Source organism: Magnetovibrio blakemorei (assembly GCF_001746755.1).
Taxonomy (GTDB): Bacteria; Pseudomonadota; Alphaproteobacteria; order Rhodospirillales; family Magnetovibrionaceae; genus Magnetovibrio; species Magnetovibrio blakemorei.
In genome coordinates this window covers 1-57,671 of record NZ_MCGG01000020.1, presented here as the reverse complement: position 1 = coordinate 57,671, position 57,671 = coordinate 1, and the positions used below count along the sequence as shown (strand labels likewise).

56 protein-coding genes (1 of these 56 running past the window's edge) are annotated in these 57,671 nt (G+C 55.1%); 21 read left to right on the top strand and 35 right to left on the bottom strand.

Annotated elements, in window-relative coordinates; all coding sequences use genetic code 11:
- A protein-coding gene (locus BEN30_RS06845; RefSeq protein WP_084005175.1) for a tyrosine-type recombinase/integrase crosses the window boundary here: on the top strand, window positions 1-892 show its 3' portion. 368 nt of this gene lie to the left of the window's left edge; the window shows 892 of its 1,260 coding nt (coding positions 369-1,260); its start codon lies beyond the left edge, outside the window; its stop codon occupies window positions 890-892.
- A 139-nt stretch (window positions 893-1,031) separates the two neighbouring features.
- On the opposite strand, the gene BEN30_RS18290 is transcribed toward BEN30_RS06845, so the two are convergent.
- The 4 genes from BEN30_RS18290 to BEN30_RS06830 all read right to left on the bottom strand — a co-directional run bounded on the left by BEN30_RS18290 (window position 1,032) and on the right by BEN30_RS06830 (window position 4,029).
- The gene (locus BEN30_RS18290) at window positions 1,032-1,388 is read right to left on the bottom strand and encodes a hypothetical protein (protein WP_139134898.1); all 357 of its coding nucleotides are present in this window, start codon (window positions 1,386-1,388) and stop codon (window positions 1,032-1,034) included.
- 51 nt (window positions 1,389-1,439) lie between these two features.
- The gene (locus BEN30_RS06840) at window positions 1,440-2,732 is read right to left on the bottom strand and encodes a type II toxin-antitoxin system HipA family toxin (RefSeq protein ID WP_069957596.1); all 1,293 of its coding nucleotides are present in this window, start codon (window positions 2,730-2,732) and stop codon (window positions 1,440-1,442) included.
- Window positions 2,722-3,060 carry a helix-turn-helix transcriptional regulator gene (locus BEN30_RS06835; RefSeq protein WP_069957595.1) on the bottom strand — a complete coding sequence of 113 codons (339 nt, stop codon included), beginning with the start codon at window positions 3,058-3,060 and terminating at the stop codon, window positions 2,722-2,724. The genes BEN30_RS06840 and BEN30_RS06835 overlap by 11 nt, the downstream gene beginning before the upstream one ends.
- A gap of 201 nt (window positions 3,061-3,261) precedes the next feature.
- On the bottom strand, window positions 3,262-4,029 hold the full coding sequence (locus tag BEN30_RS06830) for a competence protein CoiA (RefSeq protein ID WP_069957594.1): 768 nt from the start codon (window positions 4,027-4,029) through the stop codon (window positions 3,262-3,264).
- A gap of 601 nt (window positions 4,030-4,630) precedes the next feature.
- Between BEN30_RS06830 and BEN30_RS06825 the strand changes: the two genes are divergently transcribed.
- From BEN30_RS06825 to BEN30_RS06775, 11 genes are all read left to right on the top strand, one after another.
- The gene (locus BEN30_RS06825) at window positions 4,631-5,560 is read left to right on the top strand and encodes a PAS domain S-box protein (protein WP_170826985.1); all 930 of its coding nucleotides are present in this window, start codon (window positions 4,631-4,633) and stop codon (window positions 5,558-5,560) included.
- A 20-nt stretch (window positions 5,561-5,580) separates the two neighbouring features.
- Window positions 5,581-6,684, top strand: a complete 1,104-nt coding sequence (locus BEN30_RS06820; protein WP_245649006.1) for a bacteriohemerythrin — start codon at window positions 5,581-5,583, stop codon at window positions 6,682-6,684.
- A 26-nt stretch (window positions 6,685-6,710) separates the two neighbouring features.
- Window positions 6,711-7,076, top strand: coding sequence for a response regulator (locus tag BEN30_RS06815; RefSeq protein ID WP_069957591.1), 366 nt, complete (start codon window positions 6,711-6,713; stop codon window positions 7,074-7,076).
- 116 nt (window positions 7,077-7,192) lie between these two features.
- Window positions 7,193-9,256, top strand: a complete 2,064-nt coding sequence (locus BEN30_RS06810; protein WP_139134897.1) for a UPF0149 family protein — start codon at window positions 7,193-7,195, stop codon at window positions 9,254-9,256.
- Between the two features lie 49 nt (window positions 9,257-9,305).
- The gene (locus BEN30_RS06805) at window positions 9,306-9,920 is read left to right on the top strand and encodes a tyrosine-type recombinase/integrase (RefSeq protein WP_069957589.1); all 615 of its coding nucleotides are present in this window, start codon (window positions 9,306-9,308) and stop codon (window positions 9,918-9,920) included.
- An 87-nt stretch (window positions 9,921-10,007) separates the two neighbouring features.
- Window positions 10,008-10,547 carry a PepSY domain-containing protein gene (locus tag BEN30_RS06800; RefSeq protein ID WP_069957588.1) on the top strand — a complete coding sequence of 180 codons (540 nt, stop codon included), beginning with the start codon at window positions 10,008-10,010 and terminating at the stop codon, window positions 10,545-10,547.
- Window positions 10,548-10,633: 86 nt separating this feature from the next.
- Window positions 10,634-11,215, top strand: a complete 582-nt coding sequence (locus tag BEN30_RS06795; protein WP_069957587.1) for a cytochrome b/b6 domain-containing protein — start codon at window positions 10,634-10,636, stop codon at window positions 11,213-11,215.
- A gap of 150 nt (window positions 11,216-11,365) precedes the next feature.
- On the top strand, window positions 11,366-11,845 hold the full coding sequence (locus BEN30_RS06790) for a hypothetical protein (RefSeq protein ID WP_069957586.1): 480 nt from the start codon (window positions 11,366-11,368) through the stop codon (window positions 11,843-11,845).
- A 72-nt stretch (window positions 11,846-11,917) separates the two neighbouring features.
- Window positions 11,918-12,586 carry a response regulator gene (locus BEN30_RS06785; protein ID WP_069957585.1) on the top strand — a complete coding sequence of 223 codons (669 nt, stop codon included), beginning with the start codon at window positions 11,918-11,920 and terminating at the stop codon, window positions 12,584-12,586.
- Window positions 12,583-13,278: a sensor histidine kinase gene (locus BEN30_RS06780; protein WP_069957584.1), complete on the top strand. Its 696-nt coding sequence runs from the start codon at window positions 12,583-12,585 to the stop codon at window positions 13,276-13,278. Before BEN30_RS06785 ends, BEN30_RS06780 begins: the two co-directional genes overlap by 4 nt.
- A gap of 431 nt (window positions 13,279-13,709) precedes the next feature.
- Entirely contained in the window at window positions 13,710-14,963 is a 1,254-nt protein-coding gene (locus BEN30_RS06775; RefSeq protein ID WP_069957583.1) for a DUF1015 domain-containing protein, read from the top strand.
- A gap of 58 nt (window positions 14,964-15,021) precedes the next feature.
- Here BEN30_RS06775 and trxC (BEN30_RS06770) read toward each other — a convergent pair whose 3' ends face one another.
- Window positions 15,022-15,456 (bottom strand): thioredoxin TrxC, encoded by a 435-nt coding sequence (gene trxC / locus BEN30_RS06770; protein WP_069957582.1) that lies wholly within the window; start codon window positions 15,454-15,456, stop codon window positions 15,022-15,024.
- Between the two features lie 54 nt (window positions 15,457-15,510).
- Window positions 15,511-15,945 carry a thioredoxin TrxC gene (gene trxC / locus BEN30_RS06765; protein ID WP_069957640.1) on the bottom strand — a complete coding sequence of 145 codons (435 nt, stop codon included), beginning with the start codon at window positions 15,943-15,945 and terminating at the stop codon, window positions 15,511-15,513.
- Window positions 15,946-16,356: 411 nt separating this feature from the next.
- Between trxC (BEN30_RS06765) and BEN30_RS06760 the strand changes: the two genes are divergently transcribed.
- Window positions 16,357-18,165 carry a SulP family inorganic anion transporter gene (locus tag BEN30_RS06760; protein ID WP_069957581.1) on the top strand — a complete coding sequence of 603 codons (1,809 nt, stop codon included), beginning with the start codon at window positions 16,357-16,359 and terminating at the stop codon, window positions 18,163-18,165.
- Window positions 18,166-18,192: 27 nt separating this feature from the next.
- Here the strand turns inward: BEN30_RS06760 and BEN30_RS06755 are convergent, their stop codons facing one another.
- The 9 genes from BEN30_RS06755 to BEN30_RS18810 form a co-directional block, all read right to left on the bottom strand.
- The gene (locus BEN30_RS06755) at window positions 18,193-19,140 is read right to left on the bottom strand and encodes a VWA domain-containing protein (protein WP_069957580.1); all 948 of its coding nucleotides are present in this window, start codon (window positions 19,138-19,140) and stop codon (window positions 18,193-18,195) included.
- Entirely contained in the window at window positions 19,137-20,150 is a 1,014-nt protein-coding gene (locus BEN30_RS06750) for a VWA domain-containing protein (protein WP_069957579.1), read from the bottom strand. The genes BEN30_RS06755 and BEN30_RS06750 overlap by 4 nt, the downstream gene beginning before the upstream one ends.
- A 47-nt stretch (window positions 20,151-20,197) precedes the next feature.
- Window positions 20,198-20,965: a MotA/TolQ/ExbB proton channel family protein gene (locus tag BEN30_RS06745; protein ID WP_069957578.1), complete on the bottom strand. Its 768-nt coding sequence runs from the start codon at window positions 20,963-20,965 to the stop codon at window positions 20,198-20,200.
- Between the two features lies 1 nt (window position 20,966).
- Complete coding sequence (locus BEN30_RS18600; RefSeq protein ID WP_170826984.1) at window positions 20,967-21,119, bottom strand: hypothetical protein; 153 nt, start codon at window positions 21,117-21,119, stop codon at window positions 20,967-20,969.
- The gene (locus tag BEN30_RS06740; RefSeq protein WP_456085414.1) at window positions 21,116-22,189 is read right to left on the bottom strand and encodes an SUMF1/EgtB/PvdO family nonheme iron enzyme; all 1,074 of its coding nucleotides are present in this window, start codon (window positions 22,187-22,189) and stop codon (window positions 21,116-21,118) included. Before BEN30_RS06740 ends, BEN30_RS18600 begins: the two co-directional genes overlap by 4 nt.
- A gap of 76 nt (window positions 22,190-22,265) precedes the next feature.
- A complete protein-coding gene (locus tag BEN30_RS06735) occupies window positions 22,266-23,015 on the bottom strand; it encodes a PEGA domain-containing protein (protein WP_456085413.1) in 750 nt (249 codons plus the stop codon).
- A 91-nt stretch (window positions 23,016-23,106) separates the two neighbouring features.
- Entirely contained in the window at window positions 23,107-24,564 is a 1,458-nt protein-coding gene (locus BEN30_RS06730) for a hypothetical protein (protein ID WP_139134894.1), read from the bottom strand.
- 14 nt (window positions 24,565-24,578) lie between these two features.
- On the bottom strand, window positions 24,579-25,811 hold the full coding sequence (locus BEN30_RS06725; protein WP_211563311.1) for a hypothetical protein: 1,233 nt from the start codon (window positions 25,809-25,811) through the stop codon (window positions 24,579-24,581).
- A gap of 26 nt (window positions 25,812-25,837) precedes the next feature.
- On the bottom strand, window positions 25,838-26,617 hold the full coding sequence (locus BEN30_RS18810) for a hypothetical protein (RefSeq protein ID WP_139134893.1): 780 nt from the start codon (window positions 26,615-26,617) through the stop codon (window positions 25,838-25,840).
- Window positions 26,618-26,797: 180 nt separating this feature from the next.
- On the opposite strand from BEN30_RS18810, the gene BEN30_RS06715 reads away from it, so the two are divergent.
- The 5 genes from BEN30_RS06715 to BEN30_RS18965 all read left to right on the top strand — a co-directional run bounded on the left by BEN30_RS06715 (window position 26,798) and on the right by BEN30_RS18965 (window position 33,729).
- Window positions 26,798-28,660: a sensor histidine kinase gene (locus tag BEN30_RS06715; protein WP_084005168.1), complete on the top strand. Its 1,863-nt coding sequence runs from the start codon at window positions 26,798-26,800 to the stop codon at window positions 28,658-28,660.
- On the top strand, window positions 28,660-30,024 hold the full coding sequence (locus tag BEN30_RS06710) for a sigma-54-dependent transcriptional regulator (RefSeq protein ID WP_069957571.1): 1,365 nt from the start codon (window positions 28,660-28,662) through the stop codon (window positions 30,022-30,024). The genes BEN30_RS06715 and BEN30_RS06710 overlap by 1 nt, the downstream gene beginning before the upstream one ends.
- 332 nt (window positions 30,025-30,356) lie before the next feature.
- Window positions 30,357-31,355 (top strand): DctP family TRAP transporter solute-binding subunit, encoded by a 999-nt coding sequence (locus BEN30_RS06705; RefSeq protein ID WP_069957570.1) that lies wholly within the window; start codon window positions 30,357-30,359, stop codon window positions 31,353-31,355.
- 96 nt (window positions 31,356-31,451) lie between these two features.
- A complete protein-coding gene (locus BEN30_RS06700) occupies window positions 31,452-32,123 on the top strand; it encodes a TRAP transporter small permease (RefSeq protein WP_170826982.1) in 672 nt (223 codons plus the stop codon).
- Window positions 32,124-32,133: 10 nt separating this feature from the next.
- A complete protein-coding gene (locus BEN30_RS18965) occupies window positions 32,134-33,729 on the top strand; it encodes a TRAP transporter large permease (RefSeq protein WP_069957569.1) in 1,596 nt (531 codons plus the stop codon).
- A 170-nt stretch (window positions 33,730-33,899) separates the two neighbouring features.
- Here BEN30_RS18965 and BEN30_RS06690 read toward each other — a convergent pair whose 3' ends face one another.
- From BEN30_RS06690 to BEN30_RS06645, 10 genes are all read right to left on the bottom strand, one after another.
- The gene (locus BEN30_RS06690) at window positions 33,900-34,715 is read right to left on the bottom strand and encodes an MBL fold metallo-hydrolase (protein ID WP_069957568.1); all 816 of its coding nucleotides are present in this window, start codon (window positions 34,713-34,715) and stop codon (window positions 33,900-33,902) included.
- A 274-nt stretch (window positions 34,716-34,989) separates the two neighbouring features.
- Window positions 34,990-35,346, bottom strand: coding sequence for a hypothetical protein (locus BEN30_RS06685; protein ID WP_069957567.1), 357 nt, complete (start codon window positions 35,344-35,346; stop codon window positions 34,990-34,992).
- A gap of 140 nt (window positions 35,347-35,486) precedes the next feature.
- Window positions 35,487-35,672, bottom strand: a complete 186-nt coding sequence (locus tag BEN30_RS06680) for a hypothetical protein (protein WP_069957566.1) — start codon at window positions 35,670-35,672, stop codon at window positions 35,487-35,489.
- Window positions 35,673-35,859: 187 nt separating this feature from the next.
- On the bottom strand, window positions 35,860-36,561 hold the full coding sequence (locus BEN30_RS06675; protein WP_069957565.1) for an HAD family hydrolase: 702 nt from the start codon (window positions 36,559-36,561) through the stop codon (window positions 35,860-35,862).
- Window positions 36,562-36,695: 134 nt separating this feature from the next.
- Window positions 36,696-37,115, bottom strand: a complete 420-nt coding sequence (locus tag BEN30_RS06670) for a secondary thiamine-phosphate synthase enzyme YjbQ (protein ID WP_069957564.1) — start codon at window positions 37,113-37,115, stop codon at window positions 36,696-36,698.
- A gap of 36 nt (window positions 37,116-37,151) precedes the next feature.
- A complete protein-coding gene (locus BEN30_RS06665; RefSeq protein ID WP_069957563.1) occupies window positions 37,152-37,865 on the bottom strand; it encodes a M48 family metallopeptidase in 714 nt (237 codons plus the stop codon).
- Between the two features lie 81 nt (window positions 37,866-37,946).
- A complete protein-coding gene (locus BEN30_RS06660) occupies window positions 37,947-38,450 on the bottom strand; it encodes a YcgN family cysteine cluster protein (protein ID WP_456085412.1) in 504 nt (167 codons plus the stop codon).
- Window positions 38,389-39,693: a polyhydroxyalkanoate depolymerase gene (locus tag BEN30_RS06655; protein ID WP_069957561.1), complete on the bottom strand. Its 1,305-nt coding sequence runs from the start codon at window positions 39,691-39,693 to the stop codon at window positions 38,389-38,391. The genes BEN30_RS06660 and BEN30_RS06655 overlap by 62 nt, the downstream gene beginning before the upstream one ends.
- Window positions 39,694-39,855: 162 nt before the next feature.
- On the bottom strand, window positions 39,856-41,196 hold the full coding sequence (locus tag BEN30_RS06650) for a cobyrinate a,c-diamide synthase (protein WP_069957560.1): 1,341 nt from the start codon (window positions 41,194-41,196) through the stop codon (window positions 39,856-39,858).
- A gap of 11 nt (window positions 41,197-41,207) precedes the next feature.
- Window positions 41,208-41,807, bottom strand: coding sequence for an SCO family protein (locus tag BEN30_RS06645; protein WP_069957559.1), 600 nt, complete (start codon window positions 41,805-41,807; stop codon window positions 41,208-41,210).
- Between the two features lie 136 nt (window positions 41,808-41,943).
- Between BEN30_RS06645 and BEN30_RS06640 the strand changes: the two genes are divergently transcribed.
- Both BEN30_RS06640 and BEN30_RS06635 read left to right on the top strand, forming a co-directional pair.
- Window positions 41,944-43,104 carry a cobalt-precorrin-5B (C(1))-methyltransferase gene (locus BEN30_RS06640; protein WP_069957638.1) on the top strand — a complete coding sequence of 387 codons (1,161 nt, stop codon included), beginning with the start codon at window positions 41,944-41,946 and terminating at the stop codon, window positions 43,102-43,104.
- Entirely contained in the window at window positions 43,101-43,856 is a 756-nt protein-coding gene (locus BEN30_RS06635) for a cobalt-precorrin-6A reductase (RefSeq protein ID WP_069957558.1), read from the top strand. The genes BEN30_RS06640 and BEN30_RS06635 overlap by 4 nt, the downstream gene beginning before the upstream one ends.
- Window positions 43,857-43,902: 46 nt before the next feature.
- Here BEN30_RS06635 and cobM read toward each other — a convergent pair whose 3' ends face one another.
- From cobM to BEN30_RS06605, 6 genes are read right to left on the bottom strand one after another with little or no spacing between them, the layout of a single operon-like run.
- Window positions 43,903-44,667 (bottom strand): precorrin-4 C(11)-methyltransferase, encoded by a 765-nt coding sequence (gene cobM, locus BEN30_RS06630; RefSeq protein ID WP_069957557.1) that lies wholly within the window; start codon window positions 44,665-44,667, stop codon window positions 43,903-43,905.
- Between the two features lie 3 nt (window positions 44,668-44,670).
- Entirely contained in the window at window positions 44,671-45,345 is a 675-nt protein-coding gene (locus BEN30_RS06625) for a hypothetical protein (protein WP_069957556.1), read from the bottom strand.
- 15 nt (window positions 45,346-45,360) lie between these two features.
- Window positions 45,361-47,919 (bottom strand): precorrin-3B C(17)-methyltransferase, encoded by a 2,559-nt coding sequence (cobJ, locus tag BEN30_RS06620; RefSeq protein WP_084005164.1) that lies wholly within the window; start codon window positions 47,917-47,919, stop codon window positions 45,361-45,363.
- Complete coding sequence (locus tag BEN30_RS06615; RefSeq protein WP_069957555.1) at window positions 47,916-49,136, bottom strand: bifunctional cobalt-precorrin-7 (C(5))-methyltransferase/cobalt-precorrin-6B (C(15))-methyltransferase; 1,221 nt, start codon at window positions 49,134-49,136, stop codon at window positions 47,916-47,918. Before BEN30_RS06615 ends, cobJ begins: the two co-directional genes overlap by 4 nt.
- Window positions 49,137-49,787 (bottom strand): precorrin-8X methylmutase, encoded by a 651-nt coding sequence (locus BEN30_RS06610; RefSeq protein WP_069957554.1) that lies wholly within the window; start codon window positions 49,785-49,787, stop codon window positions 49,137-49,139.
- Between the two features lie 3 nt (window positions 49,788-49,790).
- A complete protein-coding gene (locus tag BEN30_RS06605; protein WP_069957553.1) occupies window positions 49,791-50,828 on the bottom strand; it encodes a sirohydrochlorin chelatase in 1,038 nt (345 codons plus the stop codon).
- Window positions 50,829-50,998: 170 nt separating this feature from the next.
- On the opposite strand from BEN30_RS06605, the gene cbiB reads away from it, so the two are divergent.
- Window positions 50,999-52,009, top strand: a complete 1,011-nt coding sequence (gene cbiB, locus BEN30_RS06600; protein WP_069957552.1) for an adenosylcobinamide-phosphate synthase CbiB — start codon at window positions 50,999-51,001, stop codon at window positions 52,007-52,009.
- Here the strand turns inward: cbiB and cobN are convergent, their stop codons facing one another.
- The 4 genes from cobN to BEN30_RS06580 all read right to left on the bottom strand — a co-directional run.
- Entirely contained in the window at window positions 52,010-55,774 is a 3,765-nt protein-coding gene (gene cobN / locus BEN30_RS06595; protein WP_069957551.1) for a cobaltochelatase subunit CobN, read from the bottom strand.
- On the bottom strand, window positions 55,774-56,832 hold the full coding sequence (gene cobW / locus BEN30_RS06590) for a cobalamin biosynthesis protein CobW (RefSeq protein ID WP_069957550.1): 1,059 nt from the start codon (window positions 56,830-56,832) through the stop codon (window positions 55,774-55,776). Before cobW ends, cobN begins: the two co-directional genes overlap by 1 nt.
- Window positions 56,833-56,848: 16 nt before the next feature.
- Window positions 56,849-57,385: a bifunctional adenosylcobinamide kinase/adenosylcobinamide-phosphate guanylyltransferase gene (cobU, locus tag BEN30_RS06585; protein WP_069957549.1), complete on the bottom strand. Its 537-nt coding sequence runs from the start codon at window positions 57,383-57,385 to the stop codon at window positions 56,849-56,851.
- A gap of 11 nt (window positions 57,386-57,396) precedes the next feature.
- Window positions 57,397-57,671: histidine phosphatase family protein (locus BEN30_RS06580; RefSeq protein WP_139134892.1), on the bottom strand; the 275-nt coding region annotated here is incomplete at its 5' end.

Genomic DNA, 57,671 nt, shown 5'->3' with positions numbered 1-57,671 from the left:
CATTGATCGTGTTGGGAAAGCCGGGATCGAAGATTATATAAAATTTCGCATGACGTTTTGGGAAAAGCGCATTGGTGCTGGTGACGACTTTATTGAATATGAGCGCGGTGGACGCACGATCAAACGCCGTGTGAAAGAGGGCAAGCCTTCAGCGGCGACTATCAAGCGTGAAAACGCAACACTGAAACAGATATTTGATTACGCCCAAGACCAGGGCTGGCTAACGTTAGCACACAAGCCCAAAGTGATGGACATTGGCGGGCGTAGTGAAAAGCGCCCAGCTTTCACGCGCAAGCAAATGCAGCTCATTCTTGGTAAAAGCTGGCAGCGTAAATCCGACAAAAAACTCGCTCGCACTGTTGTTCATTATCGAGATCAGCTCGCGCTCTATATCGCATTTTTGTATTACACAGGCATACGCCCAGGCGAAGAAGCGAACGCCATCAAGTGGAAGCACTTACAGACGGACTTGGACGAAGCCAACAACGAGGTCCGTATGATTGTTGTGAACGCCGAGCGTGCTGGAAAAACCAAAGGATCAGCTCGCAAGGTTATTCCGAAGGGCGGATTATGGACAGTGTTGGACTACTACCGCGCCAAACAAGCTTTGTTTTGCATGGATGATGATTACATTTTTTGCACGTATGAAGGCGACAAAATCCACTCCATGAAAAAAGCATTTTCGCGCTACATGGATGAGCTTGGCGTCACGCATGACGCTTACGGGAAGCCCTATAGCCTGTATAGCCTTCGACATAGCTACGCGACGCACAACATCAAAGAGCTTGGCGCGTGGATCATTGCTAAAAACATGGGACACAGCGATGTTAAGATGCTCGAGAAGCATTACGCACACGACACGCCTGTCGATCATCACGACAAACTTTCGTAGCGCCCTACTTAACCAGCCATGCTTACTACGTTGGCTGACAATGAATGGGCTCACTTGAAAACTCTCTTAAGATAGTTTTTGTGGCTGAGAACATAAAAAAATATTCAAGTTATTATATTTTTCAAATGGTTATTCGATTTTAGAAAAAAACTTGCTTCAGCAAGTTTTTGAAGCCGCACCAAATATCTGTCGATGTGAAAGTTCCTGGCATGTGAACGATGGGGTCTCCATTTGGTGTGTCTATTGTTAAAAATAAGTCGGGTCGAGAATTCCGCCGAGACGCCCTTTCGGCAATGCCATCAGAATTCACTTTTGATCGTGCTGAGGTATCCCTGATTTTAACATCCTCTTCCTGAATTCGATTTTCATGCAAAAAAATCTCTGGCTCAGCACGCAGCCATCTCTGAAAAAACTCAAATGCAAAATCGTACGGATCTATGCCGAATTGACGTTGGACATAATATGCCAGTTCTGATGTCGTGATACGCGGTTCCATTTCTCACCCCATGCAGTTTCTGGTTTTTAGCTTCCGTCAGATATCCGCTCTTCACGCCAAGAAGTGACTCGCCAAAGTACTCAAGTTCTTTGGTGCCCCTTCAAATATGAAAGGGTTAAGAAAGACGTGGTCCACGAGCAGTTTACGCTCGACCGGGTTCAAGTTTGCTTCAGCGCAAACCACTGGCCATGCCGCATGCAAAGCTTCAATCTGACCGGCGATGATCTGCGCGGCGCTTTCAGGATTAATGAGGAAGTGCGGGGCGGCTTCAATACAGGTCGAAAGCCTACTCATCCGATTCTCGCCAGTGATCAACATCGCCTGACTGGCTTCATTGCCGGTCCTGTTTTGCGGGCAGATGTCGTAAGCGGGTGTCAGGGTCAGGTGCTTGCCGTCCCAAAAGGCCGCATGATTGCGCGCATGATCGTCGGTATTGCCGCAGAGAATGTTGAAAACCAACCGTCCGAACAGTTCGCGCAAGGTCTCTTTCGGCTTGGTGAAGCGGTGGCGAATGATCTCCGTCAAGTCTTCATAGCTTGCATAGCGAGCCATCATTTCATCGAGACCAAACAGCGTCAGGGCGGAAACCATCGCTTTGCGTTGCCATCCCTCTGCCACACGCGCCCGATCGAAACGCTCGACCAACAGCACGTCCTTGCCCGCCGCTCGCGTCAAGTGAACCGGAGCAACATGCAGTCCAACTTTCGACGCCAAGCGCATGGCGATAAATTCACCCTTCACCACGTTATGGGTGTCATTTGACGAAGAAAACTTCGCGATCAGTTTGCGATCACCATCTTCAATCATCGCCTTCGGGCGCGCGCCCCCTAATGAACTGCCATGGAACAGCGCTTGATCCAACTCAGGAGTCAAAGGAATACCGGCTTCTACTTTTTCTGCCGCACTCAACAGCTCTTCAAGCGTCGCTGCCTTTGCCGCGCGCGCCACGTAATCCGTCGCTGAAAGTTGGAAATCCAGCGCGCCAATGCGGTCGGACCCGGATTCGAGCATATAAGTCAGTTCATCGAGCGCACCGATATCCGCGTCCCTACCCCTGAGGCCGAGCGTGCGGTTGAGGATCACCCGTCGACCCCAGGCATCAGGCGCGCCGTCACGTAAACAGCTTGCTATATTCAAACCGGATTCCGGCATAATTGCACCGCGCCCCAACGGCAGTTCCGGCTCATAGATCGCGATCGCGTCTTCGCGGGCCAAGTAACTTTGGCCGTAGTTGAAGATCAGGCGCTCGCCATCGCGCGCAATGCGGCCCGCCACCACTGGCTCGGTCGCGCTGGGCAGCCAAATCCACACATAAGCTTCTTCGGGACGCGATTTAGAATTCATCCTTCACCGCCTTCAGGCTCGGCCGCACCGCTTTGGGAAGCAAGGTCATCTTATCGCGCGCCATGGCGAGATGGCGTGTCAACGTGGTCGGCTCGGCATCGAACAGATGCACACCGACAAGCGCTGCCACCTCGAACACCGCACCGATCGAACAGCCCATATCGCCGTTTTCGATGCGTTGGACGAGCCCGCGCGATACGCCCGCGCGCTCCGCCACCTCCGCAACCGTCCATTCCCGCTCAATGCGGGCATTGCGGATCATGTGGCCGAGCAATTCGGCGGCCTCCCGTCCATAGCGAGAATAACTGCGTGTCGTTGGCTTTCCCATCTGCGCTCACATATGATCTATAAACAGACCCTATAATATTTTAATGACCTATTTATAGATCATTATCACTGTTTGTTGAGTTTGTATAGGGTGGCTTCGACGCTTTGATGGGTCATGAGCGATAGTGCCGTTTTCTATAGCTCATGATCTGCATCAATTATGAGCTATAGAAAGAACCGTTTCTGATGCGCCTTATTACCGTCAAAAGCGCCTACGGGAACGCCGCATCATCCGGTGAGGCATCAGCTGAGGTGCGTAGCGCATCTTCACCGCACGCACTCTTTCTTGCTCGTATAGTTTCATCTGGTCGATAAATGGTTGAGGGTTGAAATCGCCTTTGCGGTGCCAGTTAATAAAATTCTCTTTTCCGACCAGTGTGATGTACGCTTTATCGTCCAAGCCCATCGGAATAAGCAACCAAAGTCCGTGCGGCTGATTTTCTTCACCAAAATCAAAAAAGACGGGGACATGACTGGAGGCCCATTCTTTCACGAGCCTGCATTCAAATAGATGAACAGTTACTATCAATGGTTTTTTGAATATCGAAGATCCATATCTCACAGACTCGGCGAATTGCTTGAGATCGTTCTTTCGACGAAGGCCGTCAACGACCCACACCATATTTCCGTAAAAGCTTTCCCGCGACCGCCGCTCGTCTGGATTGATATATGAGTGCTGAAACTCGATCACCCAGTCCTGATCTGTCTTCACATCAACAATATGTTTTTCACCGTCATTTGCCCGGCGCACAACTTCCTGCCATTCGACTGGAAAGTGGTTTTTCCAGTCGCGGTGCCATTCGGTTTCGTTTTCCCACCAGCGATCACAATTCCGTTTGCCCTTGTGCGCCCAGTGCCAGATATTCTTTTCGCCACATTTGGCGATGGTTGTTGCCTTACACACCGGGCATTCACCGGATAGGCCCGGTTGGGCTTCTCGGCGTTGTCCATCAATAATCGCAAGCTTCATATTGCAACTCCAATATTCGCCGCCAAAGACCACGCGGGGTCGCCAGCAGCCTGCTGTTTTTGGGTGTTGCCTACGGTGTGCGGCTTGTTACCGCTTGTTTCTGCTTTTGGCTCTCTTTAACAGAGTATTCTCGATTCTTATGCCGTATGGCTGATCCCATTTAACAACGGCTCATCGGTGAAGTCAAAATGGGTTAGCGTTTTTTGCGGCAACGCCTGACCTGTCAATCGTTACACCAAAATCATCTTTGATCAGGTGTCCGGTTAATGCAGACAGCCACTACACATAGGGTTTTCGCGCACGTCCCTTTTACGGCAGCTTTTAGCCAGAAGAGACATTCGTAATTCCAGTAGGTGGGAGCCATCCATGGCAAAATAGAAGAACAAAACTTCACTAAATCACGAAAACCCTCTAGTATTATGGCCTATGTGCGCACGCATTAATGGAGAGTATGATAAAAAAATAATCTAGAACGCGGCGGGAGTACAACGGGGGGCACGCAATGAGGTGTTTTTTCTGGCGGCATAAGATATTTTGGATCACGTTTGCCACACTATTTGTTGCGTTTGCCGTGGTGTTCTCGTTCTTCACGGGACACGATATGGCCCATCGTTATGCCCCTCAGATCAATGCCATTGAAGAAGCAAAACTTGAAATCACCGCCGCGCACCTGTGGTTAGAAGAAATCATCAGCGGTGATCAATCCCTTAATATTGGTATTGTCTGGAAGCATATTGATCAAGGTGAATGGTATGCACAGGCCCTTCTTCATGGCGGTGCTGGCCCCGAGGGTCAGATTTTAACTGTTAGGAATATTATTGTACGGCGACAGGCCGAAAAGACACTTAAGGGCATCATCGCCTTTCGGGAAATCGCCAAGCAAAGATGGGAAAACCAAACCCAATCCGGCATTGGAACGCCTAACGAACAGCGTTTTGATCAGGCCTTCGAAGATTTCCAAACTTCTGCCAACGACACCTCGACATTGCTACTGAGAGACATGAATGACAATTTACGGCTATTTGACGTTCAGTTTGTAATTTTAATTGTCATCATTCTGTCCCTCGGTTTTATGACTGGCGTGGTGTTACGACGCAACGTGAAAGCGCTTAAAGACAGCGAAGAACGTTTTAGGGCACTCAGTGATGCCTCGTATGGTGGGATCGTAATCCATGATCGTGGGGTTATCCTTGAGTGCAATCAAGGTTTATCAGACATCACCGGCTTCAGCGGTCAGGAACTCGTCGGCATGGATGGTTTTAACCTCATTACCTCAGACACCCTTGGTATTGTGCTCGCCAACGTCAAACGGGGCTACAACCAAGCTATGAAGTTAAGGGGGTCCGTAAGGATGGCTCGCAATATCCTCTTGCTATCAGAGGAAAGAATCTTGCCTACAAGGGTCAAGATGTTCGAGTCATTGAATTTCGTGATATTTCTGAGCAGAAACTGGTCGAAGCTGCGCTGGCAGTCGCCAAGCAAGAAGCCGAAGCATGCAACAATGCAAAGTCAGCATTTCTTGCTTCCATGAGCCACGAGTTGCGAACGCCCATGAATGCCGTCTTAGGTTTTGCCCAGATGCTGCAATACGATCCACAGCACCCTCTTTTACCCACACAGAATGAGTATGTTGAAAACATTCTTGAGGGGGGTGGGCACCTCCTCAAACTCATCAATCAAATCCTTGATCTGGCCAGAATCGAGGCTGATCAAACTTCACTCTCTTTGGAGGAGCTTAATGCAAATGCAGTTGTGACCGTTTGTTTGAATTTGATTCGCCCGCTTGGAAAAACCAATGGAGTAACGATTGCCAGTAAACTTGACGGAAAACCCTTATCGTTTTTGCGCACCGATTCTAATCGATTTAAGCAAGTCTTGATCAATCTTATTTCCAACGCAGTAAAATACAATAAAGATGGTGGCACCGTAACTATCGATGGCCACGAGACAGATGACAAATTTCTTCATATATCAGTATCTGATACGGGGCACGGCATCGACAAAGATGACTATCCTGGCGTCTTTCAGACGTTCAACCGATTGCACGCAGACCCGATGACGGCGAAAGAAGGCACAGGTATCGGCTTATCAGTAAGTAAGATGCTGGTGGAGCAGATGTCGGGACGGATAGGTTTTGATAGTGAAGTGGGTACTGGCAGCACGTTTTGGTTTGAGTTGCCGCTGGCCACAAATGAAGATGTGTTGATTTGGGCGGACAGCTTGCGTGTCGGCGTGGATGCCATTGACCGAGATCATCAAACACTGATCTTGTTTACGAACAAGTTATCTTATTCTTCAATTGATGAGCACGAGGTGGGTGATGTAATTGGGAATTTAATTGACTACGCCCATTTCCATTTCAGACGAGAAGAAGAGATTATGAGAGTTTGTGATTATCCTGGCCTTGAGATTCATCGTGACTTTCACAGAGACCTTGCTGCACAAATTCATGAGTTGTCGGAAAGCTGGCGCAAAGAGCAAAATCAAGAAACATTACATAATCTACGTAAGTTCATGCGCGATTGGTTGATAGGTCATGTCAAGCATGAGGATACTAAAATTACGCTTTACACCAAAGGAAAGGGCGAGGACATCACTCAGGCTTTGGAAACACTCAAATTGGCAAGAAATATAACCTCACAGACAATACAGTAATGCAAATATTCGGGTGGTAAATTCTCATGACAAAAACGATCCTCATCGTTGAAGATAACGCATTGAACATGAAGCTGTTCAACGACCTTCTTCAGACCAATGGCTATGATACCATTCAATCGATAGATGGTAGCGATGTATTGGAGATAGCCAAAAACCAAATGCCGGATCTGATAATCATGGACATTCAGCTTCCGGGACGTTCTGGTCTTGAAATTACAAAAGATTTAAAGGCCGATAAAGCACTTAAACAAATCCCTGTCATCGCTGCGACTGCCTTTGCCATGAAAGGTGATGAAAGCAAAATCCGAGAAGCTGGTTGTGATGATTACATTTCTAAGCCGATTTTGATCCCTGCGTTCCTTGAGACGGTGGCAAAGCACCTGTCTTAAACTTCGTCAAACTTCCGTTATGGGTCATTCACGCTGATCCCTAATTGGTTTGAAACTGGTCCTGAGTCCTGGGTAGACCGGAATAAAACATCAACCTATACCGAAGGAAACCGCTTGTGAGCTCAGATAGTTATTTATTATCCATCATCGAAGACGTGAAAAAATCTGGCGACACACGACCTTTAAGCAATTTTGTCTATGAGAACCGGGCAAAATTGCTACAAGATACGAAAATTTCAGCGGCTTTGCTTAATGCCTTTACGGCCTCACCTCTCGATGATGACCCCGTTGAGGCAATTGCCCTGCAAGGGTTGATTGACGAAGCGCGTATGGATGTGGAAAACGATGGTCAGCATGGCCCGGTATTCCTGAAGGACTTAAGCGAGTATTTTGCTTCACTGGAAAATCTTTCCGCCAAAGCGGCTGGCATAATTGCCACCTGCTACGCGCGCGCAAACGTCGAGGTACCCGACGCCCTGCTCGACATTCGTATACGGGAAATGAACAAGGTAATGGAAAACAGCACGCCGACACAGGGTGTGCCCCCAACACCTGGTGATATCGGCGACTTGTTAAAAACACTGTCGAAGGAAGTTGACGGCGACAATTATGCCCTGTTTGAAGGCTTACGCGAATTGATGGCCGGAGTGCCAAAGGATACCCGTCATGCACTGGCCTATGACCTTACATCTGCTGAGCACAGCGCATCTTGGACAATGGCAGGCTACTGGCTCCTCTCCCCTGACCAGTCGTTACGAGAAGCCGTAGCTCATGCCCTGCTGGAAAAAGCAAAAACAGCCGCTATGGATGGCGTGCTGGCGCGCCGCCTGCCTATGCTGCGAAGCTGGATGCCCGCCGATATGGCACGGAGCCTGCTCGATCAGGCTATCCGGGAAGTGCGCCGCCATAACCTTCCCGCATCTCCAGCAAAGAAATCAGTCAAAACATTACAAATACTTGTCACGCCGCCCGATGGGGTGGGCGCACAGTCTCTGGCTTTTTTCGCCACCAAATCAATTGCCATGGTGCTAACCAAGGCAGGCCATGGCATCAAGGATGCCTATATAATCCCTTGCCGGGAAAACTCACCCGAGGCCACCGCAATCGCCAATCAACTGGATGACATAGCCGCCGAGGAGGTTTCCAAAGAAAGTGCGCGAACCATACTCGCCGCCGCCCTAGCCGATGGTAAAACCAATGATGTGCCACCCGCCCACGGTTTTATCGACATCGCGTCCCTGTTCGGTATGGAGGACTTGCGCCCCAACCTGATGACGGCTACCGACTGGCTACACGTTCTGGACCCGGAGGGTATGATCGGTCAGATGACAACGCAATTGTATGGGCGGCGTATCAATCAAAGTGTTTACCTGATTGATGATTATGATTTCTTTGACAACTGGTTCGATGATACCGCCAAGTTGAGAAAAGCTTTTGAAACCGCCAAAAACTTTGACCAACAAATGAAACTGGCCGCCCTTCACCTTGATGAGCGCCGCGAATATTGGGCAAAACAAATGCTTCAAGTCGCCTTCTTGCTGAAAGAGGTCGATGAGGACTGGGAGAGTCTGACAATCAACGCCCACGCCCTGCTAAACGCTCGCCCCGTCGAGAAAACCGCGCTCGCCCAACATATCGCCTTCAACTCTGTTCAGGCATTCAATCATTCAAGCGGTGAGCTTTATGAGGAGTCGGAGATGATGGAACTTGATACGCTCACCCCTGACATGCTTGCCGAGATGTTGAGTGAGATTGGTATGCCGGAGAGCGATCCCGCATGGCTGGATGGTTATATGCACGCGGTCATCATTGCTCCTAAACCTATCGAACCAGACGACTGGCTTGGCGGCGTGATAGAGCAACTGCCTCCCCCGGTTGATGAAGCGATTATTATGGATTTAATCAACGCCATCTTCGCACTTTATAATCACATCGGCGGCAGCCTGGACGCAGGAGAAACAACAACCAGCCTCGGGACAAGTTCCCCATCAAGCACCGCCGCATGGGCGCGCGGGTTCTCCTCTCTGCTTGCGACCACCCCCACCGCCTGGAAGGCACGCTCCGTCACCAAAGCCGATAAAGAATTCATTGTAAGAATTAACAAAGTCGGCACAGGTGAAACAGAAACGATACCAGCAAAGGAACTCCAAACTTGGATAGCGAAGCGCTTTGCAAAATAAACAGCATATAATGGACGGCTCTATTTCAACGATTGAAAGGAGCCATGTTATGTTGTTCTTTAAAAACCCTTCCACAAATCGCGTCCCTTGGAACAAAGGCAAAATTACGGGTCAGAAACCGCCATTAAAGATCAAACATGTCTGGGCAATCCGAACGACTTTACAATTGGGCAAACAAATCCGCGACCTCGCCCTGTTTAATCTGGCCATCGACAGCAAGCTCAGAGGCTGCGATGTGGTCAAAATCAAAGTAGAGGACATCGCACCGAACGGGCACACCGCCAATCGCGCCACCGTCCGACAACAAAAGACTGGCAACCCGGTCAAGTTCGAAATCTCAGAACAAACCCGCCAAGCCGTTGATGATTATCTCAAAATACAAGACAAGGCTCCCGGTGACTACCTGTTCACAGGTCGCCGAGGCAAGCACCGCAACCTGACCACCAGACAATACGGCAGGCTGGTCGCCAAATGGACAAAAATGATCGACCTCGACCCATCTCAATACGGAACTCATTCAATAAGGCGAACCAAAGCAACCCTGATCTACAGAAAAACAGGAACCCATTCGTTCATTCAGGCTGCGCTGCGTTCCAGCCATTCACACAGCTCGCATCTTTGTCTGAACGTACCCCGGCCCTCCCGTTACGATACCCTCAGATGAATACCACCTGAACAACCGGTTCAGCGTCGGTTCCAATTGGGCATGGCATTCTCTTTCACAGCATCCTTTGAAGTTGGAGAAAAGCATATGTCAACCATCGCCAAAAATACCCTTTTCACAGGTATCGCCGCCGTCGTCATGACCATGGGCATTGCCGCCTTCGCGCAGGACCCTGAAGTGCGTTCCCCTGTTCAAAACATAACGACCAGCGCAGCAATTGAACGCCTTACCGCCGCCGGATATGGAGATATCCGCGATATTGAATTCAAGGATGGCATATATAAGGCCAAAATCTTCATGCCTACGGGCGAACAAAAGAAAATCCGCGTTGACCCGGTGTCTGGCACAATTTCCGACCCTGAAAAGTCGCGCAACGGCGTGCGCGCATGGTTCGACAAAATGGCGCGCTCTTGGAACGATGACCATACGTTGGCGGACGGGGCGCTCTCAGCCATGGAAGTGGCGCAACTGATCGAAACGGACGGACAGCATCGCCTTCTGGAATTGGAGATCGAAGACGGCGTTTACGAAGCTAAAGTCGCCACCGCGCCAGGTCAGCACGACAAGCTGCGTATCGATCCGGTGTCTGGACAGCCAATTTCCACCGATACTTTCAACGGTCATTAAGCCGTTGGCGGGCCGGGAGGCTCCCCTAACTTCCCATCTCCCGGCCCGCACCCTCATTTTTAGAAACCTAAGTTCGCGAGGACATCATGCACTACGACCGCTTTACCCGCTTGTTGCACATCCTATTGGCGCTCGGCATCACCGTTCAGATGGCCGTCAGCCTCGGCATGACCCATCCCAAGCCGGGACGCGCCGGTGATATCCTCTATGACGTTCATGAACTCTTGGGCGCCGCTCTTCTCGGCGTGCTGGTTTTGCACTGGCTGTGGTCAATGACGCGAAGCGGTCAAGTCGGCATCGGACGACTGTTTCCCTGGTTCTCCATAACCCGCATAAACGACCTGAAAACAGACATAGGGCGTTACCGCAAGGCGCTGGGGCATGGCCGATTGCCCGAAAGCGACGAATCTTCGGCATTGGCCGGAGCCTTCGAAGGGCTGGGCTTGATCGTCGGCACGGCGCTCGCGGTCAGCGGCACACTGATCCTCGTTTATGCTGTTGAGGGTCAGCGCATGACGGGATGGCTGCACGACATCAAGGAAATTCACGAAATCCTCGGCCCGCTCATGTGGGGCTACCTCGGGGTCCATGCCGCAGCCGGTTTTGCGCACCAGCTTTCTGGGCATGGTAGCCTTTCAGCGATGATGAGCATTTGGCGAAGAACATAAAATTTTGCGCTGCAGACTCGCCCAAACCACCAGGAGCGATTGGGTGGGCGAGACAAAATGGTCTTTAAGGTGCACTTAAGGTAGGGAGCCCACCTTAGTTGCCGAAACGCAGAACCTGCGTCCAATTGGCAATACAAGGAAAACACCTAAATGTTTATGAAAAATCTTATCCTTCCCGGTATTCTGGCAACAGCTCTCTTAGGGGTAACGCCTGCGGCCTTCGCCGAAAACAGCCATTCTCACGATGGTCAAGGCACGGCCTCCGTCTCACTGAGATTAAACGACGGAAAAAAATGGCAGGGCGATGATTTCATGCTGACGGGAATGGACGGTATCCGCACCGCCATGGCTGCCCAACTCGAGAAAATTCACCAAAACAAGCTCCAAGGTGCTGACTACATCATCCTGGCTGGTTCCCTTGAAAAGGAAATCGACCATATGGTTGAGAACTGCAAACTTTCTCCAGAAGTGGACGAACAACTGCACGTCGTTCTTGAGCAGGTCATTGAAGGAATTGACGACATGCAGACCGGAGCCCATCCTCGCAGCGGTGCGGTCAAGATCGTGCAGGCACTGAATGCTTACGGGAAGCATTTCGAACACCCGGGATGGAAATCTCTTGAAAAGTAGAACTTTGGTATCCTCTCGGGGCTCAAGTTACAAACTCCCCCGGGAGGTATTTTTTAGGAGTCAGAAAACGGTATGCGTATCTTGCTCGCCGAAGACAATATCCTTCTCGGTAAGGGTATAGAGGCCGGTCTCGCACAGGCCGGTTTTGCCATCGACTGGGTATACAACGGCGAGGACATCCATCACGCCGTCACAACCGTCCCATACGACGCCATCATCCTTGATCTTGGGCTCCCAAAAATTGACGGCATGACGGCCTTGCGCCAGTTAAGAGCCACAGGAAATGGAACGCCAGTTCTTATTCTGACAGCACGCGACTCCCTAGATGACAGGGTTGACGGCCTCGATGCAGGCAGTGACGATTACATGGTCAAACCATTTGAACTCGCCGAACTCCAAGCGCGGCTTCGCGCCCTGGTTCGCCGTTCAAAAGGAATTACCGAAACAGTCCTTCAACATGGGCCGATCACCCTCACACCATCCTCCCGCAAGGTTTTTAACGGCGATATCCAGGTCAGTCTTTCGGACCGGGAATTCATGACCCTTCAAGAGTTAATGTTAAATGCCGGAAAGGTGCTTTCTAAAACCCAACTGGAAGATAAAATTTATGGTTGGGGTGAGGAAATCGAGAGCAATACGATCGAGGTTTATATCCATTACCTGCGCAAAAAACTCTACCCGGAACTGATCCAGACCGTGCGTGGAGTCGGATATGTCATCCTCAGGGGGGATGACATATGAGACTGTCTCTCCACCGGCGGCTCCTGGTTACCGGCGATGCGGCCCATGAATTGCGCACTCCGCTTGCCGCCATCAAAACCCACGCCGAAGTTGCGCTGCAGGCCGGCCATGAACGGGAAAGGCATAAAGCGCTCAAGCACCTCGTTGAGGGAACGGAACAGGCTATTCGAATAGTTCACCAATTGCTGATCATGGCGCGGCTCGATTATGAAAACATATCGTTGACCCGAACTTCCTTGAATGTGAACACCTTGCTCATCAAAACAATTATCGAAGAAACCCCCGGCGCAATGGAGAGAAAAATCGATCTCGGCATTTCAGACGAAACCAATACTGAAGCGACCATTTGGGGAAACGCTGAATTGTTAAAAATCATGATGGGCAACCTCATCTCAAATGCCGTCCGCCATAGTCGGGACGGGGATAAAGTGACAGCCTCAGTCAAGCGTCAGGGTGATGTCGTAATGGTCGAAATCACAGATACGGGCCCTGGCATTCCCCCAGAATTTCTGTCCCGAGTTTTCGACAGATTCTACAGAATAGAAGGCTCAAAAGAACAAGGCTCCGGCCTTGGCCTTTCCATCGTTTCCCGAATTGCCGAAATCCATGACGCCGAGATAACCCTAAGAAACAACTCCGTAAACAACGGACTTACCGTAACCACGACCTTCCCGCACGCGGGTGATACCTAATTTTACACCCTGGCGTCAGTCTCCCTGACGTTACCCCTGAACCGACAGCTCATTTTTTTATGCTCACAAATGCGTTTGTTCAAGTTGGTCATCAGCTCGTCGCCGAAGGCAGAGGTCATGAGTTCGAATTTCGTCGGGTGGACCATACCAGCCCCCCGTTTATCGGGGATTTTGGCGTATTTGCAGGGGTGTTTTTAGGCGTGAGGAAAAAGGTGCACGTGCCTTGTACATGACTTAAAAGCGCCTTCTGCAGCCCCTGGCCCATTTTTGAAAAGACCCCATTTCACGCGATCCTTTTGATTTGGGGTTTAAGGGGTTCGTCGAGGCGGCTATATGAGAGACAGACTTTGATCTGTCTTCCGGGCGCAGTGTATGATTGATCAAAGTCCCGATTCTAACCGACCCCGATTCCAACCGACAAGGATAACACCATGGCCGATCGACACGGCGCCCCGCTCATCCGCCCCTTCGCCGCCCTTCGCCCCGCCGTTGGCCGGGAGGCCGAGGTCGCGGCCCCGCCCTATGACGTGATGAGCACGCCCGAGGCCCGCAAAATGGCAACGGGTAAACCCTGGAGTTTCCTGCATGTGTCCCGCGCCGAGATCGATTTGAGCGACGACACCGATCCCTATTCTCCCGCCGTCTATGCCCAGGCCGGAAAAAATTTGCAAAAAATGATCGACGCCGGCGTGCTGGTGCGGGAAGCCGCACCCCAATATTACGTCTACCGCGCCACCATGGGCCAGCATGTGCAGACGGGCATCGTCGGCGCCGCCAGCGTTTGCGCCTATGAAGATGGTCAGATTAAAAAGCACGAACTGACCCGCCCCACCAAAGAAGACGATCGCGTGCGTCAGATTGAAGCCGTGAACGCACAAACCGGGCCGGTTTTCCTGACCTATCGCGCCAACGCCGAACTTGCGGCGATCTACGCTGACGTCACGGTCAAACCGCCGCTTCTCGAGGCCGATCACGGCGACGGTGTCCGCCACCAGGTTTGGGGCGTTGGGGACGCCGCAACCCTCAAACTCATCCAGGACATCTTCACCGCCATGGACGCCCTTTACGTCGCGGACGGCCATCATCGCAGCGCCGCAGCATTACGGGTTGCGGCAAAACGCCGCGGCGAAAACGGGTCTCCAAACGCCTCACACGAATCGTTTCTATCGGTGAGCTTTCCCGATGACGAAGTGATGATCCTCGACTACAACCGCGTCGTCAAAGACCTCAACGGCTTAGATAGCGCGGGTTTCCTGGCGCGGCTTGAAGACGCGTTCCTCGTCACACCTGCGGACCAACCCGTGCGGCCCGCACACCCGGCGTCGTTTGGGCTTTATCTCGATGGGCGCTGGTATGGCATGGCGTTGAAAAACCCGCCGGGTGACGATGCCGACCCGGTGGCGCGCCTCGATGTCAGCCTGCTCACGGACCATGTGCTGGCGCCCCTTCTCGGCATCGGCGATCCACGCACCGATAACCGCATCGATTTCGTCGGTGGCGCGCGCGGCTTGGACGGGCTGGCCAGCCGCGTTGATGGCGGTGAATGGGCCTGCGCGTTTTCGATGTTTCCAACGAGTCTGAGTGATTTGATGGCGGTGGCCGATGCCGACCAGATCATGCCGCCAAAATCAACCTGGTTCGAACCCAAGTTGGCGGACGGCCTGTTGTCATTGGTGCTCGACTGAGGTCAGCGCACAACGGGCAGCAACTTGTCACCAGCATCCAAAATGGAAATTGGGGCTTTTAAAGAAATTCCCGCACCCAGGTTTTGATCTGTCCGGTGGACATGGCTCCGGCATGGCGAGCCACTTCTCGGCCCCCTTTATAAATAACCAAGGTCGGAAAGCCGCGGATACCATTATGGCCTGCAAGTTTTTGCTCTTCGTCCGTATCGACTTTGGCAAAACGGACATGCGGCTCCAGTTCGTGGGCAGCCTTGATAATTTCCGGGGCGATCATTTTGCACGGCGCGCACCATTCGGCCCAGAAATCAACCACCACCGGGATCTCGTTGGTGGAGAGATGATGGTGAAAGGTTTCCCCCGTCAGATCGATGGGTTGGCCGTCAAAAAGCTTTTCACCACATTGCCCACACTTGATAGCCTCTGCCGGCATGGATGGAAAAAAGCGGGTTGTTGTTGAGCATTTTGCGCAGGCCGTTTGTTGGGTTTCAGGCATTTCTGGGTCTCAGGTGTTAAGTGATTCAGGTACGAAGTGTCTCAGATAGACGCGTTAGGTGAATTGCCCCACCCAGGCTTTTAACTGTTCGGCGGGCATCGCACCAGCCTGACGGGCAATTTCTTTTCCGCCCTTGAACACAATCAACGTTGGAATGCTGCGGATACCGAATTGTGCGGCGATGGCCTGTTCGGCTTCCGTATCAACCTTGGCAAACCGGGCCAGGGGCTCCAATGCAGCGGCGACCTTGGCGAATTCCGGGGCCATCATTTTGCATGGACCGCACCAATCCGCCCAAAAATCCACCACCAAAGGGATGTCGTTCGAAGCGATGTGGCGTTGAAAGGTTTTGCCTGTCAGCGCTAAGGGAGCCCCTTCGAACATGCGCGCACCACACTTGCCGCACTTCGCCGCCGAAGCGGGCCTGGACTTGGGCAGGCGATTTGTCGTGGAGCAGTGGGGGCAAACGGCGTGAAATGTGTCGGGCATCATGATCACCAAAATGTAGGCGGGACGGGGATTGATCACCCAAAGATAAGCTCGAAACGACGACCCGCAAGCCTCTAGACGGTTTCTTCAGCTGGCCCTGAGACCACGCGAATCCACGCCGCGTTTTTCACCAGGTTGACACAATTCACCTCCGCAACGCTCTAGCCACAATTTTCTCATAAGTGAGGTTTTTTGCCAGCCCCCCAAGAGCGCCCGTCAATTGCACAATTTTGTGATCATTCAAGAGTGCTCTTGAATATTCGAAAAAACTACTATACACCACCGTCACAACATGCAAGGCCGCGAGCCGCATGCGGCGTGTGCCCTCAGGCGGCGACACCCCAAATGACAACTCTGAAGTGGCCACAATAATCGGGACAGGCATGGCCCGGCTTAATCGAGGTTGTCACAATGGTCGCACGCGCCCTTTCGCAAATTTGGTCTCATCGTCCGTCAAAGGAAGCCCTCTTTCCGTTTTTTGCCTGGCTTCATCTGGTCAATAAAAACACACTCCGCGCTGATTTACTGGCCGGCCTGACCGGTGCGGTGATCGTGCTGCCCCAGGGCGTGGCCTTTGCCATCATCGCCGGGCTGCCGCCGCAATACGGTCTTTATACGGCCATGATCACGCCGATCATCGCCGCCCTGTTTGGCTCCTCGCGACATTTGATTTCAGGCCCGACCACCGCCATTTCCATTGTCATTTTTTCCGCCGTTAGTCGCCACGCAGAAGTCGGTTCCCCCGAATTTGTGCAGATTGCTTTGACCATTACGTTCTTGGCCGGGGTTTACCAGTTGGTCTTCGGGCTGGCGCGTTTGGGCATTTTGGTGAACTTTGTCTCGCATACCGTGGTGGTGGGTTTCACCGCTGGCGCTGCGGTTCTGATCGCCACCAGCCAGATGAAAAACGTCATGGGCGTACATGTGGGCAAAGGCGAGTCCTTTATGGAAACCTGGTATGAGCTTGCTATGCAAGTCAACCAGATCCATATCAACATCCTCATCACCGCTTTGGTGACCTTGGGTCTGGCCGTCGCCATCAAAAAAGTAAAGCCCAAATTGCCCAACTTGCTGATCTCACTTTTGGTTGGCGGTGTGGTGGCACAGCTTTTGGGCGGCGAAGCGGCCGGCATTGCGATGGTCAGCGCGATCCCCGCACAACTGCCCCCCTTGTCCATGCCCGACATCTCGTTCGCCTCGATCAAAATGTTGGCTCCTGAAGCCTTCGCCGTGGCCCTGTTGGGTCTGATCGAAGCCGTCTCCATCAGCCGCTCCATTGCGGCGAAGTCGCACCAACGCATCGACGGCAACCAGGAATTCATCGGCCAAGGCCTGTCCAACATTGCCGGCAGTTTTTTGTCATCTTATGCAGGTTCGGGTTCGTTCACGCGTTCCGGCGTCAACTACGCCGCCGGGGCCGTAACCCCCATGTCCGCTATTTTTGCCGCCTTTATTTTGATGGCGGTGGTGGTCTTGATTGCGCCTTTGGCTGTGTACCTGCCCATTGGCGCGATGGCCGGAGTGATTTTGCTGGTGGCTTACAACTTGATCGATTTCAAACAAATCGCTCACGTGTTGCGCTCCAGCAAGTCGGAAACCTCGATCTTGCTCACCACCTTGGGCGCCACCTTGTTCATGGAACTTGAATTCGCCATTTACATGGGCGTGTTGCTGTCGCTGTTGATTTTCTTGGGTCGCACGTCGTATCCGGAAATCACCTCGCTGGCCCCCGGCTATGACCCGGTTTACAAAAAGAAGCATCTGGTCGACACCTCCACCCGTCCGGTCAGCGAATGCCCGAACTTGAAGATCATTCGCTTTGACATGTCGATTTACTTCGGCTCGCTCAATCACCTCCAAGGCGAATTGCAGCGCATCACCGCCAAAGAAGGCATCTCCAACATCTTGCTTCTGTGTTCCGGGGTGAACTTCATCGATCTGTCAGGTGCGGAAATGCTCCACCACGAGGCCGAGCGTTTGGAAGAAATGGGCGGTGGGCTTTATTTTGCCGAAATCAAACCGCGTGTTTATGAAAAGCTCTGCAACATGCATTTCATGCGCGAAATTCACAGCGACCATTTCTTTGACGAAAAGTCCGATGCCATTCGCACCTTGTACAACAAGATCTGCAAAATGGGCATGTGCGAAACCTGCAAAGCGCATGTGTTTGAAGAATGTCAGTCGGCGGTCGCCGAAGCGGAAAAACTGGCCGCGCTTTAAAGACTTCACACGACTATGGCGGGACGTTCAGCGCGGCAGCGCCAAGAACGTTCCGCCGTTTCGTTTCGCCACTTCACGCATCAAAATCGAGAAACGGTTGGTCGTGTAGTTGGACATAAAGCCAACCCCGTGGACCTTGGCCAAGGGCTTGCCCGTCACTTTATTGGTGTTGAGACGGACCAAGGTGTCGATCACCGGATCATACGACGAGCCCGTATAATCATCGCCAAACACATAAATCGACACCGACTGGTCGGGCTTGGCGTACAGCTTGAGCGCCGTTTCCAAACCTTCGACGGGGCTACTGTTTGACGCGCTGTTCCAGCCGCCTTTAAACAATTTGATAACCCCGGCGCGACGTGCAGGCGTGTCGGGTATCCATTGCCCTTGATAGGCCGAAACCAGATGCACACCGTTGTCGTTGAGGATTTGAAAGCCTTTGATTTTGGGGTGGATGTTGATGACGTTTTCAATTTCCGCCGCCACCCTGTTCCAAATTTCCCTCATACTGCCGGACGTATCGATGATGAAAACCACATAATCACTGTCGACCGGAATGCCGCCGACTTCTTCATCGCGCGCCAGTGTCGATCTTTGCGAAATGGCGGCTTTTTTAAGCGCGGTTTCAACCAGCGAAAGGCCCGTTAAATTCGCCTGTAGTTTTTCATTTTGGTTTTTGTCGTCTGATAATTGGCTTTCGGCTTGCTGGGCACTTTGCTGCATTTGAGCAATCAAAATTTGCTTGGCGTTGAGCGCATCTTGTTCGGCGCTTAACTGCTTTTTTAAAGCTTCAACCTGGTCTTCGGCGCTCAACACTTGGTTCAGTGCGGCCTCGGCCTGCTCTGTGCTCGACGAAGTGATGCTGTCAGCGTGATTGGACACCAACACCAACAAAACCACCGCGCCAAAACCGCACGAGATGACGTCCAAAAACGATAAGCTGAAGATTTCCAGCGGAATGCGTTTGGCTTTCATGGCCAGTTCTCCGCAGGCGTGATGAGCAATCCACCCGTGTCCGCCGTCCACACCCAAAATTCCGGGGAGGCTTCGGGATCGCCTTCGATGGGCAACAAGATCACGTTTACCACCACGCCCGGTCGCGGCGCGCTTTCGGCCAAGGTTTGACGAAACAGCTTGACCCGACATTCGCCGGAAATGGTGGTCGCTTTGCGCAGCAACGAACCGCAACTGGCGAACGGATTGAGGCTGCGGTAATTGGATTCACCATCCGTCGGCAGGCCGTCGGTGATGATGTAGACGTTGCTGGGTTTATGGGCTGTCAGTTCCATCAAGCCTTTTTGCAGATTGGTTGGGCCGCTGGGCACCACCGCTTGCACACTTTGAAAAATCGCCCCCAAGGCGTTGGCATCGCGCGCTGGCACCCACGCTTTTGGGCCCATCACTTTGGCCTTGTCGTTAAAGGCGATGACGGAAACGTCGGCATCTTTTGGCAAGCGCGCCAACAACCATCTGACAATTTCCTGACTGCGTTTCCACTTTGGTCCCTGACGTTTGTCGGCGTCCGATCCGGTTTTACGGCGGATCACGTCGAGCAGTTTTTCGTCCGTCATGGACGCACTGGCATCAAGCAAGATGGCGATGCGTTGGCCCTCGACCTTCAAACCCATAACGTAGTTTTGTTCCCCCACAGAATCTTTGGCGATGACGTCTGCCGGTTTGGCGACTTCGGTGGTTTTGATGGTTTGCTCTAAGCGTTTCAGCTGCGCCATGTCTTTGGCGTTAGCCGCTTTTTGCTGGGCGAGGGCGGCCTTCAAGCGGGCAATTTCCGCAGAGCTGGCAGCGACGCCGCCTTCGGCCGCAGCGGTTTGCCCCTGCACCTCCGCCAAGCTGTCGCGCAAGGCCTTTTGTTGGCTTTCCAAGCGGCTCAAATCGGCGCTGAGCAACTCGCTTTCTACGGATGAATTGTCGACGTTGTGCTTGACCAACATAAAGACCAAAATAATGGCCCCCAGCCCGCAGGACATGATGTCCAAAAAGGCCAGATTTAACCCTTCGATGGAACGCCGCCGTCTCAGTTTGAACCTACGGTGCTGATGCGATTGAGCAGAAACGTTTCGCAATAGGCTTGGGTGTCTACCACCAAGCCGTCCTGCAAGCGTTGCAATTGGTGGAGCAAAAACATCAAGCCGATGCTGATCAGCAACGCCACCAAGGTCGAGTTGAACGCCACGCCCAAACTGTCGGTCATGCCCGCAATGTCGCCGGCCAAGGCTTTGTCGGCCATGGACAAGGCTTGGCCGATACCGCGCACGGTGCCGATAAATCCGATCGACGGAATGGCCCAGATCAGATAGCGGATCATGGAGTTTTCCGCCTCTTGTTTGACGGCCAGCGTTTCCACGCTCGATTCAATCGCTTCGGATGTATTGTGCACGTCCGACGTGATCAAGAAGCGGCGCACGCTCGACATCAAGGTGCGCACCAGCGGCGTATCTCTGACCTTCTCAGGCAAGTCACCCAGCGCCTTCAACACGGATTTTAAATCTTCAACGTGTTCTGACGCGCCGTCCAGCAAATCGATGGTGAACAAGTAGCGGTCTTTTAAAATGGCGACGCATTTTTCCAAAATCAGAAACGCGCCCCAGAACATCAAGATGAGGCAAATTTCTTGCTCGTAATCTTTCAAAATCACGACCAGATCGCGGGGCGCGGATTGCCCCATTTGCCGTGCGGCTTCCAGCGCCAATTGGGCTTCGGGACGCACGTAGCCAATGTAGACCAAGTGAACGCCGATGATGGACAGCACCAACGCAATGAGACTTTTGATCATAGGTGTCATATCAAATATCCACGGGAAAAGAGGCGGGAGAATTCAGGCTGAAATCACTACCCCCTTTGGACTGTGCATAGGCCATGCCCATCAGCCCGGCGCTGAGCACAAAAAGGGACACAATAACAATTGTTTTTTTCACGATTTCTGGTCGCTGCTTCATTTTGATCCTCCATACACATACCTGCCGATGCGAAAGCCGATGTCGTCGCGCGTACCGTTCAAGCCGTCCCGATACGCGCCGCGCAATTCGGTGCGCGTGCCGGACCGCCAGCTTGACCCTTTCACCACATGGGCATCGCCATAGTCCGGCCCCAACGGATCGACGTCGACCTCGCCCGCATTGGGCGGCTCCAGCGAATAATAGTCATGCACCCATTCACCGGCATTGCCCGCCAAATCGAACAGGCCCGATGGTTCTGCCGGAAAGCTGCCGACGGGGGCCATCTCAGCATGCCCGTCGTTGTACTTGGGCACATAAAAATCCGCATGCCCGCGCGCACTTTCGTCAGAGATATTTCCGCTCATGGGCGGCACGACCGACTTGTCTCCCCATGGGAAAATCGTCTGTGTTTTGCGACCCGCACGACGCGCCAGCCATTCCCATTCGGCTTCCGTCAACAACCGATAGCCATCCGCCGATTTATTCACCCCCGCCAATATATCACTGTGCAAAACATATACGGGCTGCAGGTGCTCTTTGGCGCTCAGCCAATTGCAATAGGCCGCCGCATCTGACCACGACACCGACGTCACCGGAAAATTATCTGCGCCGGCGCTGGAGCCATTGGCCTTAAACCTGGCATATTGCTCCTTGGTGATTTCATGCAAGCTGGCATAAAACGGCTTGGTGAGTTTGATGGTGCGTTGAAATTCGTTGGCGCGCTGGCCCAATTCGGAACGCGGTGCGCCCATGTTAAAGTCCGTTGGGTGAAACAGCTTTAAACGGATGCCCGCACTGTTGGTGTATTGAGGTGGAGCCGCCGCCAACCGGGCGGTCAATTCGGTCTGTAATTGAACTTTCACGCTTACCGTTTTTTGAGCTGAAGGTGTCACCGTTTTTGAGATAGTGCGGTAACCGGGCTTGCTGAGTTCGATGGTTTGCGCCACTGCAGGCAGTTTTAATGTGAGCGGTGTTTTGCCCGCTACCTGACCATTCACCTTAACGTCAACGATGGGCTGCGACGTCACTTCGACGGAGCCCACTTCGCGCTGCAATTCAATGCTCACCATTTTGGTTTCGTCCGGCTGGAGCGTCACCGTTTGGGTTTGTGAAAAGTAGCCCGGCTTAAAGTACGCAATGGAGGTTTCAACTTTGGACATCACCTGCACCGGACCATCGCCAAAGACTTTGGCGCCGCCGACAATCAGCTCCCCCCCCNTCGGGCGAAAGTTCAAACGACAACGTCGCGGACTTTCGCTTCAGCCGATAGGTGCGCTCCACATTGGGATCAGCCTGGGTGATTTCGACGGTGTCGGAGAGGGTCACATAATCGGGGTGCGTGACTTCAAGGTGATACGCGCCGCCTGGTTTTGCTTGGATGTGCGGGGCAGGTTTTCCATCAATGCGCAGCTCGGCATCTGCGGGCACCATCTGCACACTCAACTGGCCTTGTACGGGCGCTAAGTCGAACACCAAGGTGTGGGTGCTGCCGCGACTGGCGACAATGGTTTGGCTGGCATCGATGAAGTAAGGATGGCTGACGCCAATCACATGCTCCCCCGCTTCGGCGGCGCGCGACAGCGACGGGGCGATGTCTACACGATCACCGTCGATGGACCACTGGGTGTTTGGATTTTCCGGCTGTGTCGTTGCGGTGATCTGACCGGGCAGCTCGCGCAACGTCACCGTTACGGCGGTGCCTTTTTCGCTGGATAAAATTTTCCGCTGTTCCGGTTTAAAACCCGCTGCCGATACGCGCACGACGGGCTCGCTGGCGATGGCGTAGACGGCATCGCCGACGCTCAGACCAAAACCTTCAACGACGTTCAAAGACGCGTCTTGAGCGGCCTCTTCGGGCAACACTTTGACCGTGGTGCCATTGGTGAACACGATCATCCCCAACACCACCAACACGGCGATGAGCAGTCCCAGGCCGCCCAGCGCAAACACCAATCGCTGTTGGGCTTGGGCTTTTTTCAGCGCGCCGTCAAAGTTGTTCATCGCACACCACCTCTATGCTCACGTCCTTGGCGCCGACGGCAACCACCAAGGTTTTGAGCGTCGCTTTATAACCTGGGCGAATGCCTTCCAAGGTATAGGTTCCGGGTTTCAATTCAATGGCACGTTCTTTTGTGCGCCCCACTTGGCCGACACCGCGCACGCTGATGTCGGTCAGGTTGTCGGAACGCACCAGCACGGAAACTTTGGTGGCATAGCCCGCCAAAACATCTTTGAGGTGTTGCGCCTTGTTGGACAGCGCCGGACTGGACGGAGAGAGCGATGCACTCTCGCTGACCACCGCCCGTGCCCCCGCAGCGACGTTGTCCGCACTCAAGCGTCCCGGGGCGGACAGGTAACGATCCATCTGAGCATCCAAGACGGTTATCTTTTGCGCCAATTCAAGGCCATCACGAATGCGTTTTTGGCCGGGATCGATGGCGCTGGCATTTTGCAAAAGCCCAAGCGCCTTTTGCCATTGATCGTTGTTCATCGCTGCATCCGCATCGGCCAATAAGCGTTCAACTTTCAGCGCTTGGGACAGGGCGAATATCTTTGTCACCAGCAAAGCACCTTCGCTGCGGTTGGGGAAAATTTTTTGCGCCGCTGCACCGTGAGTTTGAGCACAGGCCAGGTCGCGTTTTTCAACACACGCCAATCCGTTTTTGATATGTCCGGCAAAACGTTGCTCCATGGTTTGAATGATCAAGTCATCGAGGCGCGCTTTCAGACCTTCCCGGTTTGGGTCCAGCGCCAACAGGGCGCGCAGGTTTTTGATTTCCCCCTCCACATCGTTTTGGATGCGGGCCTCTTCTACGGCCTTCACCAAACTCAGGACTTGCGGCAGGGCATCAATTTTTTGCGCCAAACTTTGCGCGTCCACTGAGGTTGGGCGCAGGCTCAGGGCTTTGGTGATGTGCAGCTTGGCCTGATCAAAAGCGTCTTGCGCATAAGCCTGTTGCGCCGCTGCCATAGACTCTTCAAACGCCGCGTTCATGGCGCTGATTTCTTGACGGGCCTTGGTGCTTGCCATTTCCATTTCACGTACCGCTTCGGCGTAGTCGCCACCGCTGAACAGATCAATGGCGCGCGCCTTGGCGGTTTTGATGTCGTGCTGGACGTCTGCATTCCAAACGCCAAAAGGCGGCGACAGCACATCCGCTTCCAAGTCATGTTCAAACGCTTTGACGGCGGCTTTAAAGGCCTCACGCAGGGCCGTAATTTCAGCTTCTGTGGGGGCTTCTTGGACAACGGAAGCCGGAGCAGGCGTATCGTGCCGCCCCCCCACAACGAGGCTCAGGCCCGCCAGAGCAGCACCACCGGCCACCACCAAAATGCCGACCAACGCAATCGCCTGCAAACGTTTTTTGGCAGCTTGCTGACTGGCAGTTTGGAGCTTGTTGTGCAGCCCGTCTTGGTGTTTGTCTTGCTGGTCGATTGAGGACATGTTGGACACCAAAATTAAAGCCGGGTGTTGGGCGTGTTTTCCAAGGCGTACATTTTTTTCAAGAATGCCCGCCATTGCTCAAACTGTTCTTTGGCGTCGCCGGTCAGCTCCACGGTTTTTTCCTCAAAGGCGACCACTTGCGGGGCCATTTCCAAATCGACGGACTGACCCAACTCAACCAAGGCATCTCGGTGAATTTTGGCTTCGTCGCTGGTTTGAAAACTTTTGCCGATCATGGTCGCGCCAACGATGCCGCCAACCGCAGCCCCGGTGATGCCCGCCGTGCGCCCGGCTGACGAATTGGACTTGGACCCTGAAACAGCCGCCAGAACACCCAGCCCGATGGCCAAGATGCCCAATGCCGCTTGACCCTGGGCTTTGCTGGTGGCCTCTTTTTCGGCGGCAATTTCAAGCTGGCTTTGTTCCTGCCACATGGCGTAGCTGTCATCCATTTTGTGCGAAAAGGTTTGGTAGTTGCCCTGCAGCCGATCAACGAACAACTGATCGCGCACGCGGATCGCCTTGACGCGCTTGAGCATGGGATCGTTGTCACTGGGCAGACTTGCCAGCTCAACGCGGTCGCCATGGATGTTCAAATGCTGGGCAAAGGCCGTTTCGGAAAAACTGGCGGCGAAGCGCAAGTCGGCCAGACTTTGCAGATTTGCCAACGTTTTGTCGTCTTTTTTGCTCAGCTTTTCGACCAAATATTGGGCGGCTTCTTCGAACACCGGATCGTATGGGTCTTTACCTTTGTTGCGGATGTTTTGAAAATAGCCGGCGTCGGTTTCATGTTCGAAGGATTCACTAAACCAGGATTTTCCCGAGATATCCATAACGTCCAACGCGATTTCAACGTTGGCCCCGTCTGATTTCACAATTTTTCCCAACACATAAAGATCCCCGGTGGCGGTGTTGTCGGGCGTCACCCGCACCGCACCGAAGGCCCCGGTGGCGTCGAGCGCATCCTTGAGCTTTACGGCGAAGCGGTTGGCTTCGGCGCGGCGCAATTCCGGCCAGATGTGATTTTCGGCGTATGTCTTGGTGTCTTCGGGCAAACCGGGATCGAACACCGGAATGATGACATCAATTTTGGGTCGTGCCTCTTGGGCCAGAAGGGCCTGTCTTTGGTTCACTTGCGAAGACAACTGCGGACCAACTTTTGCGCCCGAGCCATTGCCAGAAGGCGTCACGCACCCCGACAGCATCAATGCACTGCACACCACATAAACCGTAAATTTTTTAAACATTATCATCTTAGGTTTTTGACCTCTGCTTATTTAACGGCCGGGAGACCTTTGTATTTTCGATACTCGTTCCACAACTGGGCTTTGATTTTGGGATCGGTTTCGTTCATCGCGGCTTGACGGATTTGCCCTTCCAGAACGCTGTCATTGTTGGCGCTGGGAATGTCTTCAGGGACTTTGCCGTTGCCCAAATTTTTTCCGCTGGGGCCATCTTTTCCGCCGGTCCCCGGGGCTTCACCCTGGGTGCTTTCAAAGTCACCGGGCTCCAACGTGTCCGATCCGGTGTTGGCGGAATCGGACGACGTTCCTGTACCATCTTGACCAGATCCGTTTTGTCCTGAATCCGGCACCGCCGTTTTTTCCGTGCCGCTCATGCCTGTCGAGGCGACGGACCCGGTACCATTACCATCGGTGCCTTCGCCCTCGCCTGCTCCGGCTCCACCGCCGTCACCATCTGCACCTGCACCGCCGCCGCCTGCACCATTGCCACCGCCGCCGCCGCCCTCAGCCGCGCTTTGACAGGCGTCAAAGTGGCTCAAAGACCGAAACAAGGCTTGGTTCATGCGTTCAGCTTTTTCCGCCGGAGTCAAAGTGGGGTCATCTTCGTAGTTGACGGAGGCGTCTGTGCAGTCTTGTGCTGCGCCCAACGATGCCCCCTGAGCACTTGTGGCCGGGGCACCCGTCCCCTGCAATTGATCCGATAAGGGAACGCCGTCCTGAGCGTGAACCACATGAGGCACGACCTGACAGCCCGCGACAACGATCCCGGCCAACAGCACCCCAAACATCTGATTGTTTAACAAACTCACCGCAAACACCTCAAATTGATGGTAAACCCTTGATGCTTATCAAACCACTGAAATAAGACCTTTTTAAGCCTATCCAAGCCCCACCTTTAAGGAAAGTTTTTTTGTCCCCACGTGGGGTTTCCGAACAGCGGGCAAAACGCCTAGAATGAAACCCGATCACTCCAAGACAGAGTCCCCCTTATGGCAGATGCCTCCTCACAGCTTCGGTTTTTCAGACGCTCCACGCTGGTGTGGTTTTTGCTTTTGCCGATTTTGTTTTATGGCCTGTATGCGGGCATGCGCGGATGGTTGTCGACAAACCTGCACGCCAGTTCCAGCCAGACGCTTACCCTTTATGTTGCGGGTCTGGAAGAATTGCTCAGCAAATATAGGGTATTGCCTGAAATTTATGCCCAACATCCAACCGTTCGCGCCATGCTCGAACAGCCCGATGATACCGACCTGCGCCAACGCGTGAACTTGTTGCTGCAACGCTACAACACCATGTCGCAAGCTGCGGACACCTATGTGTTGGACACAAACGGTCTGACCTTAGCGGCCAGCAACTGGGACCAGGACGTGACCTTTGTGGGGCGCAATTTCAACTACCGCCCCTATTTCCTAGAAGCCATGAGCACTGGACGGGGACGCTTTTTTGCTTTGGGCACGACGTCGTTTCAGCGTGGTTACTACATGTCCAGCGCCATCACCAATAAGAAGGGCGCGACCATCGGTGTCATGGTCGTCAAAGTGGATGTGGCGGCTGCGGAAACTGGGTGGAATGCGCCCGACCACGAAGTCATCGTCACGGATCGCGCCGGCATCGTGTTTTTGGCGTCGCGCCCCACTTGGCTATACAACGCGCTCGGCGATCCCAGCAGCGAAGCCCTGGCGGAACTGGGGCAAAATCGTCGTTACGCCGACAAACAAATCGGCCGATTGCCGTTTGAAATATCGACCGCCGCTCCCCCATGGCAGGCCACCTTCAGCCCCGTTCCTCACGATGGCCCAAGCTACCTGGCGGCCCACCAAGACATTAATGATGGCGAATGGCAGGTGTGGATTTTGGCCAACACCTCGCCAATCTTGAACACCGCTTTGGCCTATGCAGGCACCATCATCTTGGTCATCACCTTTGGCGTCGTCGCCTTTGTCAGCCTGATTGAACGCCGCCGTGGGCTGTTGCGCGCCCTTTCGGTTCAGCAGCGCGCCCGCCAAGTTCTGGAAAATTCTTCTCAGGAACTGGAACGTCAAGTCGAAATGCGCACCGCGGATTTGAAGCGCACCCAAAACGAATTGGTTCAGGCGGGCAAGATGGCCGCCTTGGGGCAAATGTCGGTGGGCATCAACCACGAACTGAACCAACCCCTGACGGCCATTCGATCATATGCCAGCAACGCCGGAAAGCTGCTGGATTATGGTCGCCTTGAAGAAGCCCGCGAAAATATGTCGCTGATTTCCATCTTAAGCGAGCGCATGGGCGACATCATTTTGCGCCTGAAAATCTTCGCCCGCGAAAGCTCAGATGAACGCACGCCACAGATTTTGCAGACGGTCATCAACGACACCATGCGCATCGTTGAGCCGCGCCTTAAAAAGGACCGCGTCAAACTGAACATCGACGTTCCCGGCCCCGACATCCGGGTCCTGGTCAACAATGTGCGCTTGGAACAAGTGCTGGTAAATTTGATCAACAACGCCATCGACGCGTTGGGTCCCCCTGATTCCAACAATCCGTCCAGCCACCAGCGCCGTATCGATTTGATTGCAATCATCGACGCCAAGGACGCCATTGTCCAAGTCCGCGACACCGGCCCCGGCATTCCCGATGACGTCATCTCACATCTGTTTGAGCCGTTTTTCACCACCAAGGACGTTGGCCTGGGGCTGGGCTTGGGTCTTTCCATTTCTTATGGCATCATCCAGGAATTCGGCGGTGAATTGAGCGCCCACAATCTGCCCGAAGGCGGCGCTGAGTTTACCTTTAACATTCCCCTCGTCCAAGACGAGGACGCTTCAATCGCCCGATCCAATCACGATTCAGCCAAACAAGAGACCGCTTAATGCTCAACAAACCCCCCGTAATCGTCATTGATGATGAAGAGCACGTGCGTCGCTCTTGCGCCCAATCGCTCGACTTGGCGGGATTTGCCCCCGAAACCGAAGACTGCGGCGAAAAGGCCTTGGATCAGTTGTCGCGCAGCTTTCCCGGTGTGGTCGTCAGCGATGTGCGTTTGGGCGGCATGGACGGCCTTAAACTGCTCGCCAAAATCAAAGAACTGGACGAAGACATTCCGGTTATTCTCATCACCGGGCATGGCGACGTGTCCATGGCGGTCGAGGCCATGCACAATGGCGCCTTCGATTTTTTGGAAAAGCCGTTTGATACCGAACATTTTATCGATGCCGTGTCGCGCGCCGCACAAACCCGCTGGCTGGTCATGGAAAACCGCCGCTTGTCCTTCAAGCTGAACGCCCGTTCCGGTGTAGATAGCGTGCTATTGGGGCAATCTTCGGCAATGGTGCAATTGCGCGACCAGATCACCACCATGGCTGATACCGACGCCGACATCTTGATCATGGGTGAAACCGGGGCGGGCAAAGAACTGGTGGCGCGCTGTCTGCATGATTTCGGGGCGCGCAAAAACAAACATTTTGTCGCCATCAACTGCGGCGCGCTGCCCGAAACGATGATCGAATCGGAACTTTTTGGCCACGTTGCCGGGGCCTTCACCGGGGCGGCGAAAACCCGCGTCGGCAAATTTGAACACGCCCAGGGCGGCACTGTCTTTTTGGATGAAATCGAAAGCATGCCCTTGGATTTGCAAGTGGGTCTGTTGCGGGTTTTGCAAGAACGCACGGTGGAACCTTTGGGCGCCAACAAATCTGTGCCCTTAGACATCCGCGTCATCGCCGCCACCAAGGTCGATTTGCTGGAAGCATGCAACAGGGGTCGGTTTCGTGAAGATTTGTATTATCGTCTCAGCGTCATGACGGTGAACATTCCCCCTTTGCGCAATCGACGTGACGACATCACCAGCTTGTTCCAGCATTTTGCCGGCATCGCCGCCACCCGCCAGCGCCGCGCCAGCCCCGTGCTGGACGCCGCCACCAGCCAACAGTTGATGCAGCACAGCTGGCGCGGCAATGTCCGCGAACTGCGCAACGCTGCGGAACGTTTTGTCTTGGATTTGCCGCCCATTCCCAATGTCGGCGCCCGTGATGGCGGTGCGGCTCAGGTGGCGTGCGCCCAAGGGGCCAGTTTGCATGAACGGGTTGAATGCTTCGAAAAAACCATGATCGAAATGGAGCTGCGCGCCAACAACGGCTGTGTCACCCGCGCCTCGGAAAGCTTAGGCGTGCCGCGCAAGACGCTCTATGACAAGCTCACAAAATATGGCCTGAAACGGGAAGATTTCGTCTCTTAAACGCAGACTTTATCTGTGCGGAAATCCGCACACACTCAAAATTATGCTGTGCGGAAATCCGCACATATTTACTGTTTGTACCTCCATAATCAGGACTACGCGCCGGGCCGGCAAAAAAATCTTTCCTTTGAATTCATATTCCTAATTCCCATTTTATCCTCATGGTGCATGGCTGGCATGCGTTTTGAGTACATATCCACACCCGCGGGCGGCACAGGGCTGTCGGCGGACCTAGATGTTGCGTTCAACTTGGAGAGGCTCACTTTCAAGACTTTTCGACTTCGAACCATCAACCGAACTCTTAAACAAATAATCTCAGGGAGGTTTCCACTATGCGTTTTATCAGTATCGCCACAATGGCTGCGACCATTTTTGCAGCGTCCGCTGGCAGCGCTTTGGCCGACTGCGACAAGGGCGAAATCGTCATTAAATTTTCCCACGTGGTTGCCGCAACGGGTCACCCCAAGGGCGACGCCGCGACCTTGTTGGCGGACCGCGTGAACAAAGAAATGAACAGCAAAGCCTGCATGGAGGTTTTCCCAAACTCCACATTGTATGACGATGACAAGGTGATGGAAGCCCTGCTGTTGGGCGATGTCCAGCTTGCTGCGCCGTCCTTGTCTAAGTTCGAAGCGTATACACTCAAATACCGCGTTTTCGATCTGCCGTTCATGTTTTCCAAGCAAGCGGCGTTCGACAAATTCACCACCGGCCCCAAAGGCAAAGAATTGCTGGGTGCTGCAGCCGCCAACGGCTACCAGGGTTTAGGCTACTGGTTCTCCGGCCTGAAACAGTTTTCGGCGAAAAAGCCGCTGAACGTTCCGTCTGACGCCAATGGCATGAAGTTCCGCGTGCAAACGTCCGACGTGGCCGTTGCCATGATCGAAGCCATGGGCGCATCGGCGCAGAAGCTGGCGTTTAAAGAAGTCTATGGCGCATTGCAGACCGGCGTTGTGGATGGCCAAGAAAACACCTGGTCGAACATCTACACCCAGAAGTTCTTTGAAGTCCAAGACGGCATCACTGAAACCAACCACCAGGTTTTGGCTTATCTTTTGGTGACGTCGAAGGAATGGCTGGATGGCCTGCCCGACGATGTGCGCGCGCAGTTCTTGAAAATTGCCGACGAAGTGACGCAGACCGCCAACGCCGAAGTGGGCAAGAAAGAAACTGCCAACCGCCAAAACATCATCAATGCGGGTGGTGTCGTGCGGGAAATGACGCCTGCACAGCGCAAAACCTGGGTCGATACCATGAAGCCGGTATGGTCCAAGTTCGAAGCTGACATCGGGGCTGATTTGATCGAAGCCGCAGTGTCGTCGAACGACTAAAGAGCACGTTCCGCCGTCCGGATGGGAGTCCGGACGGCGGAGCACTTTACGCTCAACTTCTCTTTCTTGTTACAGGTGGGGTGAGGGGATCTATCCATGGTTATGCCGCTGGTGATTTTGGTCATGTTGGGCCTGCTGTTCGTTGCCGAGCGGTTTCGTCCCGCTTGGGTTCAACGCGCTGAAGAAAACTTTCTGGCGCTGTTGCTGGCGACGATGACCCTCGTCTCTTTTACGCAAGTCATTGCACGCTACGGATTCAATACAGGTTGGGGCGGGGCGTTGGAGTTCACCCGCATCTTGTTCGCCTGGATGATTTTGTTCGGAATGAGCTACGGCATCAAGAACAGCTCGCATCTTGGTGTCGACGCGTTGATCCACCTGTTTCCCAAATCCGTCTTTAAAACGGCTGCCCTGTTCGGTGCGGTGTGCGGCATTCTCTACGGTGTGGTGTTGCTGTCGGCCGACTGGCTGCAGTTTTTTGGCGCCAACACCAAGGGCGGCGCTCTGGTCTACTGGACCAAATTTTATAACGCCGGGATCGGTCTTGATGATTTGCGCTATCCGGTGTGGTTTCAAGAGATGTTCGGCCAACAAGAACGCGTTCAGCGCTGGGTGGCGTATTTGATGTTGCCGCTCGGTCTGGCGTTGTTTGCGTATCGGTGTGTGCAAGCGACCGTGCAAATTTGGCGTGGCGAACGCGGCATGATCGTCGCCAGCCACGAGGCTGAAGACCTTGTAGCTGAAAACAAAATCGTAATGAAAGACTAGGGGACGCACCATGGAACCGATCATTCTTTTTGTCATGGTGTTGGTGCTGCTGTTTTTAGGCGTGCCCATTGCCGTATCTTTGGGGCTTTCCAGCCTCTTTATCATCGCGTTTTTTTCCAACGATTCCATGTCGTCTGTGGCATTGCAATTGTTCACCGCGTCACAGAATTACACCCTGCTGGCGATTCCGTTTTTCATTTTGGCCTCTTCGTTCATGTCCACGGGCGGGGTCGCAAAGCGCATCATTCGCTTTGCCATCGCCACCGTCGGCCATTTTCGCGGTGGTCTTGCGATGGCCAGCGTTTTGGCCTGCATGCTGTTTGCCGCCCTTTCAGGCTCGTCGCCAGCGACCGTGGTTGCCATCGGCTCTATCGCCATCGCGGGCATGCGTCAGGTGGGCTACAGCAAGGAATTTTCCGCGGGCATCATCGCCAACGCCGGCACTCTGGGCATCTTGATTCCGCCCTCCATCGTCATGGTGGTGTATTCGGCAGCGACCGACGTTTCGGTTGGACGGATGTTTTTGGCCGGGGTTATCCCCGGGGCCGTCGCAGGCTTGATGCTGATGATCGCGATTTACGTGATGGCGCGCGTTAAAAATCTTCCCGCCGGGGAATGGCTTGGATTTTCCGAGTTTCTCGCCGGGGGCAAAGAGGCCGGGTGGGGACTGTTTCTCATCATCATCATCATCGGCGGCATTTATGGGGGCGTGTTTACGCCCACCGAAGCGGCAGCTGTCGCAGCGGTTTATGCCTGCGGTATCGCCCTTTTTGTCTATCGTGACATGGGGCCGCTGAAGGGAATGACTTGGGTTCCCGCAAACGCCCCCAACACGGTTCGGGTCGGCTTCATGGCGTCCGTTTATGCGGTGTCGTTTTATTTTGTGTGGCTCATTTTGTCGTTCTTCCTGATGCAAGATACGCCGATTGAATCGCGTGCCCTGGTTGGGCTCGTTCCCGTTGCCGTGATCTTGTTCGGCTATCCCTTCAAGAAAGGTTTTTCCAACCCGTTCTTGTTTGTGTCGGGCCTGCCGGTGTGGGGACGCAATCTGACTTTGATCACGCTGCGATTTTTCCCGGCCCTGGTCCATGAAGACACCCGCAAGGTCTTGGTGGATTCGTCCAAAACCATCGTCATGCTCATGTTTATCATCGTCAACGCGCTGCTGTTTGCGCATGTGCTGACGTCTGAACGCATTCCCCAAATCATCACCGACTGGATGGTGGGTGTCGGCTTCAATTGGTTCACGTTCTTGCTGGCGGTGAACTTGCTGTTGTTGCTGGGCGGTCAGTTCATGGAGCCGTCGGGTTTGCTGCTGATTGTTGCCCCGGTGGTGTTCCCCATCGGCATGACCTTGGGAGTCGATCCCATTCATCTCGGCATCATCATGGTGGTGAATATGGAAATCGGCATGATCACCCCGCCCATTGGCCTGAACTTGTTCGTAACGTCCGGCATTACCGGCATGAGCCTTGTTCAGGTGGTGAAAGCGGCGCTGCCGTTCGTGGCGGTGTTGTTCTTGTTTCTGATCCTCGTCACCTATGTGCCGATCATGTCCACGTGGCTCCCTTACACCTTGATGGGGCCTGAATTGACGACACGCTGACCCAGAGCGGACCACCCCTTCGAGGGTTTCACAACTTCTTTGCCAAGACTTTTCTTCGCCTCCCCCCTGAAGATCGTTTTGGTAGCGTGAAATTCTCATTAAAAAGCCCCCAAGAATGGGGGCTTTTTGATGTCTGCTGTGGGCCGCTGCTGAAAGTCGTGCCGCCCCGCTTAAAGGATGATTTCCATGCCTTCTTTGGCGGCGAATGCGCCATCCCATTGGGCGTGGGCTTCGGCTTCCATGGCGCGCACAACATCGTCATTGTAATCTGGGGAGTGATGATACATGGCCATCCGCTTGGCCCCCGCCAATTGACACAACCGCACCCCTTCGTTCCACGTCGAATGCCCCCAACCCACTTTTTCAGGCAAGTCTTGTTCGGTGTAGGTACAATCGTATATGACCAAATCCGCGCCCCGCATCATCTCCACCAGACCTTCATCGGTTTTGCCGGGGGTATGCTCCGTGTCGGTGGCGTAGACCAGGACCTTCCCGTCTGCTTCGATGCGATAGCACGAGCACCCTGAAGGGTGCGTGAGCATGTAGGTTTTGACGTGCACGCCTTCGAACAGATCAAACACGTCCCCGGCGTGAAAACCGATGCATTCCAGATCTGACGGCAGATGTTCATACTGCACGGGATGTAAATTTTCCGACAATTGGCGACGGATCAAATCTTCGACCGTCAGCTCACCGTAATTCAAGGCGGCATAAATCTTGACGGTATGACCCGGAATGTAAATCGGTTTGAAATAATTGAAGCCGTTGGTGTGGTCGCTGTGAAAATGGCTCATCAACAAGTCAATATTGCGCACACCGCGCTTTAACAGATTGTTGCCCAGCCACGGCAAGCCCGTCCCAGCATCCAAAATGATGGTGCGACCCGCAATTTCCAGCTCGATACACGATGTGTTCCCGCCATATTCGAGAAAATCTGCGTAAGCGCACGAAACGCTGCCGCGAACTCCCCAAAATTTAATGCGCACTTTTGTCTCCAATTTGCATGAGGTGGCACCCCCGAATGCCGTTTTACACTAGTCTTTTGCGGATTGTTTCTCAACACTCAAACGCACAAACATGCATTTCATTTTGCTGAATAATCATACTTAATTTGCCACGCCACAATGTGTTTGAGCGCAACACCCCGCATCCCTCCATTCACGGCCGATTTGGCTATGCCCCGTAGGTTTTCTCCTATTTTGATCCGAGTTTTTAGTGCAGTTGCGCGCGATGGCTTGTCGCGGAAGAGCTAGGCTCGCGTCATTTTTTGAGCGTTTTTCTTTTTAAAGTGGTCTTTTGACCGGAGCCGACGCCAAAAAGCTTTTCCAGAAAAGTCCGTTTGGGCGGCTTTTTCAGCTTTGGCTTGGTGCTGTGCTCTTGGATAACGGTCTGGGGATTGTGCAGATCTTTGTTGGTGAAGCTGTAAAATATACGAAAGTCACCTTCATCGTTGATCTTGTAATAGGCGATTTTGTGGATCAGCGGATTGCGCTTCACACGGTCTTTGGCATCGCGTTCGGCACTATATTTATCGCCAATCGACTGGCTGTACTCCACCTTGCCGTCTTTGAGGGCCTGACCTTCAAAACAGACGTAAATTTCCACAGCATCGCTCATGACAACCACCCTTCGCCAGCGCAAAATTCAACTGGCACGCCTCGCTTGCGTCTGGCCCCGCTCCCGATCAACACCCATTGTAATCCGTTGTCAGAACAACAAAAGCACAAACAGCAGGCTCAGGGCCGATCCGCTTGCGATCAGGATGCAAATCTTTTCAACAGCTCACGTCTTTTGTCGGCCAAGGGATCATCTTCAACGGATTTGGCAAAAGCGCTTTGGGGGAGCAACTCGCGGGCTTCCGTCACGTCTTCAAGCAGACCGTCTTCACCCATCGCCAAGACACGGGCATCGTGGGTCACAAACACAAACTGAGCAGCACGCATTGCAGATCTCCTTTTGGTGCGATCCGCGGGTCGCTCGATTGGCCTGCGGACCTAGGGTGAACGTCCTTTAGTATAGGCCCATTGCTTTGAGATTACACGCTTTTTTATGGGTCAAATGCACGCTATATATTGTTTATACCATAGCTCTGTTACACGATGTTGACACACCCGCCCCCATCACCCCTCTTCACACCCGCAGCGCCTGCAAAGCCGCCAAATTCACGCCTTCATAACTGTTCCATTGCGCCAAGCATCCGGAAAAATCTTGGTCTTGGGTATAATCGTTGGTCACCACCAAACACGGCACGCCTGCACGCTGGCAGGCCACCAAGCCGTTGCGGCTGTCTTCCAAGGCCAGTGTTTCGTCTGCTGCCAAGCCGAGCTCTTTCAAAACCCACTCATAAACATCCGGTTCCGGCTTCAACACTGGCACTTTGCCACCGTCGCCAATACAGGCAAACCAGTCCAGGCTGTCCGCTCCCAAGTTCACCTTGAGCAAGGTTTCCACGTTGACCGGCGTGGTGGTGGTGGCGATAGCGATGGTCATCCCCCGGGTCCGACATTCGGTGATCAGCGCTTCGATACCGGGACGCAGAGGCACCTGACCATTTTCCAAGCGGCGAATGAAAAAATCGGTTTTGCTTTTGTGCAGGGACAAAATCAAGTCGTCGATATCGTCTTGGTCTAAAAATGTTGGATGATTCTCTTGCAAGTAAAAGCGGATGCGCTGTTTGCCCCCCGTGACCGAAAGCAAATGCTTGTACAACATCCGGTCCCAATGCCAATCATAGCCTGCTTTGGAAAAGGCATCGTTGAAAGCCTCACGGTGGGCGTCTTCGGTATCGGCCAAGGTGCCATCGACATCAAAAATCAGAGCTTTTATCTTCATCGCTTTTCCCGTTCAGAACTTGCCATCATCGTGTGGATTGCGTCATCGCTTTGCTTTTCGCCATGACGCACAAGTAGCGGGGAGGCTAAAGTTTATGTAGGAGCTCAGGGATTGATTGGCAAGTGGCATTGGCCCTATTCACCAATGATGTGCAGGACCACCGTGCGCTGGTGATCACGGGCTCGATGCTCAACCAAAAACACCCCCTGCCAGGTGCCCAGAACCGGCTTTCCTGCGACCACCGGAATGGACAGGGAGACATCGGTGAGCGCTGAGCGAATGTGCGCGGGCATATCGTCTGCGCCTTCGTTGGTGTGGGTGTACAGCGATGCATCTTCCGGCACCAATTTTTTAAAAAACGTTCCTATATCGTGAAGAACGTCCGGATCGGCATTTTCCTGGATGGTCAAGCTGGCCGAGGTGTGGCGGCAAAACACCGTCAGCAGACCGTCTTCGATGCCCGTATCCAAAAGCCACGCGCGGATGTCTTTGGTGAGTTCAAAAAAACCCTGGCGGTTGGTGTGTACAGACAGGCTGGTCGAAAATTGCCGCATGTTTTTCCTTTTCTCTTAAATCAACCGTATCGATGCTCATCCGTACCGATGCAAGGTACGACCAAAAGCGTTCAGCCACGCCCGTGCGTCTTCCAATCGTCCCAGTGAATCATCCGTCAAGGTCGCGGCCAAGGCCCAAAATCCGGCCCCGTGATTGCGGTGCACCAGATGAGCAACTTCGTGGGCGACCACATAATCCAGCACATGTTCCGGGGCCAACACCAATCGCCAGCTGAAATTCAGGGCGCCGTTCGCGCCGCAAGACCCCCACCTGGATCGGGTATCGCGAATGGAAATTCGGCTGATGTGGCGCTCAACCTGGAGCGCTTTTTCGTGGGCGCGCTGGCTGATGGTGCTGCGCGCCTGGGCCTTCAGCCAGTCGGTCAGGCGGCGGTTGAGATGCTCGATGCGCCCAGAAACCAAAATCTCACCGTCGATCCGCTGCACACCGCGCCCATGCGGCACATGGCGCACCACATGGGGCTCACCCAAATAGGGAACGGCCGAGCCATCCCCAAACGCCACCGAAGGGGGCGCTTTGGCCATTTGCCGTTTGATCCAATCGGATTTGCGCTGGGCCATCTCCAAGCCTTCTGCAAAACTGGAGTGTTTGGGAATGGTCACCACCGCACCGGAACCGTGCTCATCCAAGCGCAATATGAGCCGTCGCGCCTGGGCATGGCGGCGCACCACCACCTGAACGGCCTCGCCATCAATTTTAAGGGTATGCAGAGATTGGGTTTTGCGCAAAGCCCCGCCGTCCTCAGATCCAAAGCCATATAAATAAGCTTATTTATATAGAGTTATTTTTATGGCCTTATAAAAACCAACTTATTCAGGCCACTCCACAATATGGTCTTCCAGGTCTTCGATGTCGATGGCGGAAATGCAGCGTCCTTCGACGGACATGCCGGCCGCTTTGACGCTGTTGGCGTCGCCCGTCACCAGGGGATGCCAATCGGGCAAAGGTCTGCCTTCCGCCAACAATCGATACGCACACGTGGACGGCATCCAGCGCAGTTCGGCTACATTTTTTGGAGTGAGCGCAACACAGTCAGGCATGAATCGTTTGCGTTCAAAATAGTGCGCGCAGCGACACGTCTCCATGTCCAAAAGACCGCACGCCACATTGGTGTAGCTGATTTCACCCGTGTCGATGTCTTCAAGTTTTTCCAGGCAACACCGACCGCAGCCGTCGCAGAGCGATTCCCACTCAACCGGCGTCATGTCTTGCAGGCGCTTTTCGCGCCAAAACGCCCCGTCTTGTTGGGGGTTATTCGGCCGAAGCGGCAATGTTGGTTGCGTCGTTGGTTTTGGACTTGGATTTAGGGGCACTGTTCACCGCACCATGGGTTTTGATAAATTCCGCCAATTGCGGCTGGATGATACCACGCCATTTGCGTCCGTTGAATATACCATAATGACCGACATCTTTTTGTACGATTTGGTGGCGCATGGATTCGGGGATATCGGGACAGATGGTGTGTGCCGCCGCCGTCTGACCGACGCCGGAAATGTCGTCCAATTCGCCTTCGACGGTCATCAAGGCGACGTCTTTGATGTCGGCGGGGTTGACTTTTTCACCGTGAAACATCAGCTCGCCCTTGGGCAAAGCATGGTCGTGAAACACCGCTTGAATGGTTTCCAGGAAATATTCCGCAGGCAAATCCATCACCGACATATACTCGTCGTAAAATTTACGATGCTGAACCGCGCCGTCGCCGTCGCCTTTGCACAGGTGCCAAAAATGATCGACATGTGCGTTCATGTGGCGGTCGATGTTCATGCCCAAGAAGCTCTGCAACTGCAAAAACCCGGGATAAACTTGACGGCCAACGCCGGGATAGACCATCGGCACACGATGGATCGAATGACTTTTGAACCAATTGATGTCGTGTTCTTTGGCAAAATCGTTCACCGCCGTCGGACAAGCGCGGGTGTCGACCGGACCGCCCATCAACGTCATGGTGGAGGGAAGAACGGCCTTTTCACCCTTGGCGGCGCGCGCCGAAAGGACAGCCACTGCCGCCAAAACGGGCACCGACGGCTGACACACGGCCACGACATGGCAATCGGACCCCAAAAGATCGATGTAGCGGATCATCAGTTCGATGTAATCGTTGAGATGAAACGCACCGTCATGCAGGGGAACGTCGCGGGCATCGGTCCAGTCGGTGATGTAGACATCGTGTTCGGGCAACATCGCCTCAACGGTGCCCCGCAACAGCGTCGCATAGTGACCCGATAAGGGGGCTGCCAACAGCACTTTCGGCTGCCCGCTGACGCCTTCCTTTTTGAAATGCAGCAAATTGCAAAACGGCGTTTCATCGGCCACGACTTCACGGACCTGAACGACTTCGGCCTTGGTCCCCTTTGCGGTGGTCAGCTTGACGGTACCAAAATCGAAAGTCGGCTTGTCGTAACGTCGCGTCAGCCGTTCCGCAACTTCCAACCCTGCCGCCATGGGGCGGGCATAGGCCGTGTGCTGAAACGGAGTCAAAGCGGTGCGCGACGCCTTAAGCCAAGCCCGATAAGGACTCAAAGCCATGTGCTGCAATTCGTGAATATGATAGAGCATATTGGTTTTTTACTTCCTCAATCAAACCCGGTTCGAATTTGATATTTGTCCAAGAGTACCTGATTTTGTGGCTCATCACACCATTATTTTGCAGTGCACCCAAAATAAATGCTGCACTGCACAATACAATTTCCCGCAGCAGCCTTCAATTTACACCTAAATTCAGGACTTTACTTCACGGTCAATGAGATGCACGAAGGAGCCGAATACATTCTTGTGCGCCAAGCCCATCCGCCCGATTTTACCGCCATCGGCGTCTTTGGCTTCAAATAAGTGCTCTCCCGGGCCTTCATTGGTGAGGGTGGCGTAGTGAAATTCGTGGCCCCGACAGCTTTCGTGGATTCGCCCCAAGGGCGTTTCGGCGATAAGCACCAAACGGCGATAGCCCAAGTGCAGTTTGCGCGTCTCAAAAGACGTGCCCAAGGGCAACAGCCCCGCCATGGCGTGGGTGGTGCCATCGGCGTCCTGCATGCCACGGCCCAAAACCATGTAACCGCCGCACTCGCCATAAACGACGGCGCCGCGCTTGGCGGCATCTCTTAGACCTTGCATAAAACGATCAGCACTGGCCAGGCGATAGGCGTGCAATTCCGGATAACCTCCGGGCAAATAGACGGCATCCGCGTCGGCATCCGGAGTCTGGTCGTCCAATGGAGAAAAAAAGCTGATCGAAGCTCCTTGATTGCGCCAGCCCTGCAAAACCATTGGATAGGCAAAGGCAAACGCTTCATCACGGGCCACCGCAATGTTTTGCCCCAGGGGGGGGAGCGGTTTCATCTCCCCTTGGACCGACCAATCGCGGGCCAGGGCGCGCAAGGCGGGGATGTCCACGTAGCGGCCCATCACGTTGCCTGCATGAGCCATCAATCCCGCCAGGGACGGATGCTCTACCGCTTGAATCAAACCCAGATGGCGTGACGGCAATTCCAGCCCCGGTTCCATCGGAATCATGCCGAGTACGGGAATGTGGGGGGCGGCTTCGGCCATGGCTTCGCGGATCACCCGCTGATGGCGTTCACTTCCGACCCGATTGAAAATCACGCCGGCAATGCGCACGTTGTCGCGAAAGGTGTCAAAACCCTTGACCAATGCCGCCGCCGAAGCCCCCTGTGCGCGACTATCGACCACCAACACGATCGGCCAGCCAGACGTTTCGGCAATATCAGCCGTCGAGCCTTCGTGCAAGGTGGCACCGTCAAACAAACCCATAACGCCTTCACAAATGACCAATTCGGTGTCTTTGCCCGCAAAGACCGCCGCCGACGTCAGGGTTTGGCTGCGCATCGCCCAGCCATCAATGTTCAGGCAATCGCGCCCCGTGGCTTGGGCATGAAAAGCCGGATCAATATAATCAGGACCCGATTTCAGGGATGCCACGCGCACGCCGATGGCTTTGAGATGAGCCAAGATCCCCAACGTCACCACGGTTTTGCCGCTCCCCGACGACGGTGCGGCAATGATCAGGCCCTTAACCAGCTTTTGTTTGATGTTCTCTGCGGGCATGCAAGGTGCTCCTAGAGGATCTCAGCCAAGCGTTTTGCCATCACATCGGCCTTGGTGCCGTGACTGAAATGCGCGACGTATTTTCCGTCCGGCCCCATCAGATAGGTGATGGAACTGTGGTCCATTGTATAGGCGTCGCCCTTATCTTCACCACTCACCTTGGCGAAGTAAGCTTTATAAGCCCGCGCCACCGCTTTGGTTTGTTCCGGCGTGCCCGAGAGGCCCACCAACTTGTTGTGAAAGTGCGGTACAAAATCGGCCAAAGCGGCAGAGGTATCGCGCTCCGGGTCGATGGAAATGAAGATCGGCACAACTTTATCCAGCTCTGCCGGGCTCAACTGATCCAAGGCGTCGGACATGATGCTGAGCGACGTCGGACACACATCAGGGCAATACGTATAGCCAAAGTAAATCAGCATATACTTGCCGCTGAAATCCGCATCCGTGACCACTTTGCCCGTTTGATCGGTCAGGGTGAACGGGCCACCAATGCTGACCGTTCCAACGCTGGCAGAACCCGATTCGGGATCGCCCAATAAATAAAAACGGCCGACCGTCGCGACGACGACAAATATCAATGCGGCGACGGCGATTAATGCAATGCGTTTCATAATATATCCCTGACGTGTCTCTGCTATTCATTTTACGGCGCCAACAATACGAGCCATAGCCCTCTATCGCAAGGGTCAAGCGGGCGCACCAGTCTAGCGTTGCCCGAGCCCATCTCCAAGATTACAGTAACCCATGATGAAAAATCCGTCCCAAGAGCCTTCTCCTTCCGGGCGAAAGCCCACCGAACGTCCTTTGCGCAAAGGGTGGACGACGGGCGCATGCGCGGCGGCTTCTGCGGCGGCGGCGTATCGCGCCCTTTTGACCCGACACTTCGACACCTCTGTTACCATTCGTTTGCCACGGGGCGAAACGCCAACATTTCATCTGCACACCCACGTTTTGGCCGACGATTTTGCCCGTGCCGGCATTATCAAGGATGCCGGAGACGACCCCGATGTGACCCATGGCCTGGAAGTTATCGCCGAAGTGCGTTTGGGCGCAGCGGGCACAGGCCTTCAATTTTTTGCCGGAGACGGCGTGGGTACGGTCACCCTTGAGGGGCTGCCACTACCCCCCGGTGAGCCCGCCATCAACCCCGGACCCCGCCAGCAAATCGCCGATGCCCTGGTGAGTGTGGCCCTGGGCGTTCAACGCCGTGACGATGTCACGTTGAGCGCCCCCCTCCCCGACGTGGAAGTCACCCTTTCCATTCCCGGTGGCCTTGAGGCTTCCAAAAAAACCATGAACAGCCGCTTGGGCATCATTGGCGGCCTTTCGGTTCTGGGCACCACCGGAATTGTGGTGCCGTTTTCGTGTTCCAGCTGGATTCATTCCATTCATCGCGGCATTGACGTGGCCCGCGCCCAAAACTTCACCCACGTGTTGGCGTCGACAGGGCGCACCTCCGAACAAGCTGCCAATGCCCTGTTGGCCCTGCCCGAAGAAGCGCTCATCGATATGGGCGATTTTGCCGGGGGGCTGCTCAAGTACGTGCGCTCACATCCCATAGAACGTCTCACCATTGCCGGCGGTTTTGCGAAAATCGCCAAACTGGCCCAAGGGGCGATGGATTTGCATTCTGCCCGTTCCCAAATTGATTTTGCGCGTTTATCGGCTTTGCTCAAATCCGTTGGCGGCTCACCCGAAGCGGTTCACGAGTCCCGCACCGCCATCACGGCGCAGCGGGTTTTGGAGCTGGCCGGCGATCGGTCCGATTTGTTGGCCGCCATCATCGCCCGCCAAGCCCGCGAAGTGGCCTTGGCGACTTTGGCCGGGGGCACAGACGTTGAGGTGTGGATTTATGACCGCAAGGGCCAGCGCATCGGTCTCATCCAAGCCCCCGAAATGTCGTCATGAGCGCCCCCATTCTCATTCTCGGTGGCACTGCCGAGGCCGTCCAATTGGCCGCAGCCCTGTCTGAACAACGCCCGGATTTGGATGTGACCATCGCCCTTTCCGGGGTCACCGATAAGCCCACTGAGCTGCCGTATCGGGTACGCATCGGCTCTTTTGGTGGGGCTGAGGGTTTGGCTGAATTTCTCCGCCACCAAGGTATCTTGGCCGTCATTGATGCCACCCATCCCTTCGCTACCCAAATAACCCGCAATGCCGCTTGGGCCTGTCTGGCAGCCAGCGTTCCGTGTCTGCATCTGGATCGTCCCTCGTGGAGCTTACCCGAAGATACTGATGTGGTGTTTGTGCCCGATGCCGAAGAGGCCGCCCGGCTGGTGGCGCGCACCTCTAGCGCAGCGTTTATCACCATCGGACGCAAACACTTGGAGGCTTTTAACGGTCTTGCAAATGTTCATTTGCTGGTGCGTTTGCTGGCCCCATCGGTCCCCTCAGAGGCTCTTGAAAACGCTACGTTCGTTTATGGCCGTCCGCCCTTTGCTGTGGAGGACGAAGTGGCCCTGATGCGGGGGCACAAGATCGACACCTTGGTCAGCAAAGCCAGCGGCGGCGACGCCACCCGCAGCAAAATCGATGCCGCCGCACAGGTTGGCGCGCGCATCGTGCTGATCCGCCGCCCGCCGCCGACGGACGGCGAACGGGCGCACTCCGTCGCCGCAGCGGTGCAGTGGCTGAACGACCATATCGCCATAAAATAAGATTATGAAATAACGTTTATTTCTTTGCGCTTAAATTATGCATGAATTACAAAGACTTCGATTCGCGCAAGACGTGGCTGTGTGCGGCGTTGTAGAGCTTGCTGTCGGTGAACGCTTCCGCTCCCAACACCCGACCAACCAAAATCAGGGCAGTACGGGTGAAGCCCGCTTCCTTCACTTTGGGACGGATATCGGCCAAGGTGCCCGTCACCACCGCCTCGTCCGGCCAGCTGGCGCGATAGACCACCGCAACCGGACAGTCTGCGCCATAATAGGGGCTGAGCTGCTTGATCACCGGGCCTAAGTTGTTGACCGAAAGATGCACCGCCAGAGTCGCGCCGGTTTTGGCGAAGTTTTCCAGGGTTTCGCCTTCGGGCATGGAGCTGGCGCGCACCGAAGTGCGGGTCAAAACGATGGACTGGCTGATATCGGGCAGGGTCAATTCCCGTTTCAACAGCGCGGCGGCGGCGGCGAATGCAGGCACGCCGGGCGTTACGTCGTAATCGATGCCCAAGGCGTCCAAGCGGCGCATTTGTTCCGCGATGGCCCCATAAATGGATGGATCACCGGAATGCACCCGCGCCACATCTTGGCCGTTGGCGTGGGCGGCTTGCATTTCGTCGATGATTTCATCCAAATGCAGGGGGGCGGTGTCGATGACGCGGGCGTTTGCACTGGCTTGGTCCACAATTTCGCGGGGCACCAGAGACCCGGCGTACAACACCACCGGACAGCTTTTGATCAAGTTGAGGGCTCGCACCGTAATCAAATCCGGTGCGCCGGGTCCGGCACCGATAAAGTGGACAGTCATCGGCTATTGGCCTCCAAAAATATTTCTAAAAAAGCGCCCCATGGCACTTTGCGGCTCCGCCCCGGTATTGACGGAATTTTGCGGACCCGGATCGGGCAAAAGGAACTGTCCAGAGGTTGACCCCGGCGTCGTTGAGGAACGACCGTTTAGCACACCCAATATGGTGTCGAGAATTACGCCCGTAGCCCGGTCAATCAGGACCACATCGTTTCCGACCTCCACCACGTCTTGGTTTTCAACGCGACGAGGAAGCTTAGAACGCAAGTCATCGGGTAAATCGCGCTTGGCCAAACCCGGCGGCAGACGGCCATTTTTGTCATACTGCTTTTGCAAGCCCGGCGGTAAAGAGCTGCGCTTGGCCAAGCCCGGAGGCAGACCCTTGTCCTGACCTTTACTTTTATGCTTGTCCTTGTCTTTACCCTTGCCGTTTTTCTGTTCGTCTTTGTCCTCATCGTCTTGATCGTCTTCGCCATCGCGCGACGATTTTACCGCCCATTTCGGCATACCGGTTCTTGCGTCAATATCTTCTAATTTGACGCCGTAATGTTCGCTGATGATGCGCCGTTCAATGTCTCTGAACACAGAATCGCGGATCACCTCAGACGTGCTTTGTGCCCATCCGGTTGAGGAAAAACACAAGACCGCCAATCCTGTCGCGATGGCTTTTCGTGAGATCATAGATCAAATTATCCTTTAAGGGACGCGCTTTGCGCCGTTTAAATTCGTATCCATCTTGCCCCCATAACCGCGCGGCGTATACACCCAGCGATTTTGCCCGCGCTCAATCAAGCGCGTGTCCTCGCCGCCAACCATCACCAGCGTCAGCATATCGGCATGGTCCGGAGTCAATTCCGCCAAGGTGATCACGTCGATTTTTTCGTCCGCGCGACCCAATTGACGGGCCAACACCACGGGCGTGTCGGGACGGCGATGGGTGAGCAAGATATCGCGGGCCTGGGCCAGTTGGGTGCGCCGTCGCTTCGACACCGGGTTGTAAAACGAAACCACAAAGCCGCCTTGGGCCGCCGCTTTCAAGCGCCGTTCGATGACGTCCCAAGGCGTCAGCAGATCGGACAGGGAAATCAGGCAGAAATCATGGCCAACCGGGGCACCGATGCGCGCCGCAGCGGCCTGAAAGGCACTGATGCCGGGTTCAACTTGGATATAAAGCCTGTTCCAGTCCTCTCGGTTTTCCCGATCCAGCAATTCAAACACCAACGTCGCCATGGCATAAATGCCAATATCGCCGGAACTGATCAACGCCACGTCTTTGCCTTCGGCCGCCAACTCCAACGCCTGGCGCACGCGGGCTTCTTCTTCCGACAAAATCGACGTATGGCGGGTTTTGCCCTTGATCAGGTCTTCAATCAAATCCAGGTAAAAGCCGTAGCCCACCACATCGCTGACTTGGCTGATCAAGTTGGTGACTTTCGGGGTGCGCCAAGCGTCGGTTCCCGGTCCAATGCCCAAAACAAACAACCGACCCCGACCTTTTCCGACGCTCAACGGCTTCACCCCTTGGGGGTTGAGACCCACAGCGCAGGTGGCGCGACGAGATTTGTGCTTGGCCACCAACAGCGTTCCGCCCGCGCTCGCCGCCAGCGCCGCGCCCTCTGCCACCCCATGACAACCGACTTCCGCGAACACAATGTCGGATGGATTTTGCAGATGAGGGGCGAAATTTTCCAACTCAGTTGGGGTGAAAAAGCGTGCCGGAACGCCCAAATTCTGCGCCAAATCCAAGATCGCCGCTTCATCGGATTTCACATCGATGGAGGCCACACAGGCGATTGAATTTTTAGATATATTTTCTTGCACCAAAGTAGCATTAACAAGTTGAGCCAATTCCGCACCATCGCAACCCCGTTCACAGCCCACACCCAGGGTCAAGGTGGGCGGGTTCAGCACCAAAGAGGCGTCAGACGTGAGAGACGAGTGGGTGACGCGCACACCAACCGGAGCGCCGGAGGTAAATCCGGCAGGTTCGAGCCAACTTATATCACCACTGTCGGCTTCAAGGCCCACTTCATCTCCGTTCAACAACGCCGCCGCAACGTCTTTGGCGCGTTCGGGGTTCGCCACGGTCCAGCCAAAAGGTGGCTCATCGAGCGCCACACCCAGGCTTACATCGCCCGCCGTGGTGATGGCGGCAAAGCCAAAACTGGCTTCAGCGATGGCTTGGGCCAAACGATTGGCGCCTCTGTGTCCACCCAACAGCGGCACGGCAAACGCACCGTCCGAAGAAACGGCGACCACCGGCGGCTCGAGACGCTTTTCCACGAGAAGTGGCGCCAACGTGCGCAAAACGATGCCCGTCGACATAACCGCCACCATGGGCGTGCCCTGGCGGTACAAATCACGCAAGGTTTCTGCCGTATCCGCATAAAGCCGATCAACGTCAGCCGCCGCGATGCGCCCTTCACGGCCCCACAGGCTGGCGCCGGGCAAGGCTTGTTTAAGGTCTTTTGCCGTTTGCAAACCTGCCGCGTTCAAGCACAACACCACCGCGCCCGCCGCGACGTTGTCGAGGACGTCGATGCGACGCGCCGGGGACAGCACCATGGAAAAGTAGCTGGTTTTGCCTTCAACGGTGCTGAATTTTGCGGTTTTCTGCTCTGGCGTGCTGGCTTTTTCGACCCATTCGGCATCTGTCAAGCGCCCCGTCGCCGCCAGAACCCGCTTAACCTTGCCGGCGTGGCGTCCAATTTTCATCAGCGCGATGCTGGCGTGGCGATCGCGCAGGCGCGCCGCAAGCGCGCCCGCAGGCAGGGTTGCGGGCAACACGTGGAAAGTTTCATCGCCGCGGGTCAAAGCCAAGTTCACAGCCGCGCTACACGCTTGCAACGACGTCACTCCGGGCACAATTTCAACGGCGTAATCTTCGATCAGGCGCTCTTGCACGTATTGGAACGAACCGTAAAACAAGCTGTCGCCTTCACATAAAAAGACAACGTCATGACCTTGTTCCAATTCGCCGCGAAATTCAGGCATGGCGGCGTCATAACACCGTTGACGATCCGCATTGGACGCATCCATGGGCACGGGCACCGAAAGGATGTGCACATCGGCGCGCAAGAACGGTTTGGCGATTCCTAAAGCGATGCCAGCTTTACCCTCGGCGTGCATGTGTGCCACCACTGAGGCGTTTTCCACCACTTGGCGGGCGCGCACCGTCATTAAGTCGGGCGCACCGGGCCCCATGCCGACGCCGATCAATTTGCCCGGCGCCAAGTCCTCTTTGCTTCTCTTCATGCTTTTGTTTCCAAAGGCTTAATGGCACAGTACTGGGTCACCGTGCGCATATTTTCGAATAAGGTTATATCTTTATTTTTATTTTCATTACGAGCGATGGATATCTGAATAAGCTCACCGCCATGAACTTGTTTCATTTTAAGCAGTTCGGCAGCGCCTTCGGCGGTCACGGCGTTTGCCACCAATCTCCCGCCGGGTTGTATGCGATTCCAGGCCTTTATCAGCAACCCAGGCACGCCCACACCGCCGCCGACAAACACAGCATCAGGGGCACCAGCGAGGGACACAAGCGCATCCTGAGCATCTGCACAGTCAATTTTCAAGCGCGGCACACCCAAGGAGTTGGCGTTGCGCGCAATACACGCGGCCCGATCCCCATCGCGCTCGATGGCGATGGCGGTGCACGATCTGTCCGTGCGCATCCACTCAATGGCAATGGACCCGGCCCCCGCACCCACGTCCCACAGCACTTCACCCGGCAACGGGGCCAAGCGCGCCAAAGTGACAGCGCGGACTTCACGCTTGGTGATTTGGCCGTCGTGTTCAAATACATCGTCGGGCAAGCCTGCCAGACGCGAAAGGGGCTTGGCGTTGGGCCCGCCAACGCAGTCCAGAGCGATAATATTGAGATGCGCCCTTGTTTCGTTTGGCCAGCTTTCCGCCACCCCGTCATGGCGCGCTTCGTCCGCGCCGCCCAACTGTTCCAAAACGGTTATGCGGGTGGGGCCAAAACCTTTGCTGGTCAGCAACTCAGCCACTTCGCTAGGGCTATCACCGTCGCGCGACAGCACAATCAGGCGAGCACCCGGCGTCACATGAAGGCTTAAATTTTCCAGTGCCCGCCCGTGAATGGTCACCACTTGAACATCGGGGATTGACCAGCCCATGCGCGCGCAAGCCAAACTGACGGAACCGGGCGCCGGTAGCACAAACACGTTTTCCGCGCCAAAACGCCGGATCAACGTTGCGCCCACACCAAAATAAAGCGGATCGCCGGATGCCAGCACAACGATGCGCTTGTCCGCCAGATCGGCCATTTTATCCAAGGTGGCCTCAAAGCCCAAGGACCAATCGAAGCGTTCGGCCTGAACATCGGGGGCTTTGGCCAAATGGCGTTCGCCGCCGACCAAAACTTCGGCTCCATCCACCAAAGTCTTAGCCGTGGGCGTCAGCCCCATGAGGCCATCGTCGCCGATGCCGATTACGGTGATGAGCATTTATGGATTCTCCCCCAACGCAATGGCGTTTACCGCCCCGGCCGCCACGGCACTACCGCCCAGACGGCCCACCATGGTGATGACGGGAACATCCAAAGCACTTTCAAACAAAGCCTGCTTGCTTTCCGCAGCGCCCACGAAGCCCACCGGAAAGCCCAAGATGGCGGCGGGTTTGGGTGCGCCGTCCAAAACCATTTCCAGCAGCCGAAATAGCGCCGTTGGGGCGTTGCCGAACACGCACACGGCACCGCCCGGATGGGCCAAATGCGTGGCCCAGCGTTCCACCGCGATGGCCGAACGGGTTTCACCACGGGCTTTGGCTTCTTCGGCCACCCCGTCGTCATCCAAAGCGCAAATCACGGCGTTATTTGCGGGCAAAAACCGCCGCGTGATGCCGCGCGCCACCATGTGGGCATCGACCAAAATGGGCGCGCCCGCCTGCAAGGCTTCGCGGGTGCGTTCGGCGGCTTCATCGCTAAAGCGCAAATGATCGGCGGCCTCAAGAAGCGCGGTCGCATGCACCACCCGTTCCGCCACCGCCCGCATCAAGCCCGGCAGATGACCGAGCTCCGCTTCGGCGCGAATACGCACAAAGCTTTCGCGGGAAATGGCATTGGGGTCGTGGATGTAATCAAACCGCGAAGACGACATACCTTAAGCCTCCGCATCTCCGTGAGCATGCCCGTGAGCGTGTCCGTGAGCGTGTTCGTGACCATGATCGTGGCTGTGACTATGACCGTGCGCATGATTGTGATGATGCCCGTGCCCATGATGCACACCTCGGTCCTGGGCATTGTCTTCGGTGCCGATGCCTTGAACATGGTGATGATGGCCGACTTGCGCCGCCCCTTGGTCGTGCTCATGGCCGATGATCTGTTCCCGGTACTTGCACAACTGGCAATTCATCGCCCCGGTGCCGTTCAACGCGTCTTGCATACGGCCCAAAAAGGCGTCGATGACTTTGGGATGATCGTTCAGGTACGAGGCCTTGATGATTTCAACGCCCGGATTCGCAGCCCCGGCGGCATCGGCCCAATCGTAGATACGTGTCACCAAAATGCCCGAAAACAAAAAGTACGGAAACACCACGATGCGCTTGAAACCCATTTTGGTGACTCGTTGCAAAGCTTGATCCACCAACGGAAAAGCAACCCCGGAATAGGCCGTTTCCGCCCAGCCGACCTGTAAGCCTTCCCACAACATGCGGGTGACTTTGGCGACGTTGGAATTGGCATCCGAATCGTTGGTGCCGCGTCCGACCACCAACAATAAGGTGTCTGCCATCGCCACGCCGTCTCCGGCCGCCTCCAGGGCTTCTTCAATACGCTGCTTGGCGGCTTCCAAAAGCCCCGGATCAATGCCCAAGTCAGGGGCATAAATCATCTCCAGACCCCCATTTGCATCGGCATTTTCGGCGGCGTAATTGTTCACTTCCGACGGCAAATCGTTTTTCACGTGGCCCGCAGCAAACAACATGCCCGGCAAGCAAACAATTTTTTTAGCCCCCGCGTCGCGCAGTTTATCCAGTCCGGTGCGGATGATCGGCGTGGCAAATTCCAAAAAGCCGCTTTCCACATGGTGCTCGGGCAGGCGTTCTTGGATGCGCACGGCCAATTGATTGAATTCTTCGACGGCACCTTTGTCGCGGGAGCCGTGGCCGCAAATCATAATAGACGGAAGAGAGGAGGACATAGGGGGAGTTTCCTTACGCTGGTCATGGCCTTCGTGCGTTTAAAAAACGGTGCAGGTGGTCATCGCCTCCGTCTGCCGGGTCCGTTTTTGATGAACCGTGTTTATAAGCCTTTGCGCCGCAGTGCACAATTTTAATTCTTCTCTCATCTCCCAGACGCTAAACTGCCGCCATGTTTATCTTTGGCGCCGCCAACGCAAACGCCGCGTTCGACCCCTTTATCTTGCTGATTCTGGCTTTGGTGCTGGATGCGGCCCTGGGCGGTATGGGTCCGGTGTTTAAGATTTTGCCCCACCCGGTGGTGCTCATCGGACGGGTCATTGGCTGGTTTGATCGCAAGTTGAACCGCGCCCATCGGGGCCAGATGGACCGCGCGCTCAGGGGTGCCCTCACGGTTATCTCGATGGTCGTGCTCGCAGGCAGCGTCGGATGGGCGGTGCAGTGGCTGACCTTTCACCACGATTTTGGCTGGGCGGTGGAATTGTTTTTGTTGATTGCGCTTCTGGCCCAGCGTGAACTCTACACCGCGGTGCGCCGGGTCTATTTGGCGCTCAACGGTGAAGGCGTCGAAAGTGGACGCACCGCGGTTTCGCAAATCGTTGGCCGGGACCCGTCAAAGTTGGACGAGCCCGGTGTTTGCCGCGCCGCCATTGAAAGTTTGGCGGAAAATTTCTCCGACGGGGTGGTGGCTCCAGTGTTTTGGTACGTGCTGTTCGGGTTTCCGGGCTTGCTGGTTTACAAAACGGTCAACACCCTCGATTCCATGATTGGCTACAAAAACGACAAATACCGGGCCTTTGGCTTTACCGCGGCGAAGTTGGACGATGTGTTGAATTTGGTCCCGGCGCGCTTGGCGGGGCTGATTTTCACCATTGCCGCCGCCTTTGCCCCCCACGGCAAGCCGCTGAAGGCTTTTGGCGTGATGTGGCGCGATGCGTCGAAACACAATTCGCCCAACGCCGGATGGCCAGAAGCCGCCATGGCCGGGGCCTTGGGCCTCAAACTGGCAGGGCCGCGGGTTTATCCGCACCACACCGCCGACGCGCCGTGGATGGGGGGCGGCACGCCAAATGCCAGCGCACAAGACATCGACCGGGCGCTTTATCTGTATATGGTCGCGTGTTTGGTCAATGCTTTGATGGTGGCGGTGGTGGCGCTGTTTCGCTTTGGTATCGGCACTTAACTAAAGCAAGCTATCCAATAGTGCGCGGGTGGAATTCAGCCGTGATGTCCACAGCCCCCGATCTTGGGCTTCGATAAGCCGTGCGGCCATGTCGCGCAACGCATCTGGGTTGTTGGCGCGTAAAAAATCTTGCACGGTTTCATCGTCCAGATAGGCCTGGAACACGGCGTCAAAATGGTGATCCTTGACGCAATGTGCGGTCGCCGCAAACGACACCAAATAATCCACCGTCGCGGCCATCTCAAACGCGCCCTTGTAACCGTGGCGCATCACCCCGGCGATCCATTTTGGATTGACCACGCGGGCACGCACCACGCGGCCGATTTCGTCTTCCAAGGTGCGGGCCTTGGGGATGTCGGGGCGCGACGTGTCCACGTGCCAGGTGGCGGGCTGATGGCCCGAAAGCACCCGCACGGCGGCGGTGATGCCGCCTTCAAACTGATAATAGTCGTCCGAATCCAACAAGTCGTGCTCACGATTGTCTTGATTTTGCACCACCGCTTGAACCGCTTTCAGGCGCGTTTCGAACAGACCGTGACGGGCTTCGCCTTCGGCCCCCGCGCCATAGGCATAACCGCCCCACGCCACGTAAGCCTTAGCCAAGTCGGCATCGGTCTGCCAGCCCTTTTCGTCCATCAACGCTTGCAAGCCTGCGCCGTAGGCCCCCGGCATGGAGCCAAAGACGCGAAAGCCCGCCCGGCGGGAGGCTTCCGAGCTTTCTACACCGCTTGCTATGAGTTCATCAATTTCTGCTGTTACCTTGGCTGCTAAGGGGTTCTGCGCCGCGTTTTCATCCAACTGAGCGACGGCGCGCACGGCGCTGTCGAACAGGTCAATCAGGCCCGGAAAGGCATCGCGGAAAAAGCCCGATATGCGCAGTGTCACGTCAACGCGGGGGCGCCCCAAAACGTCGATGGGCATGACTTCAAAACCTGTGACCCGGCGTGACGACGCATCCCATGTGGGGCGCACCCCCATCAAAGCCAGGGCTTGGGCAATGTCGTCGCCGCCGGTGCGCATGTTGGACGTACCCCAGGCCGTCACCGCCATGGTTTTCGGCCATTCGCCATGGGCTTGCAGATGTGCGTCCAGCACCAATCCCGCCGACTTCCAGCCCAGGGTCCACGCCGCCGGGGTGGGCACCGCGCGGGTATCGACACTGTAAAAATTGCGCCCGGTGGGCAGCACGTCGGGGCGTCCACGGGTGGGTGCGCCGGACGGGCCCGGCTCAACAAATCGTCCTTCAAGGCCGCGTACGATGCCTTGGATTTCCGCTTCGCCGCAGGCTTCGACGGCGGGGCGAATGCGGGTTTCGATCTCCGTCATGACGGCTGTCGTGCGGGTCCATTCTGGCCCGCAGAGGGTGTCGCCCTTCACCAGCGCCAAGGCCAGACTTTCCAACCGCTCAACCGTGTCGCCAGCGGTCCGCCACGGCTCATGCATACCTTGCAATGCTTTTGGTTTCGGCCCGGCCCAAGGCTCAGCCATGTTGCAATCCAGCGGATCAAAATTGAGGGCCAAATCTTCGGCCAAGGCGCGTATGAGCGACGCGTCTTTGGGGTTGGTGCCCCGCGACACCCGCACCAACGCCACCAACAGGGCATCCAACAAGTCGGCCTGGGGCGCGTTGCCAAAAATGTGCAGCCCGTCGCGAATTTGCATTTCTTTCAATTCGCACAAATAAGCGTCCAAGGTCGCCAAACGTTCGTCTTCGGACGCGTCTTCGACCATGCCCGCGTCTTGGGCCAATCCGGTGACGTGACAGAGTTCCAAAATATCGCGTTTCAGCACCTTGGTGCGACGCGGATCTGTCCCCGACGCTTCGAAGTATTCATCCACCAACTGCTCCAAATGACGCAGCGGGCCATAACTTTCGGCGCGCGCCAAGGGCGGCGTTAAGTGATCGATGATAACCGCTTGGGCGCGGCGCTTGGCCTGGGTGCCTTCGCCGGGATCGTTGACGATAAACGGATAAAGATGCGCCATGGGCCCCAAGGCGGCCTCGCTGAAACAGTCCGAACTCAGCGCCACGGCCTTGCCCGGCAGCCATTCCAAATTGCCGTGTTTGCCAAAGTGCACGATCACGTCTGTATCAAATTCATCGCGCAGCCAGGCGTAAAACGCCAAATATCCATGCGGCGGCACCAAGTCCGGGTCGTGATAGGTCTTTTGCGGATCGATGTTGTAGCCGCGTGCGGGCTGCAAACCGATGGCAACTTCGCCGCACAGGAACACCGAAATGGCGAAGCTTCCATCACCGCGCATGAACGGGTCCGTTTCGGGAGTGCCCCATTGTTTGATGACCCGGTCCTGCACTGTTTCCGGCAAAGACTCAAAGTAACCTTGGTAGGCTTCAAGGCTCAGCGTCACTTCGGCGGCTTCAATGTTGGCGGCCTTGTGGGCATTGGTCGGCCCGGCCTTGAGGCGTTCAATCAGCGCGTTGCCATCCGAAGGGATATCATCCACATCAAATCCAGCCTTTTGCATCGCATGCAATGTGTTGATGATGCCCGCGGGCGTATCGAGCCCCACACCGTTCCCTAAGCGGGCGTCCTTGTTGGGGTAATTGGCCAACACGATGGCGACCCGCTTAAAATCATTGTCTTGGGTGCGCAGCCACGCCCAGCGCTTCGCCAGTTGGGCGACAAAGTGCACCCGGTCCGCTATCGGCTTATAACGCACCAAGTCGCATTGGGTGGCGTCATCGCGTTCGGATAAATCTTTAAACGAAATGGCGCGGCTGATGATGCGGCCATCGACTTCGGGCAGGGCCACGTTCATGGCGATGTCGCGCGGCCCCAGACCCCAGGCGTTGTCCGTCCAAGTCTGGGCATGGCCGCCCGACAAAATCACTTGCAACACGGTCACATCATATGCATCCCACGGGGCGGAAACCCGCGAAGATCCGGGGCTGCTGGCGGAAAACCCGGTGGTGTTGAGCACGCAACCGAGGCGCAAAACATCACCGTCGTCAGACTCCTTCAACAGCTGGCTGACGGTGGCTTGGCTGACCGGGTCTTTGAGACTGGCCACATAAATGGGCAATGGGTTGAGACCCGCGAATTGCAGTTCGTCAAATAAATCGTCGATCACGGCTAGGTTTGAGCTGAGAAACAGGGCGCGATAAAAAATCACCGGAACGATGGGCAGGCCTTCCCGCCACAAGTTGTATTTGATATCGGACACCGCTGCACCGGGTTGGCCCGGCCAATAGAGCCCCGCCGGAAGCACGGGACAGGGCTCAACACAGTCCACTGCATAGCCGACTATTTTTGCTGTGCAATCGATGAACCCACGGGCATTGTCCGGCCCGCCCAGCACCAAGTATTGCCACAGACGGTGAGTGTCTTGGGCATTCAGCGTGCACAGCCCGGCCAGTTCCGCATCAGGTTGATCGTCACCGGGCAAGATGGCGACGGGAATGTGGGCGCTCTGACACGCCGCCACCACTTCATCGATGCCATAAGGCCAATAGCCGCGCCCGCCCAGCACCCGCACCACCACCAACTTGGCGTGACGGACAATGGAGTCCACATACAAATCCACCGACATGTTGTGGCCCAGATGCAGCATGTTGGCGAGACGCAGGGTCGGGAAATCCTTTTCGCCCCCGTTCGCTTCAACGGCCTGACGCCGAGCCAGCGCCAGCGCCGAAATCTCCGTATCGGCGGCCGAAATCACCAAGATGTCGCCGGGCAGCTGGCCCAGGTCTACGGCTTCAGAACCGTCCTGAACGCTTCCCGGTTGGGCCGCAAGAAGATGCATCAGGCGGCACTTTCAACCGCAAGGGCTTGGATAATCGCGGCGCGGTCCAGCCCGGTTTGGCCGATCACCACCAAGCGCCCCTGACGGTCTTCGCCAGCACGCCAAGCGCGGTCAAAATAGCGGGTAAAGCGCGTACCCACGCCCTGCACCACGTGGCGCATGGGTTTGCCGAGGACTTCGACAAAGCCCTTGATGCGCAAAACATTGTGGGTTTCGACCAGATGAATCAGCTGGGCTTCCAATTGCGCCGGATCAGTTTGCACGGAGACTTCAACGACAAAGCTTTCGAAATCATCGTGGTCGTGGTCCTCGCCTTCCAATTCGTGATGCGAGGGACGGGCGTCCAAATCGTCTTCCGCGCCCGCGCCCAGACCCAGCAGCACGTTTACGCCGACGTTGCCGTGGGACGTCGCCACCACATGCACACCGGGGCGCAGTTGCGCCATCAGCTCGGTTGTGAGGCGCGCCACTTCGGCCTCTCCAATCAAATCGGCTTTGTTCAGCAACACCATGTCGGCGCACAGCAGTTGATCGGTGAAGACTTCTTCCAGGGGGTTTTCGTGATCCAGATTGTCGTCGGCTTGGCGTTGGGCTTCGATGGCGGGCAGGTTTTCGGCAAATTGACCGCTGGCAAGCCCCGGCCCGTCGACCACCGCCACCACCCCGTCCACGGTCACGCGGGTTTTGATTTCCGGCCAATTGAAAGCGCGGATCAAGGGCTTGGGCAAGGCCAAGCCCGACGTCTCAATGACGATGTGATCGGGCGGCGTGGCACGGTTCACCAGGGCTTCGATGACGGGCAGAAAATCGTCCGCCACGGTGCAACAAATGCACCCATTGGCCAGTTCCACCACATCGTTTTCATCACAGCCTTCAATGCCGCAACCGTTGACGATTTGACGGTCGATGCCCAAGTCGCCAAATTCGTTGATGATCAGTGCGATGCGCTTGCCGCCCGCGTGTTCCAACATATGGCGGATCAAGGTGGTTTTGCCCGCACCTAAAAATCCGGTGATGACGGTGGCGGGAATCTTGGTCAAGGTGGGCGCAGAAGACATGAGGAGGAGGTGTCCTTTAAGCGTTGTTTTTAAGCGTTTGAGGCAATCCGGCGACAACCAGCACAACCCGGTCGGCTTCGGCCGCTGTTATTTGGTTCACAATGCCCAGCGCGTCAACAAAAGATCGCGCTAAAGCGTTCATGGGGATCACGCCCAAGCCCACTTCTTCGCTGACCACAATCACCGGGGCCGGATGGGCATGCATGGCCCGCGCAATGGCCTCAATTTCCACCACCGGGGCACGGCCTTTGTGCAACATATTGGAAACCCACATGCCGAGACTATCGATCACCACCGGTTTATCGGCGTAAAGTTTGCGTGCCCGGTCCAGGGCGTGGGCCAAATCAAGCTGCTCTTCAACCGTCACCCAGCCTTCGCCGCGCCGCTCTTGATGGGCCGTAATGCGCTCCATCATTTCGTCATCCGTGGCATGCCCGGTGGCCATATACACGGCCCCGCCTTGCAGTAGATTTTCCGCAAAGGCGCTTTTGCCCGAACGCTGTCCGCCCAAAACCAAGGTTAAGGGCGGCAAAATGTGTGTGGAATCGACCATGCGCCATCCTATCAAATCATATTCAAACCAACCACCCGCCAATGACCGCCGCGTTTGACCCGCAAGCGATCAGTCACGTAGTCCAAGCGCGTCAGGGAAGTGTTTTTGACATCCAGCGCCAAGGCCTTTTCGGCGGACAGCCCCAGAGCCAGCGCAACGGCGGCGCGAATGGAACCCGCGTGCGCCACGCACACAATGTCTTGCCCGCCAAGTTCTTGTGTCAACGCATCCAGCCGCACACCGACGCGGGTGCAGACATCGGCAAAACATTCACTGGCGTGTTCCG

Coding starts and splice junctions, on each gene's coding strand:
- BEN30_RS06710 (WP_069957571.1), top strand. CDS start 28,660: ATGCTCAACAAACCCCCCGTAATCGTCATTGATGATGAAGAGCACGTG.
- BEN30_RS06730 (WP_139134894.1), bottom strand. CDS start 24,564: ATGTCCTCAATCGACCAGCAAGACAAACACCAAGACGGGCTGCACAAC.
- BEN30_RS06775 (WP_069957583.1), top strand. CDS start 13,710: ATGGCCGATCGACACGGCGCCCCGCTCATCCGCCCCTTCGCCGCCCTT.
- BEN30_RS06725 (WP_211563311.1), bottom strand. CDS start 25,811: ATGTTTAAAAAATTTACGGTTTATGTGGTGTGCAGTGCATTGATGCTG.
- BEN30_RS06700 (WP_170826982.1), top strand. CDS start 31,452: ATGGTTATGCCGCTGGTGATTTTGGTCATGTTGGGCCTGCTGTTCGTT.
- trxC (WP_069957582.1), bottom strand. CDS start 15,456: ATGCCTGAAACCCAACAAACGGCCTGCGCAAAATGCTCAACAACAACC.
- BEN30_RS18290 (WP_139134898.1), bottom strand. CDS start 1,388: ATGGAACCGCGTATCACGACATCAGAACTGGCATATTATGTCCAACGT.
- cobN (WP_069957551.1), bottom strand. CDS start 55,774: ATGCATCTTCTTGCGGCCCAACCGGGAAGCGTTCAGGACGGTTCTGAA.
- cobW (WP_069957550.1), bottom strand. CDS start 56,832: ATGTCTTCTGCGCCCACCTTGACCAAGATTCCCGCCACCGTCATCACC.
- BEN30_RS18965 (WP_069957569.1), top strand. CDS start 32,134: ATGGAACCGATCATTCTTTTTGTCATGGTGTTGGTGCTGCTGTTTTTA.
- BEN30_RS06840 (WP_069957596.1), bottom strand. CDS start 2,732: ATGAATTCTAAATCGCGTCCCGAAGAAGCTTATGTGTGGATTTGGCTG.
- BEN30_RS06705 (WP_069957570.1), top strand. CDS start 30,357: ATGCGTTTTATCAGTATCGCCACAATGGCTGCGACCATTTTTGCAGCG.
- cobU (WP_069957549.1), bottom strand. CDS start 57,385: ATGGTCGATTCCACACACATTTTGCCGCCCTTAACCTTGGTTTTGGGC.
- BEN30_RS06805 (WP_069957589.1), top strand. CDS start 9,306: ATGTTGTTCTTTAAAAACCCTTCCACAAATCGCGTCCCTTGGAACAAA.
- BEN30_RS18600 (WP_170826984.1), bottom strand. CDS start 21,119: ATGAAGCAGCGACCAGAAATCGTGAAAAAAACAATTGTTATTGTGTCC.
- BEN30_RS06760 (WP_069957581.1), top strand. CDS start 16,357: ATGGTCGCACGCGCCCTTTCGCAAATTTGGTCTCATCGTCCGTCAAAG.
- trxC (WP_069957640.1), bottom strand. CDS start 15,945: ATGCCCGACACATTTCACGCCGTTTGCCCCCACTGCTCCACGACAAAT.
- BEN30_RS06610 (WP_069957554.1), bottom strand. CDS start 49,787: ATGTCGTCTTCGCGGTTTGATTACATCCACGACCCCAATGCCATTTCC.
- BEN30_RS06745 (WP_069957578.1), bottom strand. CDS start 20,965: ATGACACCTATGATCAAAAGTCTCATTGCGTTGGTGCTGTCCATCATC.
- BEN30_RS06800 (WP_069957588.1), top strand. CDS start 10,008: ATGTCAACCATCGCCAAAAATACCCTTTTCACAGGTATCGCCGCCGTC.
- BEN30_RS06790 (WP_069957586.1), top strand. CDS start 11,366: ATGTTTATGAAAAATCTTATCCTTCCCGGTATTCTGGCAACAGCTCTC.
- BEN30_RS06675 (WP_069957565.1), bottom strand. CDS start 36,561: ATGAAGATAAAAGCTCTGATTTTTGATGTCGATGGCACCTTGGCCGAT.
- BEN30_RS06820 (WP_245649006.1), top strand. CDS start 5,581: ATGAATGCCGTCTTAGGTTTTGCCCAGATGCTGCAATACGATCCACAG.
- cobJ (WP_084005164.1), bottom strand. CDS start 47,919: ATGAAGAGAAGCAAAGAGGACTTGGCGCCGGGCAAATTGATCGGCGTC.
- BEN30_RS06835 (WP_069957595.1), bottom strand. CDS start 3,060: ATGGGAAAGCCAACGACACGCAGTTATTCTCGCTATGGACGGGAGGCC.
- BEN30_RS06605 (WP_069957553.1), bottom strand. CDS start 50,828: ATGTCCTCCTCTCTTCCGTCTATTATGATTTGCGGCCACGGCTCCCGC.
- BEN30_RS06645 (WP_069957559.1), bottom strand. CDS start 41,807: ATGAAACGCATTGCATTAATCGCCGTCGCCGCATTGATATTTGTCGTC.
- BEN30_RS06750 (WP_069957579.1), bottom strand. CDS start 20,150: ATGTCCTGCGGGCTGGGGGCCATTATTTTGGTCTTTATGTTGGTCAAG.
- BEN30_RS06740 (WP_456085414.1), bottom strand. CDS start 22,189: ATGGTGAGCATTGAATTGCAGCGCGAAGTGGGCTCCGTCGAAGTGACG.
- BEN30_RS06815 (WP_069957591.1), top strand. CDS start 6,711: ATGACAAAAACGATCCTCATCGTTGAAGATAACGCATTGAACATGAAG.
- BEN30_RS06830 (WP_069957594.1), bottom strand. CDS start 4,029: ATGAAGCTTGCGATTATTGATGGACAACGCCGAGAAGCCCAACCGGGC.
- BEN30_RS06615 (WP_069957555.1), bottom strand. CDS start 49,136: ATGCTCATCACCGTAATCGGCATCGGCGACGATGGCCTCATGGGGCTG.
- BEN30_RS06825 (WP_170826985.1), top strand. CDS start 4,631: ATGGCCCATCGTTATGCCCCTCAGATCAATGCCATTGAAGAAGCAAAA.
- BEN30_RS06780 (WP_069957584.1), top strand. CDS start 12,583: ATGAGACTGTCTCTCCACCGGCGGCTCCTGGTTACCGGCGATGCGGCC.
- BEN30_RS06670 (WP_069957564.1), bottom strand. CDS start 37,115: ATGCGGCAATTTTCGACCAGCCTGTCTGTACACACCAACCGCCAGGGT.
- BEN30_RS06680 (WP_069957566.1), bottom strand. CDS start 35,672: ATGCGTGCTGCTCAGTTTGTGTTTGTGACCCACGATGCCCGTGTCTTG.
- BEN30_RS06795 (WP_069957587.1), top strand. CDS start 10,634: ATGCACTACGACCGCTTTACCCGCTTGTTGCACATCCTATTGGCGCTC.
- cobM (WP_069957557.1), bottom strand. CDS start 44,667: ATGACTGTCCACTTTATCGGTGCCGGACCCGGCGCACCGGATTTGATT.
- BEN30_RS06715 (WP_084005168.1), top strand. CDS start 26,798: ATGGCAGATGCCTCCTCACAGCTTCGGTTTTTCAGACGCTCCACGCTG.
- BEN30_RS06655 (WP_069957561.1), bottom strand. CDS start 39,693: ATGCTCTATCATATTCACGAATTGCAGCACATGGCTTTGAGTCCTTAT.
- cbiB (WP_069957552.1), top strand. CDS start 50,999: ATGTTTATCTTTGGCGCCGCCAACGCAAACGCCGCGTTCGACCCCTTT.
- BEN30_RS06650 (WP_069957560.1), bottom strand. CDS start 41,196: ATGCCCGCAGAGAACATCAAACAAAAGCTGGTTAAGGGCCTGATCATT.
- BEN30_RS06755 (WP_069957580.1), bottom strand. CDS start 19,140: ATGAAAGCCAAACGCATTCCGCTGGAAATCTTCAGCTTATCGTTTTTG.
- BEN30_RS06685 (WP_069957567.1), bottom strand. CDS start 35,346: ATGAGCGATGCTGTGGAAATTTACGTCTGTTTTGAAGGTCAGGCCCTC.
- BEN30_RS06640 (WP_069957638.1), top strand. CDS start 41,944: ATGAAAAATCCGTCCCAAGAGCCTTCTCCTTCCGGGCGAAAGCCCACC.
- BEN30_RS06785 (WP_069957585.1), top strand. CDS start 11,918: ATGCGTATCTTGCTCGCCGAAGACAATATCCTTCTCGGTAAGGGTATA.
- BEN30_RS06635 (WP_069957558.1), top strand. CDS start 43,101: ATGAGCGCCCCCATTCTCATTCTCGGTGGCACTGCCGAGGCCGTCCAA.
- BEN30_RS06625 (WP_069957556.1), bottom strand. CDS start 45,345: ATGATCTCACGAAAAGCCATCGCGACAGGATTGGCGGTCTTGTGTTTT.